The sequence below is a fragment of the Variovorax saccharolyticus genome (genome assembly GCF_030316765.1).
In the GTDB taxonomy this organism is placed as follows: domain Bacteria; phylum Pseudomonadota; class Gammaproteobacteria; order Burkholderiales; family Burkholderiaceae_C; genus Variovorax; species Variovorax saccharolyticus.
In genome coordinates this window covers 282,204-337,952 of record NZ_JASZYT010000009.1, presented here as the reverse complement: position 1 = coordinate 337,952, position 55,749 = coordinate 282,204, and the positions used below count along the sequence as shown (strand labels likewise).

General features: G+C 69.2%; 52 protein-coding genes (2 of these 52 running past the window's edge). 25 read left to right on the top strand and 27 right to left on the bottom strand.

Annotation, left to right across the window (positions count from 1 at the left end; genetic code table 11):
• From QTI45_RS26310 to QTI45_RS26300, 3 genes are all read right to left on the bottom strand, one after another.
• Positions 1-367: the start of a DUF1214 domain-containing protein gene (locus QTI45_RS26310; RefSeq protein ID WP_286656407.1), read on the bottom strand. The gene continues 887 nt to the left of window position 1, outside the view; 367 of the gene's 1,254 nt are visible here — the first part of the coding sequence; it begins with the start codon at positions 365-367; its stop codon lies off the left edge, out of view.
• Between the two features lie 85 nt (positions 368-452).
• Complete coding sequence (locus tag QTI45_RS26305; RefSeq protein ID WP_286656406.1) at positions 453-935, bottom strand: SRPBCC family protein; 483 nt, start codon at positions 933-935, stop codon at positions 453-455.
• Positions 936-1,040: 105 nt separating this feature from the next.
• On the bottom strand, positions 1,041-2,015 hold the full coding sequence (locus tag QTI45_RS26300; protein ID WP_286656405.1) for a tripartite tricarboxylate transporter substrate-binding protein: 975 nt from the start codon (positions 2,013-2,015) through the stop codon (positions 1,041-1,043).
• 36 nt (positions 2,016-2,051) lie between these two features.
• Between QTI45_RS26300 and QTI45_RS26295 the strand changes: the two genes are divergently transcribed.
• Positions 2,052-3,902 carry an ATP-binding protein gene (locus QTI45_RS26295; RefSeq protein ID WP_286656404.1) on the top strand — a complete coding sequence of 617 codons (1,851 nt, stop codon included), beginning with the start codon at positions 2,052-2,054 and terminating at the stop codon, positions 3,900-3,902.
• Between the two features lie 45 nt (positions 3,903-3,947).
• Here the strand turns inward: QTI45_RS26295 and QTI45_RS26290 are convergent, their stop codons facing one another.
• From QTI45_RS26290 to QTI45_RS26280, 3 genes are read right to left on the bottom strand one after another with little or no spacing between them, the layout of a single operon-like run.
• A complete protein-coding gene (locus QTI45_RS26290) occupies positions 3,948-4,862 on the bottom strand; it encodes a Fe-Mn family superoxide dismutase (RefSeq protein WP_286656403.1) in 915 nt (304 codons plus the stop codon).
• 9 nt (positions 4,863-4,871) lie between these two features.
• Entirely contained in the window at positions 4,872-6,227 is a 1,356-nt protein-coding gene (chrA, locus tag QTI45_RS26285) for a chromate efflux transporter (RefSeq protein ID WP_286656402.1), read from the bottom strand.
• Positions 6,224-7,168: a chromate resistance protein ChrB domain-containing protein gene (locus QTI45_RS26280; protein WP_353621333.1), complete on the bottom strand. Its 945-nt coding sequence runs from the start codon at positions 7,166-7,168 to the stop codon at positions 6,224-6,226. Before QTI45_RS26280 ends, chrA begins: the two co-directional genes overlap by 4 nt.
• A 180-nt stretch (positions 7,169-7,348) precedes the next feature.
• Between QTI45_RS26280 and QTI45_RS26275 the strand changes: the two genes are divergently transcribed.
• Positions 7,349-7,681 carry a hypothetical protein gene (locus QTI45_RS26275; RefSeq protein WP_286656400.1) on the top strand — a complete coding sequence of 111 codons (333 nt, stop codon included), beginning with the start codon at positions 7,349-7,351 and terminating at the stop codon, positions 7,679-7,681.
• Between the two features lie 41 nt (positions 7,682-7,722).
• On the opposite strand, the gene QTI45_RS26270 is transcribed toward QTI45_RS26275, so the two are convergent.
• From QTI45_RS26270 to QTI45_RS26260, 3 genes are all read right to left on the bottom strand, one after another.
• Positions 7,723-8,742, bottom strand: a complete 1,020-nt coding sequence (locus tag QTI45_RS26270; protein ID WP_286656399.1) for a Bug family tripartite tricarboxylate transporter substrate binding protein — start codon at positions 8,740-8,742, stop codon at positions 7,723-7,725.
• A gap of 62 nt (positions 8,743-8,804) precedes the next feature.
• The gene (locus QTI45_RS26265; protein ID WP_286656398.1) at positions 8,805-9,764 is read right to left on the bottom strand and encodes a 2-hydroxyacid dehydrogenase; all 960 of its coding nucleotides are present in this window, start codon (positions 9,762-9,764) and stop codon (positions 8,805-8,807) included.
• Positions 9,765-9,810: 46 nt separating this feature from the next.
• A complete protein-coding gene (locus QTI45_RS26260) occupies positions 9,811-11,007 on the bottom strand; it encodes a mandelate racemase/muconate lactonizing enzyme family protein (protein ID WP_286656397.1) in 1,197 nt (398 codons plus the stop codon).
• Between the two features lie 160 nt (positions 11,008-11,167).
• Between QTI45_RS26260 and QTI45_RS26255 the strand changes: the two genes are divergently transcribed.
• Positions 11,168-11,863 (top strand): FadR/GntR family transcriptional regulator, encoded by a 696-nt coding sequence (locus tag QTI45_RS26255; RefSeq protein ID WP_286656396.1) that lies wholly within the window; start codon positions 11,168-11,170, stop codon positions 11,861-11,863.
• Positions 11,864-11,916: 53 nt separating this feature from the next.
• Here QTI45_RS26255 and QTI45_RS26250 read toward each other — a convergent pair whose 3' ends face one another.
• From QTI45_RS26250 to QTI45_RS26225, 6 genes are read right to left on the bottom strand one after another with little or no spacing between them, the layout of a single operon-like run.
• On the bottom strand, positions 11,917-12,558 hold the full coding sequence (locus QTI45_RS26250) for a 2'-5' RNA ligase family protein (RefSeq protein ID WP_286656395.1): 642 nt from the start codon (positions 12,556-12,558) through the stop codon (positions 11,917-11,919).
• Positions 12,555-13,562, bottom strand: coding sequence for a cytochrome d ubiquinol oxidase subunit II (gene cydB / locus QTI45_RS26245; RefSeq protein ID WP_286656394.1), 1,008 nt, complete (start codon positions 13,560-13,562; stop codon positions 12,555-12,557). The genes QTI45_RS26250 and cydB overlap by 4 nt, the downstream gene beginning before the upstream one ends.
• Positions 13,559-14,968: a cytochrome ubiquinol oxidase subunit I gene (locus QTI45_RS26240; RefSeq protein WP_286656393.1), complete on the bottom strand. Its 1,410-nt coding sequence runs from the start codon at positions 14,966-14,968 to the stop codon at positions 13,559-13,561. The genes cydB and QTI45_RS26240 overlap by 4 nt, the downstream gene beginning before the upstream one ends.
• Before the next feature lie 13 nt (positions 14,969-14,981).
• Positions 14,982-16,367, bottom strand: a complete 1,386-nt coding sequence (locus QTI45_RS26235; protein ID WP_286656392.1) for an aldehyde dehydrogenase family protein — start codon at positions 16,365-16,367, stop codon at positions 14,982-14,984.
• 18 nt (positions 16,368-16,385) lie between these two features.
• Positions 16,386-16,712: a Rieske (2Fe-2S) protein gene (locus QTI45_RS26230; RefSeq protein WP_286656391.1), complete on the bottom strand. Its 327-nt coding sequence runs from the start codon at positions 16,710-16,712 to the stop codon at positions 16,386-16,388.
• A gap of 28 nt (positions 16,713-16,740) precedes the next feature.
• On the bottom strand, positions 16,741-18,477 hold the full coding sequence (locus tag QTI45_RS26225) for a GMC oxidoreductase (RefSeq protein ID WP_286656390.1): 1,737 nt from the start codon (positions 18,475-18,477) through the stop codon (positions 16,741-16,743).
• 189 nt (positions 18,478-18,666) lie between these two features.
• Between QTI45_RS26225 and QTI45_RS26220 the strand changes: the two genes are divergently transcribed.
• Positions 18,667-19,347, top strand: coding sequence for an endonuclease NucS domain-containing protein (locus QTI45_RS26220; RefSeq protein WP_286656389.1), 681 nt, complete (start codon positions 18,667-18,669; stop codon positions 19,345-19,347).
• Between the two features lie 20 nt (positions 19,348-19,367).
• Here QTI45_RS26220 and QTI45_RS26215 read toward each other — a convergent pair whose 3' ends face one another.
• Entirely contained in the window at positions 19,368-20,282 is a 915-nt protein-coding gene (locus QTI45_RS26215) for a LysR family transcriptional regulator (protein ID WP_286369619.1), read from the bottom strand.
• Between the two features lie 104 nt (positions 20,283-20,386).
• Here QTI45_RS26215 and QTI45_RS26210 point away from each other — a divergent pair, with 104 nt between their 5' ends.
• Genes QTI45_RS26210 through add form a run of 3 tightly spaced genes read left to right on the top strand, consistent with a single transcriptional unit; the run spans position 20,387 to position 22,925 of the window.
• Positions 20,387-20,902 (top strand): nucleoside deaminase, encoded by a 516-nt coding sequence (locus QTI45_RS26210; protein WP_286656388.1) that lies wholly within the window; start codon positions 20,387-20,389, stop codon positions 20,900-20,902.
• Positions 20,902-21,876, top strand: a complete 975-nt coding sequence (locus QTI45_RS26205; protein WP_286656387.1) for an RCC1 domain-containing protein — start codon at positions 20,902-20,904, stop codon at positions 21,874-21,876. The genes QTI45_RS26210 and QTI45_RS26205 overlap by 1 nt, the downstream gene beginning before the upstream one ends.
• The gene (gene add, locus QTI45_RS26200) at positions 21,873-22,925 is read left to right on the top strand and encodes an adenosine deaminase (RefSeq protein WP_286656386.1); all 1,053 of its coding nucleotides are present in this window, start codon (positions 21,873-21,875) and stop codon (positions 22,923-22,925) included. The genes QTI45_RS26205 and add overlap by 4 nt, the downstream gene beginning before the upstream one ends.
• A gap of 14 nt (positions 22,926-22,939) precedes the next feature.
• Here add and QTI45_RS26195 read toward each other — a convergent pair whose 3' ends face one another.
• The 8 genes from QTI45_RS26195 to QTI45_RS26160 form a co-directional block, all read right to left on the bottom strand.
• Positions 22,940-23,911: a Bug family tripartite tricarboxylate transporter substrate binding protein gene (locus QTI45_RS26195; protein ID WP_286656385.1), complete on the bottom strand. Its 972-nt coding sequence runs from the start codon at positions 23,909-23,911 to the stop codon at positions 22,940-22,942.
• 25 nt (positions 23,912-23,936) lie between these two features.
• Complete coding sequence (locus QTI45_RS26190; RefSeq protein WP_286656384.1) at positions 23,937-25,841, bottom strand: feruloyl-CoA synthase; 1,905 nt, start codon at positions 25,839-25,841, stop codon at positions 23,937-23,939.
• 41 nt (positions 25,842-25,882) lie between these two features.
• Positions 25,883-26,707, bottom strand: a complete 825-nt coding sequence (locus QTI45_RS26185; RefSeq protein WP_286656383.1) for an SDR family NAD(P)-dependent oxidoreductase — start codon at positions 26,705-26,707, stop codon at positions 25,883-25,885.
• 26 nt (positions 26,708-26,733) lie between these two features.
• A complete protein-coding gene (locus QTI45_RS26180; RefSeq protein ID WP_286656382.1) occupies positions 26,734-27,156 on the bottom strand; it encodes a MaoC family dehydratase in 423 nt (140 codons plus the stop codon).
• 14 nt (positions 27,157-27,170) lie between these two features.
• On the bottom strand, positions 27,171-27,611 hold the full coding sequence (locus QTI45_RS26175) for a MaoC family dehydratase N-terminal domain-containing protein (RefSeq protein WP_286369611.1): 441 nt from the start codon (positions 27,609-27,611) through the stop codon (positions 27,171-27,173).
• The gene (locus tag QTI45_RS26170; protein ID WP_286656381.1) at positions 27,608-28,798 is read right to left on the bottom strand and encodes a lipid-transfer protein; all 1,191 of its coding nucleotides are present in this window, start codon (positions 28,796-28,798) and stop codon (positions 27,608-27,610) included. The genes QTI45_RS26175 and QTI45_RS26170 overlap by 4 nt, the downstream gene beginning before the upstream one ends.
• 22 nt (positions 28,799-28,820) lie before the next feature.
• Positions 28,821-29,960, bottom strand: coding sequence for an acyl-CoA dehydrogenase family protein (locus tag QTI45_RS26165; RefSeq protein ID WP_286656380.1), 1,140 nt, complete (start codon positions 29,958-29,960; stop codon positions 28,821-28,823).
• Between the two features lie 90 nt (positions 29,961-30,050).
• Positions 30,051-32,843 (bottom strand): LuxR C-terminal-related transcriptional regulator, encoded by a 2,793-nt coding sequence (locus tag QTI45_RS26160; RefSeq protein WP_286656379.1) that lies wholly within the window; start codon positions 32,841-32,843, stop codon positions 30,051-30,053.
• Positions 32,844-33,010: 167 nt separating this feature from the next.
• Between QTI45_RS26160 and QTI45_RS26155 the strand changes: the two genes are divergently transcribed.
• The 18 genes from QTI45_RS26155 (at position 33,011) to QTI45_RS26070 (ending at position 52,846) form a co-directional block, all read left to right on the top strand.
• Complete coding sequence (locus QTI45_RS26155) at positions 33,011-34,189, top strand: CaiB/BaiF CoA transferase family protein (RefSeq protein ID WP_286656378.1); 1,179 nt, start codon at positions 33,011-33,013, stop codon at positions 34,187-34,189.
• On the top strand, positions 34,186-34,935 hold the full coding sequence (locus QTI45_RS26150; protein WP_286656377.1) for an electron transfer flavoprotein subunit beta/FixA family protein: 750 nt from the start codon (positions 34,186-34,188) through the stop codon (positions 34,933-34,935). Before QTI45_RS26155 ends, QTI45_RS26150 begins: the two co-directional genes overlap by 4 nt.
• A 2-nt stretch (positions 34,936-34,937) precedes the next feature.
• Positions 34,938-35,873 (top strand): electron transfer flavoprotein subunit alpha/FixB family protein, encoded by a 936-nt coding sequence (locus QTI45_RS26145; protein ID WP_286656376.1) that lies wholly within the window; start codon positions 34,938-34,940, stop codon positions 35,871-35,873.
• Between the two features lie 44 nt (positions 35,874-35,917).
• Entirely contained in the window at positions 35,918-37,786 is a 1,869-nt protein-coding gene (locus tag QTI45_RS26140) for an alkyl/aryl-sulfatase (protein WP_286656375.1), read from the top strand.
• Positions 37,787-37,836: 50 nt separating this feature from the next.
• Positions 37,837-39,240, top strand: coding sequence for an aldehyde dehydrogenase family protein (locus QTI45_RS26135; RefSeq protein ID WP_286656374.1), 1,404 nt, complete (start codon positions 37,837-37,839; stop codon positions 39,238-39,240).
• Positions 39,241-39,272: 32 nt separating this feature from the next.
• Entirely contained in the window at positions 39,273-40,382 is a 1,110-nt protein-coding gene (locus QTI45_RS26130; RefSeq protein ID WP_286369602.1) for a Zn-dependent alcohol dehydrogenase, read from the top strand.
• Between the two features lie 74 nt (positions 40,383-40,456).
• Positions 40,457-42,970, top strand: coding sequence for a CHAT domain-containing tetratricopeptide repeat protein (locus QTI45_RS26125; protein ID WP_286656373.1), 2,514 nt, complete (start codon positions 40,457-40,459; stop codon positions 42,968-42,970).
• A gap of 16 nt (positions 42,971-42,986) precedes the next feature.
• Positions 42,987-43,472 carry a hypothetical protein gene (locus QTI45_RS26120; protein ID WP_286369600.1) on the top strand — a complete coding sequence of 162 codons (486 nt, stop codon included), beginning with the start codon at positions 42,987-42,989 and terminating at the stop codon, positions 43,470-43,472.
• Between the two features lie 58 nt (positions 43,473-43,530).
• Positions 43,531-43,782 (top strand): hypothetical protein, encoded by a 252-nt coding sequence (locus QTI45_RS26115; RefSeq protein ID WP_286656372.1) that lies wholly within the window; start codon positions 43,531-43,533, stop codon positions 43,780-43,782.
• Positions 43,779-44,690: a hypothetical protein gene (locus QTI45_RS26110; protein ID WP_286369598.1), complete on the top strand. Its 912-nt coding sequence runs from the start codon at positions 43,779-43,781 to the stop codon at positions 44,688-44,690. Before QTI45_RS26115 ends, QTI45_RS26110 begins: the two co-directional genes overlap by 4 nt.
• Positions 44,691-44,776: 86 nt before the next feature.
• Positions 44,777-46,021, top strand: coding sequence for a glycerophosphodiester phosphodiesterase (locus QTI45_RS26105; protein ID WP_286656371.1), 1,245 nt, complete (start codon positions 44,777-44,779; stop codon positions 46,019-46,021).
• The gene (locus QTI45_RS26100; RefSeq protein WP_286656370.1) at positions 46,000-46,365 is read left to right on the top strand and encodes a hypothetical protein; all 366 of its coding nucleotides are present in this window, start codon (positions 46,000-46,002) and stop codon (positions 46,363-46,365) included. The genes QTI45_RS26105 and QTI45_RS26100 overlap by 22 nt, the downstream gene beginning before the upstream one ends.
• Before the next feature lie 129 nt (positions 46,366-46,494).
• Positions 46,495-47,577 carry a lactonase family protein gene (locus QTI45_RS26095; protein WP_444813312.1) on the top strand — a complete coding sequence of 361 codons (1,083 nt, stop codon included), beginning with the start codon at positions 46,495-46,497 and terminating at the stop codon, positions 47,575-47,577.
• A 154-nt stretch (positions 47,578-47,731) separates the two neighbouring features.
• Entirely contained in the window at positions 47,732-48,286 is a 555-nt protein-coding gene (locus QTI45_RS26090) for a DUF3302 domain-containing protein (protein WP_286656368.1), read from the top strand.
• Positions 48,286-49,506 carry an HlyD family secretion protein gene (locus QTI45_RS26085; RefSeq protein WP_286369593.1) on the top strand — a complete coding sequence of 407 codons (1,221 nt, stop codon included), beginning with the start codon at positions 48,286-48,288 and terminating at the stop codon, positions 49,504-49,506. The genes QTI45_RS26090 and QTI45_RS26085 overlap by 1 nt, the downstream gene beginning before the upstream one ends.
• Positions 49,506-50,945, top strand: coding sequence for a TolC family protein (locus QTI45_RS26080; RefSeq protein ID WP_286656367.1), 1,440 nt, complete (start codon positions 49,506-49,508; stop codon positions 50,943-50,945). The genes QTI45_RS26085 and QTI45_RS26080 overlap by 1 nt, the downstream gene beginning before the upstream one ends.
• Positions 50,946-51,094: 149 nt before the next feature.
• Complete coding sequence (locus tag QTI45_RS26075; protein ID WP_286369591.1) at positions 51,095-51,784, top strand: lipid-binding SYLF domain-containing protein; 690 nt, start codon at positions 51,095-51,097, stop codon at positions 51,782-51,784.
• Between the two features lie 45 nt (positions 51,785-51,829).
• On the top strand, positions 51,830-52,846 hold the full coding sequence (locus tag QTI45_RS26070) for a hypothetical protein (protein WP_286656366.1): 1,017 nt from the start codon (positions 51,830-51,832) through the stop codon (positions 52,844-52,846).
• Between the two features lie 4 nt (positions 52,847-52,850).
• On the opposite strand, the gene QTI45_RS26065 is transcribed toward QTI45_RS26070, so the two are convergent.
• The 3 genes in view from QTI45_RS26065 to QTI45_RS26055 are tightly spaced (at most 13 nt apart) and all read right to left on the bottom strand, a layout consistent with a single transcriptional unit that may run on beyond the window.
• A complete protein-coding gene (locus QTI45_RS26065; protein ID WP_286656365.1) occupies positions 52,851-54,587 on the bottom strand; it encodes a SulP family inorganic anion transporter in 1,737 nt (578 codons plus the stop codon).
• Between the two features lie 13 nt (positions 54,588-54,600).
• On the bottom strand, positions 54,601-55,545 hold the full coding sequence (locus QTI45_RS26060; RefSeq protein ID WP_286369588.1) for a DUF2950 domain-containing protein: 945 nt from the start codon (positions 55,543-55,545) through the stop codon (positions 54,601-54,603).
• A 12-nt stretch (positions 55,546-55,557) separates the two neighbouring features.
• Positions 55,558-55,749 carry the final stretch of a DUF3300 domain-containing protein gene (locus tag QTI45_RS26055; RefSeq protein WP_286656364.1) on the bottom strand. The gene runs 1,356 nt beyond the window's last position, so only the last 192 of its 1,548 coding nucleotides appear in the window; its start codon lies beyond the right edge, outside the window — the gene reads right to left on this strand; the stop codon is at positions 55,558-55,560.

Below are 55,749 nucleotides of genomic sequence, written 5' to 3'. Positions count from 1 at the left end.
CCTGGCTTCCCTTCAGGCACACCGCGAACAATCCGTGCGGGTGTCGCGGGAACACGCGCTCGTTGAGGTTGGCGACCGTCTCGCCCCAGCCGTTGAGGAACTGGACCGTGTAGTAGCGGCCGCTGATCTCCGGCACCGACACCAACGCGCAACTGGTCTCGTCCACGGCGATCCAGGCTTCCGAATAGGCCACATCGAGATTCGGATTGGGCCAGGCCACCTCGCCCGGCTTGCGGTGGACAAGCCGATTCCACTGGAAGCCCTCATTGAAGTCCAGCTGCTGCTGTCGCAGCACGAGCAGGCGGCTCAGGAGGTAGATGTAGGCGTCGCTGATCTGCTGATCCGTGAGGGCCGGGGTGGTTGCCATCGCATTCTCCGGTTGCAGCGCTACCTGCCGGGAGCGCTGCACGTCTTGTAGCTGTTCGCGTCGCAGCAGTCCACCGAGAGTCCCCTCATTGCGTCACGTAGCTCTTCAGGTTCTTGCAGGCGCTTTCGAACATCGACTCGAAATACATCCTCGACAAGGGCCCGCCCAGACTGACCGGGAGGTGCGGCTCCATCGCCACGCGGTAGGTGAAACGGGTCTTGCCCGGCTCGATCTCTTCGAGCTGGTAGTCCTCCGCCAGCGCGTGGGCGAGCGGCATCGACGTGCCGGTCGCGTAGAACGCCATCCGGCGGTCGGGCTCCCAGATGAAGAAGTGTTCGTCGATGTTGGCGGCGGCCAGCGACGCCGTGCGTGTGCTTCCGACACCATGGGGTTTCTCGCTGGTCCAGACCACCTTGTGGATGGCATGGAACCAGTGTGGCCAGGACTCGCCATCCTCGAAGATGGCGAAGACCCTGGACGGCGCTGCGTCCAGGTCGACGACGTTCCTGAACTGCATGGGCGCCGTGTCGAAGAACGACGCGTCGACGGGGCGACATTCGAAGTGCATGAGAACCTCCGGCGAGACATCCGGCCGCGTGTGCGCCTTGCATTCTGGAGCCGGCGCTCCGGACCTCCTATCCCGGCGGCCACCTAGTCCACGTACGTGAACAAGCTAGTCGGCGTGAAAGCCCGAGGCCTTGACGATCGGCGCCCAGCGGGCGATGTCGTCGGCCATGATCGCGGAGAGTTCCTCCGGCGTGGTGCCGGTCGTGTCGAGCCCGAGGTCGATGAGTTTCTGCCGCGTATCGGGTGCACGAATGGCCGCCAGGAGGGCAGCCGACCACTCGTTGATGACCGCCCTGGGCGTCTTGGCGGGGGCGAAGAAGCCGACCCACCCGCTGGCCTGCACCGTCGGATAGCCTTGTTCGACGAAGGTGGGAACCTCCGGCAACTGGGATTCGCGCCGGGTGCCCGATGTCGCCAGGATCCGGACCCGGCCCGCCCGGTGCAGCTCGATCAGGTCCGCAACCGAGGAGATGCCGGCCGGCACCGTGCCGCCCATCAGGTCGACCGACATGGGGCCGAATCCCTTGTAGGCCACCTGGGTCAGGTCGATGTCGATGGCCTTGGCGACGAGCACACCGAGGAAGTGGGGAAGGCTTCCCGCCGCGGGCGATCCATAGAATGCTTGCGTCGGATGGGTTTTCAGCCAGGCGACAAATTCGGGAAACGACCGCGCAGGGTGGTTCGAGGAAACCGCGAATGCGAAACGGTAGCTGCCGATTTGCGAGATGGGAGCAAAGTCATGCATCGGGTCGTACTGCACGTCCTTGAAGGTCATCGGCGACAGCACCGGCACCGCGATCGGAAGCATCGCCACCGTTGTTCCGTCCGGCGTGGCGTTCTTCAGCGCCAGCGCGCCGACGCGGCCGCCAGCGCCCGGCTTTTCTTCGACGATCACCGGTCGCTTGAGCGGCTCGCGCATGCGTTCGGCGAGGTGCATCGCCACGCCCCTCGCCGAGCCTCCCTCGAAGGCCAGCAGGATCCGCGCGGGGCTGCCTTCGGCCACCTGCGCCGACGCGCCCGGTGCCACTCCAGCCGAAAGGACCGCCGCTAGCAGCCAAGGCAAAGTCTGCATCAGACGCATCACCCACTCTCCGAAGTCGAGAAGTCCGAGGTCAGCTTGAATTATCCATTCCGAAGGGCCCGGTCGGCACGAGTCGACTCCGTCGCGGTCGAGGCATCGCTGCGGGAGACCTTGAATTTCGAGCGCCTGGTCTCGGACCTGTCGGCCACCTTCGTCGCCGTGCCGGTGCATCAGATCGACCATGCCATCGAGCAGGGCCTCGCACGGATCGTGTCGGCGCTGGACATCGATCGTTCGACCCTGAGCCGCGTCTTCCCTTTGACGGGCCGCGCCGAGGTCACGCACTCCTTCGCCGTGGAAGGCGTGGAGCCGGTGCCCAGGCGCTTGTTGCCGGCGCGCGATTCGAATCCATGGGCCCTCGCCAAGGCCACCGCCAACGAGCCGATCGTCTTCGCCAGCCTGGACGATCTGCCGCCCGAGGCAAGCGTCGACAAGGAGAGCTGGCGCAAGATCGGACTCCGGTCCCACGTCATGATGCCGATCGTCGTGGCGGGGCAGCTGCAGGGGAGCCTGAACTTCGGCTGCGTACGCCGGGAGCGCAGCTGGTCAGACGATCTGCTGGCGCGCCTGCGGCTGCTCGCGGAGGTCTTCGGCGGCGCCCTGGCGCGCAAGCGAGCGCAGGAAGAGCTCGACCTCGCGCTCGGCTTCGAGCGGCTGGCGAGCGGCATCCTCGCCTCCCTGGCCCTGTCCACACCCGGCCACGGGAATCGGGCGATCGCGGCCGGACTCCGGCAGATGGGAGAGTTCGTGGGCGCCGAGCGGGTGGCGCTGTGGCATCGCGGCACGGACCTGCCTTTCGTCGTCTCCCGGCAATGGCTCGCGAACGGCTTCGCCGCGCAGGCTGCGCAAGGCGAGGCGGCGGCATTGCCGTGGATCCACGGCTTGATCGGTGACGGCAGCGTCGTGCGGATCGCTCACCTCGAGGACATTCCGCCGGCCGGCCAGGCCGATGCCGAGACCTTGCGGCAGCTCGGGGTGCGCTCCCTGCTCGCGCTGCCGATCGCGGTCGATGGCAGCATGGTCGGGGCACTCACGCTGGAGAGCATCGAGCGGGAACACGAATGGCCCGACGTGCTCACGCCGGGCCTGACCCTGCTTGCCGAGGTGTTCGCCAACCTGCACGCGCGCGAGGCGGCCGAGCATCGCAAGCAGGCGGCCGAGGTCGAAGCCGCGCATTGGCGCGAGCGGCTGGTGCACCTGGTTCGCGTCCACACGGCCGGAGAGATGTCCGTGGCGCTGGCGCACGAGATCACGCAGCCGCTCGGCGCGATCGAGAACTACGCGCTGGCAGCACGCCGGCGCGTTGCCGAAGCCGTACCCGACATCGGCCGGCTGGTCGAGCTGATCGACAAGGTCATCGGACAGACGACGCGGGCGGGCGACGTGGTGGCACGCATGCGCGCCATGGCTCAGCGGCATGAACTGGAGCCCAAGCTGATCGACATGGAACGTGCCCTGGTCGAGTGCGTCGGCATGGTGAAGATGGATTGCGAACTGCGCGATATTCGCATCGAACTGGCGACCCAGAAGCCGCTGCCGGCGGTGCTGGTCGACGAGATCCATCTGCAGCAGGTCGTCCTGAACCTGCTGAGGAATGCGATGCAGGCGATGGAGGGAGCGCCGCGAGGCGGCCGCGAGATCACGGTCTCGCTGCGAGCCCGTCACGATGAAATCCTGGTCGAAGTCGCGGATCGCGGACCGGGAATCGCGGCAGGCGATCTGGAGCGGATCTTCGAGTCTTTCTACTCGACCAAGTCCGAGGGCCTCGGCATCGGGCTGGCCATCTGTCGCAAGCTGATCGAGGCGCACGGCGGCAGGCTCTGGGCGGCGCACCGTGGTGCGGGCGGCGCGGTTTTCAGCTTCACGCTCCCACTCGCTGCTGCGTGAGCCGGGCGATGCGGCCCATCTTCGGACGCGCACGGCCGAGCCGCTTCAAGATGCTGCTTCTCTGGGCTCCAGAGCCCTTCCGGCGGCCTGCCAGCTGTCGATGCCGCCGCGCAGGAAGCGTGCGCGCAGACCCGCGGCACGCAGCCGCAGGGCGGTCGCGCGCCCGACCTCGTGGCCGTAGACGCAATAGACAACCACGTCCCGGTCGGCCGGCAGGTCGCCGGCCCAACTGTCCACGGTGGCCGGATCGCGCCAGGCCGCGCCGCGCAACCGGGTCGGCGCGTCCTTGACGACACCGGCGCGACGCACGTCGACCACCAGGGCACCGGCAACCTCGTCCTGCGTCGCCCCGAATGCTTCGCTCGCGCCGTGGACGGCGAGCCGATAGCGCGCGTACAGCTTCGCCCAGTCGATGTTCTCCATGAAGGCATCGACGTAGTTGCCGGCAGCGGCACCAAAGTCCATGTGGTACGCATGCTCGAACATGTCCAGTGCCAGGATGGGCACGCCGCCGGCGAGCGCATGCGCATGGTCTGGAGCCCATTGGTTCACGAGTGTGCCGTCTCGCGGCTGGAAGACGAGCAGAACCCAGCCGGAGCCGCCGCCCAGCGCCTTGCCCATGGCGACGAACTCCTCGCGCCAACGGGCGAGGCTGCCGAAGTTCGCCTGGAACGCCAGTTCCATGGCCGGAGCCACCGCCTCTGCGCCGTCGCCGAGACTGCCGAAGTACAGCTCGTGCAGGAGCATGGAATTGGCCGCAACGAGTTCTTCGCGCTTCAGGCCATTGAGTTCGAAACCCGGCAGGCTCCCGGGCGACAACGCAGCCAGCCTGGAACGGATGGCGTTCAGTCGCTTGACCGCGCCGCCGTAGTTGTTCCGATGATGGCTGCGAAGCAGCTTCTCGGACAGGCCGTGCAGGGCCGCGGGCTCGAAGGGCAAATCCTGGATTCGACTTTCCATGGGAACCTCTCACGTCAGCAGGGGCCGCAGAAACGTCAATGCCAACCCGGCCAGGCCCGATGCCAGGATCACGGGAATGACGCCGATCTTGAAGCGGAAGAGGGCCGCCGCCGCCGCGAGGCCGATGAGCGCGGAGGCCCACTCGAAGCGGCCGGAGAGTCCCAGTGGCCAGAGCACGTGGTACGCGAAGAAGACGGCAAGATTCACGATGACGCCCACCACCGCGGCCGTGATGCCAGTCAGCGGTGCGGTGAACCCGAGCTTGCCGTGGGTCGATTCGATGAACGGCGCGCCCAGCAGGATGAAGAAGAACGAAGGCAGGAAGGTGAAGAAGGTCACGACCGTGGCGGCGACCGCGCCCGACAGGAACAGCGCGTCGGGGCCGAAGATGGCCTTGGTCCAGCCGCCCACATAGCCGACGAAGGACACCACCATGATGAGAGGGCCCGGCGTGGTTTCGCCGAGCGCCAGTCCGTCGATCATCTGCGCGGCGGTCAGCCACTGGTGGTGTTCGACCGCGCCCTGGAACACATAGGGCAGCACCGCATAGGCGCCGCCGAAGGTCATCAGCGCCGCCTTCGTGAAGAACCAGGCCATCTGCGTCAGGACCGCGTCCCATCCGTAGAGCGCCGTCAATGACCCGATGCCCGCGGCCCAGAGCGACAGGCACGCCGCCAGCACGCGGCTGAAGCGCCGCCAGCTGAACAAGGCATGCTCGGGCGTCGGCGTGTGGTCGTCGATGAGCGCGGGGCCGAGGGTGTGGACCGGCTTGCCGTGGCCGCCGCCCGCGCTGAACCTGGCCGGCGCGACGCGGCCACCGACGTAGCCGATGACGCCCGCGGCCAGCACGATCAGCGGAAACGGAAGTTGCAGCGCGAAGATGGCGACGAAGGCGGCCACCGCGATGCCCCACAGCCAGGCGTTCTTCAAGGTGCGCGAGCCCACGCGCCAGGCCGCATGCACCACCAGCGCGGTCACCGCGGGTTTGATGCCGTAGAACAGGCCCGCAATGGCCGGGACATCGCCGTGCGCCATGTAGACCCACGAGAGACCGATCAGGATGAACAGCGACGGAAGCACGAAGAGGACGCCGGCGACGATGCCGCCCCAGGTGCGGTGCATCAGCCACCCGATGTACGTCGCCAGCTGCTGCGCTTCGGGGCCCGGCAACAGCATGCAGTAGTTCAGGGCATGGAGAAAGCGGCTCTCGGAAATCCAGCGGCGGCGCTCGACCAGGTCCTCGTGCATGAGGGCGATCTGCCCGGCCGGCCCGCCGAAGCTGATGAAGCCCAGCCTGAGCCAGTAGAGCAGCGCTTCGCCGAAGCTCAGGCGCTCGGGCGCCGTCGTGATTGCGGTCGTGGTCACGGACGTACCTTCATGGCGGTGTAGAGGGTGTCGAACAAGGGAAAAGAGGCCGCGAGCAGCGCGTCGTCCTTGTCGTGCTGCGCCTGAAGTCCGCGCACCATGGTTTCGACGCCGGCCGCTTCGTCGACGGGGATGCCGCCGACATCGATGTAGTGCACGAGTTGGCCGAGTCGCCGGATGCCCGGCTCTTGCTCCAGGCCGAAGGCCTGGGCGACGACCTCGAAGCTGACCTTGCCGCCCACATGAGTGAACCTGGCGCCATCGAAATCGAAACCCAGGGCACCCTTCGGGCACTTGCCCGGGTCCGCCAGCCAGACGAAGCGCGCTGACGAATCGACGAAGCGACGAATCAGCCAAGCCGTTGCAAGCCGGTCTACCCAAGGGCGCTTGCGCGTGGCCCAGGCCCGCCCCTGGAAAGCCGCGCGCTCGAGCCGCTCGATCGAACCCGATGCTGCCATGGGCTCGCCGGGGGAAAGCCTCTGCTCGATTTCAGCCCGCAAGGTTTCCAGGCCCGCCTCCGCTGCCGATGCCGCCCGGCCCGGAAAGAAGTCGGTCGCTCGGATGGCCTGGAGCTGCTGGTCGAGACCGCGAAGCGACTTTCGCAACTCCGGCTCTGCGGCGGACTTCAGCGTCTTGCGGGTCTGCTTGAGCGCTTGCGCAAAGTCGGCGTAGGGCCCGGAACGGTCGAACAGCGCGAGAAAGGTCTGCTCTTGTGCCTCGTCTCGCGCCTTGAGCACCAGCATGTGCGCATCGGCGCCGCCGTCGTGGATGGCCTTCTCGATGGCCCACAGATCGGAGGCCGATGCGGCGGTCGAGGGGAGGATGTAGACACCGTCCCGCAGGGTGCCGCACCCGGTCGACTTGAGCGACCGCCAGATGCGCACGCGCAGGCCGCTCGGCGAGGCGGGAAGCGATGCGGCCAGGACCAGCCAGTCATTCATGTAGCAAGTATCTCACTCAGTGATACTTGCTACAAGAGCATGGCCTTGTCGGGGGCTGCAACGAACACGGCGGTGACGAATGCAATGAACCTTTGACGCCCACGCGCATCGAAAAGCGATCGACGGCCGCCTTAGAGGCGATCGAAGCCTGCGTGCCGGCGTTTGAGAGGGACATCAGAAATGAATCGACCACTCGTCTTCCTGGCCATGGCGCTGGCCCTCGCCGGCGCCGCGGCCCAGGCTCCGATCGCAGTCCAGCCGGTCCAGATCGGTCGGCCGTCCGACGGCGGCAGCGGCAGTGGGGCCGTCGACCGCCAACGCCCGCGCGAGCAAGACCCGGCGTGGCAGCCCACGGCGCCGGGAGCGGCCCCGGCGCCGCTCGGCAGCTGCAATGCCGGGGGCTGCTGGGACAGCCAGGGCAACCGGTACAACAGCACTGGCGATGGGTCCCGGTTCATCAGTCCGCAAGGAAGGCCGTGCCAGGTCAACGGACAGTTCATCCAATGCAACTGACCTGCCCACCGGATCCCCTCGTCGATCCCGTTTCCCGCAGCCTATTCCGCCTTGATGTTGTTGTCCTTGACCACCTTGCCCCAGCGCTGGGTCTCGGTGCGCATCCATTCCGCGATCTGCTGGCGGTTCATCGCCGAGGGCTCGGAGCCGAGCTCCTGCAGATGCTTGGCGAACTCGGGGCGCGTCACGATGCGCTGCACCGCGTCCTGCAGCTTGTCGAGTACCGCAGGCGGCGTGTTGGCGGGTGCCAGCAGTCCCTGCCAGGAACCCGTGACGAAGTTGGGGATCTGCGAGGCGACGGTCGGCACGCCCGGAGTCGCCGCGAACGGCTTGGCGCTGGTGACTGCAATGGCCTTGACCTTGCCGCCCTGCACCAGCTGGTTGGTGGCGACCACGCTGGCCATCGCGCTGTCGATCTGGCCGCCCGCGAGGTCCGCCAGGGCCTGGGCGCCGCCCTTGTAGCCGATGACGTTGAATTCGAAGCCGCGGTCCTGCGCGATGAGGATGCCCGCAAGCTGGCTGATGGAGGCCAGCGGCGTGCCGAAGCTCGGGGGCTTGCCGCTCTTCTTGGCGTAGGCGGCGAGTTCGTCGATGTTCTTCACCGGAAGATCGTTCCGGACCACCAGCAGGTGCGGCGAATACGCCGGGATCGTGATGGGTGCGAGGTCCTTCTGCGGGTTGTAGGGAAGTTGCGCGACCACGCTGGGACCGATGGTCAGCACGCTCATGTCCAGCAGCAGCAGGTTGTAGCCGTCCGGTGCGGACTTGGCCACGAACGCCGCGCCGATCTGGCCGTTGCCGCCGGCCTTGTTCTCCACGATGACCGGCTGCTTGAACATCTCGCCCAGCTCCTTGGCCAGCAGGCGCCCCAGCACGTCGGAGGTGCCGCCTGCCGGGTTGGGCACCGTGATGCGGATCATCCTGCTCGGGTAGCTCGCCGCGTCCTGGGCGCGGACCGGCAGCGACGCGCCGCCTGCCAGCATGGCGGCTGCGGCCATGCCGAGCAGGGCGCGCCGGGCCTTGGCGGGGGCGGATTGGGTGATGGAAGTCTGGGCTTTCATGGGGCATCTCCGTTGATGTGTGGCGAGGTGTTCGCGTGGCTGCGAGCGGGCGGGGGAAGCGCTCAGGGCGCCTGGTAGATCACGTTCAGGAGCGGCTGCCCCTGCTGCAGGCGCAGGATGTTCTCTGCCATGAAGCGATAGCGGCGGTCGAGCAGGGCCGGCGTCATGGCCGAGATGTGGGGCGTGGCGCGCACGTTGGGGAGTTCATGAAGCGGCCAGCGCGAGGGGCTCACCGGCGGCTGCCCCTTCTTCGGGTACTGGTACCAGACGTCGAGCACGGCCCGCCCCAGTTGCCCGCTGCGCAGGGCTTCGTACAGCGACTGCTCGTCCACCACCTCCGCCCGCGCCACATTGACCAGCAGCGACTGCGCGGGCAGCAGCCCGAGCTGGCGCGCGCCGATGAGGCCGCGGGTCGTGTCGTCCAGCGGGCAGCAGATCACCAGGCATCGGACTCGCGCAAGCACGTCGTCCAGCGTCGACACGGGAACGAACTCGTCGGCCAGTTCCGCCGCCCCCTGCCTGCCGCTGCGCGTCACGGCGATCACGTGCATGCCGAAGGCGCGCGCGCGCCGCGCGATCTCCTGGCCGATGTGGCCGAAGCCCACGATGGCGAGGCTCTTGCCATGGGCCTCCTCGTGCTGCTGGCGGCTGGCGTAGGCCTGCGCCCAGGCGGGCGCGTCCAGGCGTGCCGGGTACTGCCAGAGTTGCAGGCAGTGCTCCAGAATGGCGTGCAGGGTGAACTCGGCGATGGGGACCTCGTGGCCGTGCACGTTGCACACCGTGGTTCCCGCGGGCAGCGATGGGCAGGCGATCTGCTCCGATCCCGCGCCGGGAACATGCACCAGCCGGCAGTGCAGGCGCGCCGCCTCGTCGGCGCCGATGCTGTTGCTGATCACGACGTCCGACCGGATGGCGCCCGACCCGGCGAATGCCTGGAGGGCTTCCACCTCGAAGCCGGGACCGAGCAGGGCCCGCAGGCGCGGCGCGTTGGGCGCATGAAGCCCGACGATCTGGATATGCATGTCGAAATCCCTGGAAGAGTGGGGCGCAATGGCGCGGCTGCGCGGGCTAGCGGCTTTCGCGGACGATCAGGTCCGGGCGCTGCTTGAAGCCGTCCTTGAGGCGTGTGCCCAGCCCCGCCGCCACGGGCGGCTGGGCCATGCCTTCGAGGATCACCGGCAGGTCGGTGACGATGTCGCGGTACCAGGTGGCCAGCGTGGCCCGCACCACCTCCTGGTAGATCGCGGTCGGCGCATGCAGGGCCATGTGCAGGCCCGCCATCAGGGTGATGGGGCCGGTGCAGTCGTGCGGCGCCAGCGGCCGGTTGTAGGCCTGGGCCAGCCCTGCGATCTTGCGTCCTTCGGTGAAGCCGCCGCACCAGGCCAGGTCCAGCATCACGACGTCGAGCGCGTCGTTGGCGAGCAGGTCGCGAAAGGGGCGCAGCCCGCCCAGCGTCTCGCTGCCGCACACCGGCACGCGGGTGCGGCGCCGCAGGTCGGCGAGGCCGGCGGCGTCGTCCATCTTGCACAGCGGGTCTTCGACCCAGAAGACGTCGTAGTCCTCCAGCGCCTGGCAGATGCGCAAGGCCGAGTGGCCGCCGAACAGGCTGTGCAGTTCGCACATCACTTCGATGCGGTTGCCGACCGCCTCGCGAATCTTGCGGAACGGCTCCAGGCCTTTTTCGAGCTCGGGCAGGCTGATCAGGTGGCCGCCGCTGGCAGGCGCATAGATGTCGAAGGGCCAGATCTTCATCGCCTTGTAGCCTTCGTCCAGCAGGCTGCGGGCCAAGGCGCCGGCGTCGCGCATGAAGGCGACCTGGTCGTCGTAGGGCCCTTGCGACTGGTCGTCGGTGCCGATGTCGCGACGCTTCCCGGTGGTGTTGAAGGCGTAGCCCGCACAGGTGTTGTAGACCGGCACGCTCAGGCGCGCGGCGCCGCCCAGCGCCTCGTGGACCGGCACTCCCTGGCGCTGGCCCGCGAGGTCCCACAAGGCGATGTCGACGGCGCTGGCCGAGCGCACTTCCACGCCCGAGCCGTTGTAGCCGACGTAGGGCGTGAGCAGATGGCGCGAGATGCCTTCGATGTGCCGCGCGTCGCGGCCGAGCAGCCAGGGTGCGAGTTCGTCATGCAGACAGGTCTCTACCGACGCCGCCCCGCGGAAGGTCTCCCCCAGGCCGATCAGGCCATCGCTGGTTTCCAGTTCGAGCCAGATCAGGCTGGGCCGGTCCGGCAGGCGGTAGGTGCGTAGACAACGGATGGTTGACATGATTTACAGCTTTTTATATCTTTGCGGGGGAATCGCTATTTATTGATCGATTCTTGGCCTGAACTGAATTGTCCGTAGCGGAGCGTTCGGCCTTCTCGCTGATTTCCCTGTAAAGAGCTGTCATATGCAAGCACCCGTTTCAGATGCCGCAGGCCCGTCCATGCAGCCCCAAGGGGCGGACCGGTTGCTGGGAGACAAGGTCTACGAAGACCTGATGCAACTGCTGGGAACGCCGGGCTTCGAGCCCCGGGCGCGCCTGCCCGGTGAAACCGCGTTGGCGCAGCGCCTCGGCGTGTCGCGTCCGGTGCTGCGCCAGGCGCTGGCGCGCCTGCGCGAAGAGGGGCGCATCTACGCGCGCAAGGGCTCGGGCACTTTCGTCACGGAGGCGCTGCCGCAGGCCAAGCCCCTCTCGCTCAGCACGCTGGAGAACATCGCCGACATCCGCGCTTTTCTGGAGTTCCGCTGCTTCATGGAAGGCGAAGCCGCCGCCCGCGCGGCGCTGGCGCGCAGCACCGATCAGATGCATCACATCCGCCTGTGCCGCGAGCGCTTCGAACAGGCCCTTGCAGACGGAAGCGATGCCGTGGCGGAAGACATCGCCTTCCACGACGCGGTGGCCCAGGCCTGCGGCAACCGCTTCTTCGGCATGACGATGAACGCCCTGGCACCGCAGACCCGCTTCAGCATCGGACTCTCGCGCAACCTTGCGGGGCGGCCGCAAGGGGAGCGACGGACCGGCGTGTGCCAGGAGCACGCGGCCGTGGAGCAGGCCATCGAGCAGCAGGACAGCGCCGCCGCGCGGCAGGCCATGGAGGCGCATCTGCGCGGGGGCATCGCGCGACTGTTCGGCAACTGACCCGCCCGCGGGCACTTTCCGGGGTCGCGGACCTGATCCTCAACGGCGGGGCTTCAATCCCAGCCCTTGAGTTTCCTGGCCGCAGTGCCGAACTGGCCCAGCTGATAGACGGCAGCCCCGCTGAACGCAAAGTCGAAAGACTCGAAGGGTTCGGCGAGCATCTGGTCGAGGTCCTTGCGCGTCGCAACGCCGGTGGAGACATGCGGATTGAAATGTTCGCCGGAAGCCTTCGGCACGAACGCCGAAACGTACTGGATCAGCAACGGGTCGATGACCGGGTCGTCGGGCGTCGTGACGAAGGCGCTCGAGTCGCCGGTCTCGGTCGTGAACGGCGCCACGGCCTCGATCAGCGCGGCCTGCAGTTCGAGCAGTCCAGGCGTGGGCTTGACGACGATGCCAGCCAGTCCGATCTCCTGGCTCGGGATGTAGTAGTACCGGATGGCTTCCAGTTCCATGTCGTCCAGCCGGACTCCGGCGAGGACCTTCTCGACGGCAGCGAACACCTGGTCCAGCTCCGCGGTGCGGACGAAGCGCTGCACCAGCGTGACGTGCGGTCGATGCGCCGCATCCAGGGCGAATCCCTTGGGGAAGACCTGGAGCAGGCGGGCGTTGTTGGCTTCGGCGCGCTCGAGCATCCTGGCGTCCGGTTCGAGCAGGATGTCGATCGCCATCGTCGGATCGTTCGGGAGAGTCATCGGTAGCCGCTCCGCACCTTGCCGCGAAACACCCAGTAGACGCCGACGGTGTAGATCGCGATCACCGGCAGCACGACCACGCCGCCGTAGAACAGGAACCGGAGCGATTCCTCCGGCGCCGCCGCGCTGGCGACCGTGACCGCATACGGGACCATGTAGGGCCAGAACATCGTGCCGAGCGTCAGGTACGCCGCCGCGATGAACAGCACGGTCAGTGCGTACGCCACACCATCCCGGCGCGCGCGAGCGCCCGTCACGACGCCGATGAGGGAGGCGACAGCAACCGCGACGAAGGCCCAGCCCCATGGCCGATCCTTCAGATGGCTTTGCGCGATCGCGCCCGCGTCCACGCTCAGGGACACGGCGAACGCCAGGCCGAGCACCACGAAGACGGCCGCGGCCAGCCACGGGATCCGGCGATAGGCCCAGCCGCGCAGCTCGCCTTCGCTCTTGAGCACGATCCAGCCCGCGCCGAGCAGCGCATAGCCGAAGACGAGGCCGATGCCGGTCAGGACGGAGAACGGATGCAGCCAGTCGAAGGACGTGCCGGCGAACTGGCCTTGCGCCACCGGAAGGCCGCGCATCAATGCGCCCACCGCGGCGCCCTGCACGAAGGCGACCACCGTCGACCCGAGAAAGAAACCCATGTCCCACAACCAGCGTGTCTTCACGCTGCGGTAGCGGAACTCGAAGGCGATGCCGCGGAAGATGAGGCCGACGAGCAGCAGCAGAACCGGCAGGTAGAAGGCACCCAGGAAGACGGCATACACCACCGGAAAGGTCGCGAACAGGCCGGCGCCGATGACCACCAGCCAGGTCTCGTTGCCGTCCCAGAACGGCGCGATGGTGTCCATCATGTGCAGGCGGTGGCCCTCTTCGCGGGTGGTGCCGAAGAGGATCCCGACGCCGAGGTCGAAGCCGTCCAGGATCACGTAGACCAGGATCGAGACGGCAATGACCGCCGCCCAGAAGAGCGCCAGGTCGCTGGGTGCCGCCGCGTTCACGGCCGGCCTCCGGATCTGCCTTCGGATGCGGCGTCGGTGCGCGCGGCGACCGCCAGGGGCCGGCTGCCGGTGACGTTCTCCGTGGCCTGGGTCCTGGCGCGCGGCCCCTCGCGCAGGAGCTTGTAGATGTAGTAGATGCCGAAGGACACGAAGATCCAGTACACCAGCACGTAGACGATCAGCGAAGTCAGGACATCGCTGGTCGTCAGGGAGGGCGTGACGGCGTCCTTGGTTCGCAGCAGGCCGTAGACCACCCAGGGCTGGCGCCCGATCTCGGCGGTGTACCAGCCGGTCAGGATGGCGATGAAGCCGGTCGGGAACGACATGAAGGTGGCCCACAGGAACCAGCGCGAGGACTCCAGCTTGCCGCGCCAGCGCAGCAGGTTGCCGAGCCAAGAGACGGCCAGCATGACCAGACCCATGCCGACCATCAGCCGGAAGGCGAAGAAGGGGATCAGCACTGGCGGCCGGTCTTCGCGCGGGAAGGATTCGAGCCCTCGCTCGGCCGACGTGAAATTGCCCGAGGCGATGAAGCTGCCCAGCTTCGGTACCGAGATGGCGTAGAGGTTGCGCTCGTTGGCCTCGTCGGGAATGGCGATCAGCACCTCGCTGGCGGGCTGCTCGTTCTTCCAGCGCGCCTCGATCGCGGCGAACTTGGCGGGCTGGTGCTTGAGCACGTATTCGCCGGTCAGGTGACCGAAGAAGAGCTGGACCGGGATCAGCACCGCGGCCAGCCCCAGGCCCCAGTGCAGCATCATCCGGCCTTCGTCGAAGTGCACCCGGCGCAGCAGATACCAGGCACCGGTCGCCGACACGCACATCGAGGTCGTCAGCAAGGCGGCCAGCAGCATGTGCGGCCAGCGCACCATCTGCACCGGGCCCAGCACGATCTGCATCCAGTCGGTCGGGATGATCTTGCCGTCCACCACGGTGTGGCCCAGCGGCACCTGCATCCAGCTGTTGTTGGCGAGGATCCAGAAGGAAGAGAACATCGTGCCCAGCGACACCATGCAGCACGAGAAGAAGTAGAAGCGCGGCGACACCCGGTCGCGCCCGAGCAGCATCACGCCGAAGAAGGTCGCCTCGAGCATGAAGGCCGTGAAGCCCTCGTAGCCGAGCAGCGGGCCCTGGATCGAGCCGGTCTTCACCGAGAGCACGCCCCAGTTGGTGCCGAACTGGAAGGCCATGACGATGCCCGTGACCACGCCCATGCCGAAGGAGACGGCGAAGATCGGCAGCCAGAAGTCGAACACCCGGCGATAGAGCGCGTTGCCGGTCGCCAGCCGCGCCCCCTCGATCGTTGCCAGCCAGGCCGCCAGCCCGATGGTGAAGGCGGGGAAGATGATGTGGAAGCTGATCAGGAACCCGAACTGGATCCGCGACAGGAGGACTGGATCGAGATCCACGGCGATGCGGCCTCTACGGCATCAGCTTGTTGACGACGACGCGTTCGAGGCCGTGCTTCGCGTAGGGCGGATAACGCACGCCAGGGTCGACGGTGCTGCTGTGGTGGAGCACGCCGCGCGCGTTGGTGAAGGCTTCGAAGCCCCAGCGCCCGTGGTACTTGCCCATGCCGGAGTTGCCCACGCCGCCGAACGGAAGCTCGGGAAAGAGCGGGTGGATGGCGCAGTCGTTGACCTCCGCATCGCCCGAGCGCGTGGCCGACAGGATCCTGTCGATCACCTCCTTGTCCTCGGCGAAGATGTAGAGGCCGAGCGGGCTCGGCCGGCTGTTGACCCACTGGACGACGGACTCGACCGAGTCGATCTCGAGCACCGGCAGGATCGGCCCGAAGATCTCTTCCTTCATGATCGGCGAGTCGACCGCGACGTCCACCAGCACCGTCGGCGCGATGTAGAGCTCGTCGGCATCGGTCTGGCCGCCGGCAATGGCCTTGCCGCTGCCGAGCAGCCCGGCCAGGCGATCGAAGTTGCGGCGGTTGATCACGCGCCCGTAGTCGGGGCTCAGCTTCGGGTCGTCGCCGTAGAACTCGCGAATCGTGTCCTTCATGTGCTGCAGGAATTCGTCTTTCACTTCCGGCCATGCCAGCACGTGGTCGGGCGCGGTGCAGATGTGGCCGGAGTTCAGGTAGCGCCCGTAGGCGATGCGCCGCGCCGCCGCCTTGAGGTTGGCCGACGAATGCACGATGGTCGGGTTCTTGCCGCCGAGTTCGAGCACGCAGGGCGTCAGGTTCTTGGCGGCGGCCTGGTGCACGATCTTGCCGACGGGCGGACTGCCGGTGAAGAAGATCATGTCCCACTCCTGCGCCAGCAGCGCGGTGGTCTCGGGGACGGCGCCTTCGACGACCGCGACCGCCCGCGGATCGAAGTAGCGGGGCACGAGGCGCGCCGCGGCGGCGGCGCAGTGGGCGGCGATCTCCGAGGGCTTCAGCACCGCCGTGTTGCCCGCGGCCAGCGCCGCCACCAGCGGGCCGAAGACCAGCATGAAGGGTTCGTTCCAGGCGCCGATGATCAGCGACACGCCGAGCGGATCGCGGTTCACCCGGATGTAGCCGGGCTCGAACACCAGCGGCATCGGCTCGTGCAGCGGCTTCATCCAGCTGTCGATGTGCTTGAGCGCGTAGGCGGCCTCCTTGGCGCAGTAGTCCACGTCCATCAGGTCGGCATCGTTCACGTTGCGGCGCAGGTCTTTCCAGAGTGCGTCGCACAGTTCGTCGTGGTGGTCGGTGAACAGGGCCTTGACGGCTTCGAGCTGGGTCTTGCGCCACGCCACCGGGCGCGTGTGGCCTTCGAGGAAGAAGGCGCGCTGGCTGGCGACGAGCGAGGCGTAGTCGGGGACGGACATGGCGATGAGCTCCTGGTGTCAGACGCGAACCCAGATTTCTCCGTTCTGCTCGCGCACCTCGTAGATGGGGAGTGGCTGCTTCGCCGGGCCGCCCTGCACGGCGCCGGTCGAGACGTCGAAGCGGGAGCCGTCGCACGGGCACATCAGCGTCGTGCCGGTCAGGAGGCCCGCTGAGAGCTGGCAGCCGTCGTGCGGGCACAGGTCGTCGAAGGCGAACAGGCTCTTGCCGACGCGAGCGACGGACACACGCAGCTTGCGATCGGCCAGGTAATAGGGATTGACGGACTGGTCCGGCAATCGGGCCGATGGGCCCAGGTCTCGGTACTCGACCGTCGGGTTCGCCATGCTTGTCTCCTGTGCGTCGGCTTTCGACTCAGTACGGATATTCGGGAATCACTTCGCGCTGCGGCTTGTCGAAGCGCAAGGCGCCGGGCGCCTGCGCCGGCACCGCGGGAGCGCGCGGCATGATGGGCGTCAGGCGCTGGTAGCCGGCACCCAGCGAAGGCCGCGGATCGGCGTCGCCCTTGTTCGGCCAGAACGACATGGCACGCTCGGCCAGCGCCAGGATCGTGAGCGAGGGATTCACCCCCGGGTTGGCGGGCATCACGCTGCCATCCATGACATGCAGGCCCGCATGGCCGAAAACGCGCTGGTAGGGATCGACCACGCCCTTTTCGCGCGAGTCGCCGATCGGAATGCCGCCGATGAAGTGCGCCGACGCCGTGCGGTTGACGACTTCGAAATCCAGGGCCGATTCGAGTCCGCCCATCCTGGCAGCAAGCCGCTTCGCGAACTCGTCGGCGGCCGGGATGTGCGTGGGCGGCGGATCGCCCGAGCCGTGCCGGCTGCGCAGGATGCCGTCCTTGAAGTAGAGGTCGATCGAGGTGTCGGTGGTCTGCATGCACAGCAAGGTGATCGCGCGTTCCGACCAGTGCCGCGCATCGAAGGTCTGGCCGAGGGTCTGGACCGGATGCTCCATCAGGTGCTTGAGCCAGGTCTCGGTGGGGTGCTTCTGCGGGCCGGAGGCGTAGTAGGTCGTGGCCAGCGCGAAGAAGTCGCTGCCCACGCCATAGGACACCGGCTCGATGCTGGTGTCCGGGTCCGGCCAGACGCCGGAGGTGATGGCGACGCTGCCGGGCGTGATCACGAATCGGTCCGGGTCCTTCTTCCAGGCTACATAGGGCCGCGTGACCAGGATCAGCGCCTCGGAATTGGTGCGGGCCAGCTTGCCCAGCTGATCCGACAGGCTGGTGAGCTTGTCGACATGGCGCATGTGGTGCAGCAGGCGCGCCGAGCCATAGGCGTGCGCGGAGACCACCACCTGCCTGGCCGTGTAGCGATGGCGATCGACGTGTGCCGCGCGCTGCACCCAGCCGGGATGGGTCGCGATCAGCTCGTAGCCGCCGCCGTCGAGCGGCGCGAGCTCGATCACCTCGTGCAGGTCGTGGATGACGCAGCCGTTCTTTTCCGCGAGATAGAGATAGTTCTCCGTCAGCTTGTTCTTGGCCCCGCGGCCGCAGCCGATCATGCAGTTGCCGCAGTTCACGCAGCCGGTGCGGCGCGGGCCTGCGCCGCCGAAGAAGGGGTCGTCGACCTCGACGCCCGGGGCGCCGAAGAAGGTGGCGACGGGTGCCTTGTTGTAGGTGTCGCCGTGCCCCATCTCGACGGCGATCTCGCGCATCAGCCGATCCTTGTCGCTGTCCATGTAGGGCACGCGGTTGACGCCCATCATGCGCTGGGCCTGGTCGAAGTACGCGGGCATTTCGTCGTACCAGTCGGTGATGTAGGACCACTCGGGTGCGGCGAAGAACTTCTTCGGCGGAACATAGAGCGTGCTGCCGTAGACGTGCGAGCCACCGCCCACGCCGGCGCCGTGCAGCACCAGCACGTCGTCGAGGAAGCTCAGGCGCTGCAGGCCGTACATCTCGGCCTCGGGCTGCCAAAGGTACTTCCGGATGTCCCAGTTGGTCTTGGGGATCGCGCTGTCGGGCCAGCGCCGTCCGGCTTCCATGACGCCCACCCGGTAGCCCTTCTCGGTCGCGCGCAGTGCCGCGACGCTGCCGCCGAATCCGGAGCCGACCACGATCACGTCATAGTCAAAATCGGCCATCTTGAACTCTCGTGGGTCGAAAAAGGGGAGCTTGCACGAGGCGACCGGCGTTGAACATCCCGGCGAGCACGTAGCCTACGTACGTGGCAAGCCATGAGGGGGTCGGGATTGTCGGTGTTGACGTTCGCGAACTGCGATTGCAGAGTGGCCCGGGTCAAATCATGATCTTCAACAGACTGCGAGGACCCCATGTCCCGGTACGCTCGCTTGACACCCCGGCTGCTTTCCAGTCAAGAGCCCCAGGTCACCCTGTCTTTCGATGAACTGGATTCGATCGTCGCCGGCGGCCTTCCCGACTCCGCAAAGAAGTATGGCGCCTGGTGGGCGAACAACGCCTCAAGCCAGCCTCACGCCAAGTTCTGGCTTGACGCCGGCCGACGGGCATCGCCTGACTTCAAGGGGAAACGAACGGTCTTCACACTTGATGCGTCGGTCGATACCAGCGATCTGGCCGCGGCTGTGGTCGACGAATCGACGCCGCAGGACCTGACCGAATACGTCGAGAGCAGTCTGAGCCTCGAGCGTGATCTGGAAGACCAGATCGTGAGTCACCTGGACCTGCTGGAGCCGGGACTGACGCTCGTGTCGCGGCAGGAATCCAGTGAGGTGGGCCGGCTTGACCTGCTCGCGCGAGACACCGAGGGCCGCACGGTCATCATTGAATTGAAAGCTGGTGAGGCCAAGGATTCTTCAATCGGGCAGATTGCTCGGTACGTTGGGTGGTACGCCCAAAAGGAAGGCAAGGCACCCCGAGCAGTCCTGGTCGCAAGCGGATTCTCGGAACCCCTGCGCTACGCCGCCAAGGCGATTCCCGGGCTGCGGCTTGTCACCTACAGAGTGCAGTTCACATTCGAAGATGCAAACGTGTAGCCACACGAGCGCGCCGAAACTCAAAACGTCGTCGGATGCCCCGCGCTGTCGGCCTCGCTGACCTTGAAGCGCTCCAGCTCGCGCCGCAGCCAGCTCGCGGCCTTGCCGAGCGGCTGGGCCTTGTTCCAGAGCAGGTCCACGCCGACCAGCCAGTCGGTGTGCGGGTAGGCCTCCAGCCGCAGCTCGACCAGTTCGCCGCTGGCCAGCTCGCGCAGCACGAGCTGCCGGGGCAGCGTGGCCCAGCCCAGGCCGGCGCGCGTGAGTTCCAGCAGCGCCAGGTAGCTCTCGGCGCGCCAGCTGCGGGTGCCGACCAGGTATTCGGTGCTCGGGAGCCGCTCGCCGTGGGCGCCGAAGCTCAGGCGCCGGTGCCGGTGCAGTTCGGCGAAACCCACCGTGGCGGCCCCGGCCAGCGGATGCGCGCGCGCGACCACGTGCGACATCACCAGCTTGCCCATCTGGACGAAGCCGAGTTCGGGCGGGTACGCCGGCTGCGAGAAGGCAATGCCGAGCTGCGCCGTGCCGCTCCTGACCAGCGCGCTCACGTCGCCTTCCAGCGGACTGCGCACATCCAGGTCGACGAAGGGAAAGGCCGCAGCGAATGCCGTGATCGGCGGGACGATCGCGCCATGGGGCACCTCGATCGCCACGGTGAGGGCCGGCTCCACCGACTCGCCAAGGCTGCGCGCATGGCGTTCGAGCTCGCGGCAGCGGTCCAGCACTTCGGCAGTTTCGCGCAGCAGGTGGCGGCCCGCCTCGGTCAGGGTCGGCACCTTGGTGGCCCGGTCGAACAGGGCCACTCCGAGGTCGACCTCGAGGTTGGCGATGGCGGCGCTGACCGAGCTTTGCGTGCGCGCCAGGCGGCGCGCCGCGGCAGAGAAGGACCCGGCGTCGGCGATGGCAGCGAAGATTTCCAACTGGTCCAGCGAATAGCGCATGCCGCATTTTCCATCGATTCTTGCGATGGATATCAGCTTGTCGCGGCGCATTCGGCGATGGAAGATCGCAGCGCCCAACAGAAAACCCATCGAGGCCCGCGCCCATGAAAGCCGACCCTGCTCCCGAAACCCAGCTCTGCGCAGAAGAGCTCGCCCTGCTTCGCATGACCATCGCCATGTCGGAAGAATCGAAGGCGCGCGGCCGCCATCCCTTCGCGGCGCTGGTCGCCGACGAGCACGGCCAGATCGTGGCGCGCGCGGGCAACAACTCGATGCCGCCCGAAGGCGATCCCACGCAGCATGCCGAACTGGTCGCGGCGGCCGCTGCGGCGCGCAAGCTCACGCCCGAGCAACTGCAGCGCTGCACGCTCTACACCAGCGCCGAACCCTGCTGCATGTGCGCGGGCGCGGTCTACTGGACCGGCATCGGCCGCGTCGTCTACGCGCTGTCGGAGCACGCCTTGCTCGGCCTCACCGGCGATCACGAAGAGAACCCGACCTTCTCGCTGCCCTGCCGCGAAGTGTTCGCGCGTGGACAGCGGCAGGTGAAAGTGCTGGGTCCGATGCTGGAAGACGAGGCCGCCGTGCCGCATCTGGGCTTCTGGAAGACGCAGCCGTGATGACGCCGGCCCAGCGTCTCGCACTGTGGCTCGGCGCCAGCTGCGTCGTCGGCGCAGCCTCGGCCGGTGCGGCCGCCGCGCCGCCGGATGGCTGCTTGCAGCCCGCGCCCACCGCCGTGGCCGCGATGCAGCGGCAGGCCAGGCTGGCTGCCTACTACGACCACAAGCTGGCGCTGGTCGGCGATCGCGTCTACGAATGGCAGGGCAGCGGCGCGCCGCGTCTCGTGCTGCAGGGCGCGAGGCACGTCAGCGTAGGCAAGGCCTTCGGCTACGCCATCGACCGCGGGAACCGCGCACTGCAGTGGCCGTTGGACGGCGGGGCCGTGACGCCGCTGCTCGAGCAGGTGGCCTTGATCTCGGCCGGCGAGAGCGGATTGCTCGCCATCCGCTGCGACGGCAGCCTGTGGGAGCGCGGCGTGTCCGCCGGCCCTTGGCGCCAGAGCGCGGACTCGGCGGTGCATGCCTGGGTCGGCGACAGCGCGGACTACTACATCGATGCGAAGGGCGGGCTCCATGTGCGTGGCCTTGCCCATCGGGGACAGTATGGCGATGGCAGGCTCGCGGCCGCCCCGGGCTGGACGCGGGTGTCCGACGAAGCGCTGCAGGTCGTCGCGCACACGGGCCATGCGCTGTACCTGCGGCGCGACGGCGCCGTGCTCGGAACAGGCGGCAACCGATTCGGACCGCTGGGAAGCCACGGCCATGGGGACAAGGCCAGCAGCTGGGGCGTCGTGTTCGATGGGGCGACTGCGGTCGCCACCGGCAGCCGCCACACGGCTGCGCTGACTGCGGACGGCCGCGTCTGGCTCTGGGGCGCGGCAGAGGGTTTGCGGCCGCTGCCGACCCAGCTGCTGGCCGTGGAGATCGCCGCCGGCCTCGACAGCACGCTGGCCATCGACGCGCTGGGTGCCGTGTGGGAGTGGCGCGTCGGCGAGCGGCCTTCCGCACCGGTGCCGGTTCCGGCGAAACCATGACCAGTGACTGCGTCCCGCATCCCTACAAGGCGATTCCGATGTCCGATCCGCAAAGTGCCCGTCTCGACCGGCTGCGTGCCCTGCCCAAGGCCGAAGTCCACGCCCATCTCGAAGGCTGTTTCGAACCTCTTGTGCTGGCGCAATGGGCCGCCAGCGCGGGCGTGCCCATGCCCAGGCCGCGCGAGCGCCTGTTCCAGTTCGAAGGCCTGGCCGACTTCCTGCATTTCCTCGACTGGGCCTGCGGCCTGGCGTCGACCCGCGAACGCCTGGCCGAACTGAGCTACGGCTTCAGCAAGCGGCTGGCCGCCAGCGGCGCGGGCTATGCCGACGTGATCGTCAATCCCACCCACTGGAAGGCCTGGCATGGCCGACTGCCCCAGATGCTCGATGCGATCGATGCCGGCTTCAGCGCCGCGGAGCAGGACGGATTCGCGCCGGTGGGCCTGTGCGTCAGCCTGCTGCGCACGCAATCTGCGGACGCCGCGGCCGAACTGGTCGACACGCTGATCGCGCTGCGGCATCCGCGCGTGGTGGCCCTGTCCATCGATGGCAACGAGGCTGCCGCCGGACGCACCGGCCCGCGCTTTGCGCAGGCCTTTCGCCGCGCCGGCGAAGCGGGCTTGCGCCGCACCGTGCATGCGGGCGAGTCCAGCGGTCCGGAGGGCGTGCGGGACGCCATCGAGTTGCTGGGTGCCGATCGCATCGACCACGGCGTGCGAGCGATCGAAGATCCGGCGCTGGTCGACCTGCTGGTCGACAGACAGATCCCGCTGGGCATCTGCCCGACTTCCAACCTCAGATTGGGGGTCTATGGCTCGATCGAGGAACACCCGATCGACCGCCTGCGCCGGGCCGGCGTCGTGGTCTCCATCAACACCGACGATCCGGTCTTGCTGGGTGCCAGCCTGGAGGGAGAGTACGCGCTGTGCAGCCAGGCTTTTTCCTGGTCGGATGACGAGGTGCGGGCCTTGGCGCGCCATTCGATCGAGGCCAGCTTCGCGAACGCGGACCTCAAGGCCGGGCTTCATCGGGCGCTGTCCGCCTGGTGAAGCGCGCGGGCAGCTCAATCCACCTTCGCGCCCGACACCTGCACCAGCTTCTGGATCACCGGTCCGCTGGCCTCGAAGTTGCGGCGGAACTCGGCCGAGCTGTTGCCCATGCCGACCAGCCCGAAGGCCTGGAAGCGGGCTTTCATCGCGGCGGTCTGCACCGCCGCCCGGGCTTCCTTCTCGATGCGCGCCAGGATCGCCGGCGGGGTCCTGGCGGGCGCGGTCAGCAGCACGCCGCCGACCGGCTTGAACTCGGCATCGGGGAAGCCGGCCTCGGCCATCGTCGGCACGTTGGGCAGCTCGGGCAGGCGCTCCTCGCCGATGATGGCCAGCGGCCGCAGGCTGCCGCTCGCGATGTGCGGCGCCATCGTGCCGAGCGTCCCGATGCCCATCGGGATCTGGCCGCCGATCATGTCCTGGATCATCGGCGCCTCGCCCTTGTAGGCGATGTGGCTCATGTCGAGGTGGCGCGATTCGCTCAGGTGGGCGTTGAGCAGGTGGCTCGACGAGCCGACGCCGAACGAGCCGTAGTTGACCTTGCCCTTGTTCACCTGGGCCCAGGCGACGAACTCCTTCATGGTGCGCACCGGCACGTCCTTGCTGACCGCGAGCACGAGGCTGGCCGAGCAGATCTCGGTGATGAAGGCGAAGTCGCGCCGCACGTCGTAGGGCACCTTCGAGAACATGTAGGGCGCGTAGTAGATCGGCGCCGCATGCGACAGGAACAGCGTGTAGCCGTCGGGCGCCGCGCGGGCCACGGCCGAGGCGCCGAGCATGCCCGAGGCGCCCGGCTTGTTGTCCACGATGACCGTCTGCTTCATGGTCTTGCCCAACTCCTCGGCCAGCACGCGCGCCAGCACGTCGGTGGCGCCTGCCGGCGGCGCCGGCACGACGATGGTGATGGGCCGGCTCGGGTAGTCCTGGGCGAAGGCGAGGGCGCCGCAGGCAAGTGCGGCGAGGGCGATGAGGGCTTTGGCGAAGCGCATGGGTGTCTCCGGATCTTTGGTTGCTCTATGGGTGCGCGCAGGCGACGTGCGCGGCGGGTCGGTCCTGGAACAGTTCTTCGACCAGGTGGGCACGCCGGTTCCGCGTGGCCGACTGGTTGACGTAGCCCTTGTCGGCGATCTCGTTTGCATCCATCGAAGGCGGCTCGGCCATCAGCATCAGGCGCTCGATGCGCAGGCTGGCGCTGCCGCCGTGCTTGTGCAGCCGCTCGGCGAGCGCCGCGACCAGCACCGGGTGGGTGACGAGCTCGGCGGCGCCCAGCCCGGCCAGCTCGGGTGCGAGCTGCTGGCAGGCCGCGACGTTGGGCCAGGCCAGCGCCGCGACGAAGTGCCGGTCGTGGCCGCAGATCACGGCGTCCGAGATCAATGGCGCGCACTGCTCCACCAGGCCCAGGCGGACCGCGCCGGTGCGCACCCAGGTGCCGCTGACCAGCTTGAAGTCCTCGGCGACGCGGCCGTCGAAGTGCATGCCCTTGGACGGATCGGCGGCGTCGAGCAGCCGCACCGCATCGCCGAGCTTGAAGAAGCCTTCCTCGTCGAAGGCGGCCTGCGTCAGGTCGGGGCGGCCGATGTAGCCGCTGAAGTTGTGCGCCCCGCGCACGCGGATCTCGTGCCGGCCGCCTTCCAGCGGCACCAGCTTGACCTCCGTGCCCGGCGGCGGTGCGCCGATGTTGCCGAGCTCGTCGCAGGCCCAGGTGCGGTAGGTGCCGACGCCGGTGGTCTCGGTCGAGGCCAGGCCGGTGGCGAACATGATGCGTTCGCCCACGGTGCGCACCGCCACGCGCTGGATGCGCGCTTCCACGTCCTTCGGCAGGCTGGCGCCGCCATAGCCGAAATTGAAGACGCGCGCGAAGACGCTGCGCGCCAGCACCGGGTCGCGTTCCAGCTCGGCCGCGAGCAGGGTCCAGGCCGATGGCACCGAGGTCAGCACCGTCGGCGACACTTCGCGCAGGTTGCGCACCGTGCGTTCGAACAGGCCCGGCAGCGGCTTGCCGTCGTCGATGTAGTGGGTGGCGCCGAGCAGCACCGAGCGGCCGAGGTTCAGCACGCCGCCGAGCGCGTGATGCCAGGGCAGCCAGTCGAGGAAGACCGGCGGCTCCTCGCCCTCGCCGAGCAGCGCGAACATGTCGAGCAGGTTGGTCGCGCAGGCCTGCAGGTTGCGATAGCTGATCGGCACGCCCTTGGGAACACCGGTGGAACCCGAGGTGAACAGGATGCGTGCCACGTCGTCGAGCCGGATGGCCGCGTGCGCGGCCGCCACGCGGGCGCGGCGCTCGGGCGTCAGCTCGGTGGCCGAGATCGATTCCCAGGGCAGCATGCCGGCCGCGCCGCCGTGCACCGCGATCACCGGCGCCCGCGTGCCGGCAAGCGATGCGATCGGGCGCTCGAAGGCCTTGGCATCCTGGACGAACAGCGCCGCCGGCGGCACCAGCGCGCAGATGTCCGCGAGCCGCGCGAAATCGCGGCTCAGCGTGGAGTAGGCCGGCGACACCGGCGCCACCGGAATGCCCACGTATTCGGCCGCGAGCAGCAGCACCAGCTGCTCCAGCGAGTTGCCCGACAGCGCGACGACCGGGCGGCCCTGCCCGAGCCCCATCTCGAGCAATGCGGCGCCGACCGCCTGCACCTGCTGCCAGAGCCGGGTCCAGCCGATGCGGCGCCAGGCGCCCGATGCGTCGCGCTCGCAGAAGGCGGGCAGCTCGCCGCGGCGCCCGGCCCAGTGCGGGATGTAGCCCGCGAAGCTCAGGTGCCCGGCCGGCGGCGGCGCCTCGGGCGAACGCAGGATCAGCGTGCCGTCCTCGCGCCGCTCGCAGAGGATGCGGCGCGGCGTGTACGGGGTCGGCCGGTAGCGCGGCGGCGCAGCCGTCGCGGCTTCTTCGGTTGCAGTCTGGCCCATTGTGCTTGTCTCCATCGTTTGTTTTCCATGGGCGCGCGGCGCTCGCCGCGGCGCCCCTACTGCGGCGAGCCTGCCACTGCGATCGTCTGGCCGGTGATGTAGTTCGACTCGGGCAGGCAGAACAGGTACACCGCGCCGGCCGCCTCTTCGGGCGTGCCGCCGCGGCCCAGCGGATTGCGCTGCGCGTGCGACTTGAGAAGCTCGGGGTTGAGGCCGACGCGGATGTCCTTGCCCTCGATGTTGATGGTCGCGCCGGCCTTGGCGTCGGCGCTCGTCATGCGGGTGTGGATCAGGCCGAAGGCCACCGCGTTGACGTTGACCCGGAAGCGGCCCCACTCGCGGCTGAGCGCGCGTGTCATGCCGATGACGCCGGCCTTGGCCGAGGAATAGTTCATCTGCCCGGCGTTGCCGTTGAGGGCCGAGGTCGACGAGATGTTGACCACCTTGCGGAACACCTCCACGCCGCGCTCGGTGTCGGCCTGGGCCTGCACCTTGATCACCGGATAGGCGGCGCGCAGGATGCGGAACGGCGCCGTCATGTGGCAGTCGATGATCGCGTACCACTGCTCGTCGCTCATGCGCTGGATCACGTCGTCCCAGGTGAAGCCGGCGTTGTTGACGATGATGTCGATGCCCTTGAAGCTGTCGACCGCGGTCTTGATGTAGCGCTCGGCGAAATCGGGCGCGGCGACGCTGCCGACGCAGGCCACCGCCTCGGCGCCGCTCTTCTTCAGCAGCTCGACCGTCTCGTGCGCCGGCTCGGCGTCGAGGTCATTGATGACCAGGCGCGCGCCCTCGCTGGCGAGCTTCATCGCGATGGCCTGGCCGATGCCGCGGCCCGAACCGGTGACCAGTGCCACCTTGCCGTCGAGTTTTCCCATGTGTGTATCTCCGGAATGAAAAGAGGTCAGGATTGAAAGGCGATCACTGCATCGCCGAGGATCTTGGTTTCGCCGTACTGGTTGGCGGTCTGGATCTCGAGCCTGGCGCGCTGCTCGCCGCCGGCCTCGAACTTCTCGACCACGCGGCCGGTGCAGGCGATGCGGTGGCCCAGGTGCGTGATGCCCGTGAAGCGCACGCCGAACTGGCGCAGCTGGCGCTGGTCGACCCACTGCGTCAGCAGCCGGCCCAGGTAGGCCATCGACAGCATCCCGTGGGCGAAGACGTCGGTCATGCCGGCCTGGCGCGCGTAGTCGATGTCGATGTGGATCTGGTTGTGGTCGCCCGAGGCGCCGGCGAACAGGGCCAGCGTGGTGCGCGTGATGGCCGGCAGTTCCAGCGGTGGCAGGGCGTCGCCGACATGGACGGCTTCGAACTTGAGTCGGGTCATGGGGCGGGTCTCCTTCAGGCGTTCTTGTGGACCAGCACGCTGCGCAGGTCCGCCACGTGCTCGCCGCGCTGGTTGGTCACGCGCGACTCGCGCACCACGAAGCTCAGCGCGCCGTTCTTCTTGTCGTAGATGTCGGCGATGCGGGTCTCGAACTGCAGCGTGTCGCCGGCGTAGGCCATGCGGTGGTAGTCGAACGATTCCTCGCCGTGCAGGATGCGCGAGGTCACGATGCCGAGTTCGTCGCGCCAGGCGTTCGACGGGGTCTGGAATTCCAGCGAGAACAGGAAGGTAGGCGGCAGCGGCAGGCCCGGATGGCCGGCGTCGCGCGCCGCCGATTCGTCGAGGTAGATCGGTTGGGTCTCGCCGATGGACTTGGCGAAGAAGCGCAGCTGCCCGGCCTCGGCCGTGGCCTTGTAGACCGGCAGCTTCATGCCGATGTGTTTCTTGTCGATCATGCGGACACCTTCTGGTAGATCGTGACCACGCCGGCACCGCCGAGGCCGAGGTTGTGCTGCAGGGCGACCCGGGCGCCCGCGACCTGGCGGTCCTTCGCCGTGCCGCGCATCTGGTGCGTGAGTTCGTAGCACTGGGCCAGCCCGGTGGCGCCCAGCGGATGGCCCTTGGACAGCAGGCCGCCCGAGGGGTTCGTGACCCAGCGGCCGCCGTAGGTGTTGTCGCCGTCGTCGACCAGCTTCGCGCCTTCGCCTTCGGCGCACAGGCCCAGGCCTTCGTAGGTCAGCAGCTCGTTCTGCGCGAAGCAGTCGTGCAGTTCGATGACGTCGACGTCCTTGGGGCCGACGCCGGCTTCCTCGTAGGCGCGCTGCGCGGCCAGCCGCGTCATGTCGAAGCCGACCACGCGGATCATGTCGCGCGAGGCGTAGGTGCTCGGCAGGTCGGTGGCCATCGCCTGGCCGGTGATCTGCACGTCCATGCGCAGGCCGTGCCGGCGTGCATAGTCTTCCGACACCACGATTGCGGCGGCGCCGCCGCAGGTCGGCGGGCAGGCCATCAGGCGCGTGATGACGCCTTCCCACAGCATCGGCGCCGCCATCACCTCCTCGGTCGTGACCTCGTTGCGAAACACGGCCAGGGGATTGCGCGCGGCGTGGCGGCTGGCCTTGGCGCGGATCTTCGCGAAGGTCTCGAGCCGGGTGCCGTACTTCTGCATGTGGGCCAGGCCGGCGCCGGCGAACTGCCGGATCGCCTTCGGCATGTCGGGGTTGCCGACCAGCTCGTCGACGATCTGGTTGGCGCGTTCGAGCGCCGGGGCGCGGTCGGTCCAGGCCGACTTCAGCGCCCCGGGGTTCATCTGCTCGAAGCCGACCGCCAGCGCGACGTCGACCGCGCCGCTCTGCACCGCCTGGCGCGCCAGGAACAGCGCCGACGACCCGGTGGCGCAGTTGTTGTTGACGTTGAGCACCGGGATGCCGCTCATGCCGACCCGGTAGAGCGCCTTCTGGCCGCAGGTGGAGTCGCCGTAGACGTAGCCCGCATAGGCCTGCTGCACGGCCTCGTAACCGATGCCGGCGTCGGCCAGCGCCTGCTGCACGGCCTGGGCGCCCATCTCGTCGTAGCTGCCGCTGCTGCCCGGTTTCCTGAACGGGATCATGCCGACACCGGCGACGAATACCTTGCTTGTCATGTTGTTTCCTTCGGGGTTTGAATCAGAGCTTGCGAGAGATCAGCTCGCGCATTACCTCGCTGGTGCCGCCGTAGATGCGGGTCACGCGCGAGTCGACGAAGTCCCGTGCGATCGGGTACTCCAGCATGGAGCCGTAGCCGCCGTGCAGCTGCACCATGTCATCGAGCGCCTTGCCCAGCGTCTCGGTCGCGTAGAGCTTGGCGATGGCCGCCTCCTCGAGCGTGAGGCGGCGGCGCATGTGTTCGGCCAGGTAGTGGTCGATCATCGTGCGCACCGCCACCGCCTGGGCCTTGATGTCGGCCAGCTTGAACTTGGTGTTCTGGAAGTCCCACACGGTCTGGTCGAAGGCGCGGCGATCCTTGACGTAGTCGATGGTGGTCTGCAGCGCGCGCTCCAGCTTCGCCGCGGCCCCCACCGCGATCGAGAAGCGCTCCTGCGGCAGTTCCTGCATCAGGTAGGCGAAGCCGCGGCCCTCCTCGCCCAGGCGGTTGGCGACCGGCACGCGCAGGTTGTCGAAGAACAGCTCGGCCGTGTCCTGCGCGTACTGGCCGACCTTCTCGAGCTTGCGTCCGCGCCGGAAGCCCGCACGCGTGGCCTCGACCGCGATCAGGCTGATGCCCTTGGCGCCGGCGGCCGGATCGGTCTTGCAGACCACGATCACGAGGTCGGAGGTCAGTCCGTTGCTGATGAAGGTCTTGCTGCCGTTGATGACGTAGTCGTCGCCGTCGCGCACCGCGGTGGTCCGGATCGCCTTCAGATCGCTGCCGGTGCCGGGCTCGGTCATCGCGATCGCCAGGATGATCTCGCCGGAGGCTGCGCCCGGCAGCCAGCGGCGCTTCTGCTCGTCGTTGCCGACGCGGGCGATGTAGGGCGCGATGATGTCCGAGTGCATGCCGAAGGACAGGCCGCTGACGCCCGAGCGCGCCAGCTCCTCGCTGAAGACCGCGGCGTGGCCGAAGTCACCGCCGCCGCCGCCGTATTCCTCCGGCAGCGAGGCGCACAAGAGGCCCTCGCGGCCGGCCTTGAGCCAGGTCTCGCGGTCGACCTGCCCGGCCTGGTCCCAGTCGCGCTGGCGCGGCTGGCATTCGCGCTCGAGGAAGCGGCGCACCGTCGTGCGGTACATCTCGTGGTCGTCCCTGAAGACGGTGCGTGTCACGTTCACTTGAATGTCTCCTGCTGTTGTGTCGCCTGGACCCGATGATCGGGCGCAGGGCGCAGAGGAGGCCCACCCGCAGTGGGGGGCGCCGAGGGGTCAGCGGGTGGGTGGCGGGCCGCCGGCGGGCCGTTCGGCGTCCCAGCCGAGGTCGCGCACGCGGGCCACGGCCTCGTCGCGGCCGGCCACGCGCAGCTTGGCGTAGATGCGGCTCAGATACCACTTCACGGTCTCGGGCGAGAGGCCGAGCGCACGCGCGATCTTCTTGTTCGGCATGGCCTGGGCCAGCAGGCGCAGCACCTCGACCTCGCGCTCGCTGAAGGCTTCGAACCCGGCCGGCGCGGCGCCATCGCCGGCGCTGTCGGCTTCGGCGGCGCGGGCCTGGGTCCGGGCGGCCTGGAGCCGCTCGACATAGAAGGCCAGGACCGGGTCGAGCGCCTGGGTCTGCGCCAGTTCGCGGATCAGCTTGCGGGCCGCCGGATCGGCATCCAGCAGGCTGCGCATCAGTCCGAGCCGGTGGCCGCGGCGCAGTGCGCCCAGCAGCTTCTGCCGGGCCGAGTCCTGCCGCCCGAGCCCTGAGTCGACCACGGCCGCCTTGACCAGCAACTGCGCCACGGCCCGCTGGCGGCCGCGTGCTTCGCATTGCGCGATCAGGCGCTCGAGCCGGGAGGCCGCGCCATCGAGGTCGCCCAGCGTTTGCGCGAGGCGGATGCGCGAGCGCTGCGCCAGATCGCTGATCTCGCCCAGCGCGTTCGAGGCGGCGTCGGGATGGCGCGCATCGATGGCGTCGAGCCGCGCCAGCAGCGCCTCGGCCGCGGTCAGTTCGCCGAGCAGCAGGCGGTAGTGCAGCTGGTCGGCCAGGCTGTGGGCCAGCAGGCGGTCGAGCCCCTGCGCGGCGGCGTGCTTCTCGAGCCGATCGAGGTAGCCGAAGGCGGCATGCGGATCGCCCGCTTGCCAGTGCGCAGAGCCCAGCAGCCGCAGCACGCGCAGCAGCGCATCGGGAATCGAGATCCGTTCCAGCAGCTCGACCTTGTCTTCCAGCAGCGCGCGGGCCTGCGGCGCGTCGTTGAGCTCGTAGAGCACGTCGCCCAGCAGCGCGATCGCGAGATGGTAGGTGTCGGAGGCGGCCTGGCCGATCTGCTCGGCCTCTGCCGCCACGGCGCGGTAGATGCGCTCGGCCTGGGTCATCTGGCCTTCGAGCGCGTGGCTCAGTCCGACCAGGCAACGCCCGTGCAGGCTGCCCGACGCGGTGGCGACCAGCGGCGCGCCGTCGATCATCAGGGGCGGCGCCTCTTCCTGCACGCGGCGCGCCCTGTCGTAGGCGCCCTGGTGCATGTAGAGCCACGAGAGGATGTTGTTGCGGCCGCCGACCGACAGCGCATCGGCGTCGGCCGGGGGCTGCAGCAACCGGGGCAGCAGCGCCAGCGCGGCGTCGGTGTCGTCGCGCTGCACCGCCAGCGCGGCGCGCAGCGTCGCCACCTCGAAGCGCCCGGCGCTGTCCTTGGCCGGCAGGTCGCGGTCCAGCGCGTCGAGGCTGCCCGCGCAGGCCTCGAGCTCGCGCAGGTAGAGCTGCGTGCGCGCCAGCCACAGGCGCATCCGCGGGCTGGCTCGGACCTGCTCGGGCGGCAGGCGCTGCAGCAGCGCGATCAGCTCGCGCCGCTCGCCGCGGACGATCAAGGAGGGCGCGCACTGCGCGATCAGTTCGGCGGCCAGCCCGGGTTCACCTGCGAGCACGGCATGGCGTACCGCGTCGGCATGCCGGCCGCGGTCGCGGAACCAGCCGAAGGCGCGCGCGTGCAGCGCCTGGCGCGTGGCGGCAGGCAGAGCCTCGAAGCGCAGCTGCAGCGTGTCGCGCAGCAGCGGATGCATCCGATGCCGGAGTTCGGGTTCGCGGCCCTCCTGTGGCCAGACGAAAAGATCCTCGGCGCCGAGCCGGCCCAGCAGCGCGGCGGCCGACGCCAGTGCGCCGGGGCTGTCGAGCAGGGCGGCGCACAGCGAGGCGCTCAGTTGGGTGCAGGGCGAGGCGCGCACCAGCAGGTCGATCTCCCCGGGCGAGAGGCGGGCCAGCACCTCGGCCTCGAAGAAATGCGTCAAGGCCAGGACATCGCGTGGCGCAACGCCGGCGAAGGCTTCGCCCCCGGCCCTGGTGCCGGCCTCCGCCTGCTTCTTCTTCCAGTCTGTTGCGAGCTGCCTGAGCCCGGTGACCCAGCCGTCGCTGAGCGCATACAGCCGCTTGAGCGCGCGGGCATCGAGTTCGACCGCCTGCGCTGCCACCAGCCGCGCGGCTTCCTCCGGCGTGAAGCGCAGGTCGTCGCGGTCGAGTTCGAGGATCTGCGAATCGCTGCGCAGCCGGTCGAGCGACAGCCAAGGCGCGCCCCGCGTCGCGAGCGCAAGATGCAGGCGCGCCGGCGCATGGTCGAGCAGCCATTGCAGCGTGTCGCGGATCGTGGCGTCGTGCAGGTGGTGCAGGTCGTCGAGTACCAGCACCAGTTCGCGCGGGTGCGCGGCGATCGCGCGCACCAGCATGACGGCGACGCGCTCCACCGCATCGGCGTCGTCGCGCGCCAGGTCTTCGGGCGGCGCCGCGACCTCGCGCACCAGCGCCGGATCGACCGCTGCGATGGCAGCCAGGAGCCCGGCGAGGAAGCGTCCGGGATGGTCGTCGCCGGTTGCAGCTGTAAGCCAGGCGACATCGAAACCCAGCGGCACGATCGCCTGCCGCCAGGCAGCGAGCAGGGTCGACTTGCCCGCGCCCGCCGGGCCGCGGACGACGATGCAGCGCAGCCGCCGCGCCTCGACCAGCCGGGCCAGCAACGGCTCGCGCGCCACGATGCCGACGCCCGAACGCGGGGCTGGCGGCGGCGTGGCGGGAGGGCTTGGGCGGGCTGGCATGTGTCTCGGAATTTCGCCGTCCTGAGCGGGGAGGTCCGGCACGAGCGGGCATTGTGCAGCAGTCGTCGACGGCCACGGCGCCGTGCGGCGCTACCCGTTGCGGGTGGGGCGCGGAGGCCGCCGCCGCTGGCCTACTCCTCCCATTCAAACTGCAATCGGGGCTTTCGATGGGTATTCTGTCAGGCATTCGCGTACTCGAGTTCGAGGCCATCGGCCCCGGGCCGTTCGGCACCATGCTGCTGGCCGACATGGGGGCCGACGTGATCCGCGTCGACCGCCCGCTGCCGCCGTCGGACCTCGGTCCGAAGACCAGCGGCCCGCGCATCGACGTCACCGGCCGCGGCCGGCGCTCGGTCACGCTCGACCTCAAGCAGCCGCAGGCCCGCGCCGCCGCGCTGGCGCTGATCGAGCGTGCCGACGTGCTGATCGAGGGCTTCCGGCCCGGCACCATGGAGCGCCTCGGGCTGGGCCCCGAGGCCGCCCTGGCGCGCAACCCGAAACTGGTTTACGCACGCATGACCGGCTGGGGCCAGACCGGCCCGCTGGCCGAACGTGCGGGGCACGACCTCAACTACATCGCGCTCTCGGGCGTGCTCTCGGGCATCGGTCCGGCGGGCGGCAAGCCGGTGCCGCCGCTGAACCTCGTCGGCGACTACGGGGGCGGCGGCATGCTGCTGGCGCTTGGCGTGCTGGCGGCGCTGCTCAACGTGCAGCGTGGCGGCAGCGGCCAGGTGGTCGACGCCGCGATGATCGAAGGCGCGGCCCAGCTCGGCGCGGTGATCTGGGGCCTGATCGCCTCGGGCAACTGGAAGGAAGAGCGGGCCACCAACCTGCTCGACGGCGGCACGCCCTGGTACGACAGCTACCGGACCAGCGATGGCCACTGGATGGCGGTCGGCGCGGTCGAGTCGCGCTTCTATGGCGAACTGATCGACAAGCTGGGCCTGGCCGCCGCGGGCCTGCCGGCGCAGCACGACCGCGGCGGCTGGCCACGCCTGCGGGACGCCTTCGAGGCCGCGTTTGCCAGTCGCACGCGGGCCGAATGGTGCGCGGTCTTCGAGGGCAGCGATGCCTGCGTGGCGCCGGTGCTGGGCTTCTCGGAAGCACCCAGCCATCCGCAGCACCTCGCGCGCGGCAGCTTCGTCGAGGTCGGCGGCGTGATCCAGCCCGGGCCGGCACCGCGCTTCTCGGCCACGCCGTCCGGGCTGCCGGCGCGCGCGCCGGGGCGGGGCGAGCACGGTGCCGCGGCCCTGCACGACTGGGGCTTCGACGCCGCTGCGATCGATGGCCTCGTCCAGCAGGGACTCGGAGTTTCGAACAGCAATCCAACGGAGAAGAAGCAGTGAAGGTACTGGTGGCAGTGAAGCGCGTGATCGACGCGAACGTGAAGGCGCAGGTGAAGTCCGATGGCTCCGGCATCGACCTGGCGAGCGTGAAGATGAGCATGAACCCCTTCGACGAGATCGCGGTCGAAGAGGCGGTGCGCCTGAAGGAGAAGGGCGCGGCCACCGAGATCATCGCGGTCTCGTGCGGCGATGCAAAGTGCCAGGAGACGCTGCGCACCGCCATGGCCATCGGTGCCGACCGCGGCATCCTGGTGGAGACCACCGAAGAGCTGCAGCCGCTGGCCGTGGCCAAGCTGCTCAAGGCGCTGGTCGACAAGGAGCAGCCGGCGCTGGTCATCCTGGGCAAGCAGGCGATCGACGACGACGCCAACCAGACCGGCCAGATGCTGGCGGCGCTGGCGGACCTGCCGCAGGCGACCTTCGCCTCGAAGGTGGAGGTGGCGGGCGACAAGGTCAACGTCACCCGTGAAGTCGATGGCGGGCTGGAGACCATTTCTCTTTCGCTGCCCGCGGTCATCACCACCGACCTGCGCCTGAACGAGCCGCGCTATGTGACCTTGCCGAACATCATGAAGGCCAAGAAGAAGCAGCTCGACACGTTCAAGCCTGAAGACCTGGGTGTGGATGTCAAGCCACGCCTGAAGACCCTGAAGGTCAGCGAGCCGCCGAAGCGTGGCGCGGGCATCAAGGTGCCTGACGTTGCCACCCTGGTGGACAAGCTGAAGAACGAAGCGAAGGTGATCTGACCATGACCGTACTTGTTATTGCCGAACACGACCACGCCACCCTGAAGCCGGCGACCCTCAACACCGTGACTGCAGGCATCGCCTGCGCCAGCGGCGACGTCCACGTGCTGGTGGCCGGTGCCAATGCCGCCGAAGCCGGCAAGGCCGCCTCCCAGGTCGCAGGCGTGGCCAAGGTGATCGTCGCAGACAGCCCGTCCCTGGCCGAGAACCTCGCCGAGAACGTCGCCGCCCAGGTGCTCGCGATTGCGAAGAACTACAGCCACATCCTGTTCCCCTCGACCGCCAACGGAAAGAACGTGGCGCCGCGCGTGGCGGCCTTGCTCGATGTCGCCCAGATCAGCGACATCACCAAGGTCGACAGCCCCGACACCTTCGAGCGTCCGATCTACGCGGGCAATGCGATTGCGATCGTGCAGAGCAGCGATGCGATCAAGGTCGTCACGGTGCGCACCACCGGCTTCGATGCCGCAGCCGCCACCGGTGGCAGCGCCGCAGTGGAAACCGTGGACGGCGTGGCCGACTCGGGCAAGTCCAGCTTTGTCGGCCGCGAGGTCACCAAGAGCGAACGCCCCGAACTGACCGCCGCCAAGATCATCGTCTCGGGCGGCCGGGCGCTGGGCAGCGCCGAGAAGTTCCAGGAAGTGATGGCGCCCCTGGCCGACAAGCTCAACGCCGGCCTGGGCGCCAGCCGCGCGGCGGTGGACGCGGGCTACGCCCCGAACGACTGGCAGGTCGGCCAGACCGGCAAGATCGTCGCCCCGCAGCTGTACATCGCCGCCGGCATCTCGGGCGCGATCCAGCATCTGGCGGGCATGAAGGACTCCAAGGTGATCGTGGCGATCAACAAGGACCCCGAGGCGCCGATCTTCAGCGTCGCCGACTACGGCCTCGAAGCCGACCTGTTCACGGCCGTGCCCGAGCTGGCCGGCGCGATCTGACGCCGCGCCACGCGCGCAAAGAACCCGAACGAAGGAGACAACGCATGAACATCACCGACCCCCCGACCGCGCTCGCCGACGCCGACCAGAACTTCCAGAACGCCCACCGGGGCTTCATCGCCACGATCCCCGACGCGCACATCGTCGACGGCCGGGGCCGGGTCGTGTGGAGCATGCGCGACTACCAGTTCCTCGAGCAGGACGAGCCGGCGGCGACGGTGCATCCCCATCTGTGGAAGCACGCCCGGCTCAACAACGTGCATGGCCTGTTCGAAGTGACCGAGCGGGTCTACCAGGTGCGCGGCTTCGATGTCTCGAACATCAGCTTCATCGAGGGCGACACCGGCGTCATCGTCATCGACCCGCTGACCGTGGCCGAAACCGCCGAGGCGGCGCTCGCGCTCTACCGCGCGCACCGCGGCGACCGGCCCGTGACCGGCGTGATCTATACCCACAGCCACGCCGACCATTTCGGCGGCGCCCGTGGCGTGATCGACGAAGAAGACGCGATCCGCCGGCGCGTGCCGATCGTGGCACCGCAGGGCTTCATGTGGCACACGGTGTCGGAGAACATCCTGGCCGGCAACGCGATCGGCCGGCGAGCCATGTTCCAGTTCGGCGGCTCGCTGCCGCGCAACGCCTGCGGCCAGGTCGACTGCGGCATGGGCAAGGCGATCCCGAGCGGGACCATGACCCTGATCCCGCCGACCCGCAGCATCGAGCAGGAGACCGAGACCCACGTCATCGACGGCGTCGAGATCATCTTCCACCTGGCGCTGGAGAGCGAGGCGCCGTCCGAGATGTTCATGCACTTCCCCGGCCTGCGCGCGCTCAACACGGCCGAGATCGGCACCCAGTCGATGCACAATCTGTGTCCGCTGCGCGGCGCCCAGGTGCGCGATGCGCGGCTCTGGTCGCGCTACCTCGACGAGGCGCTCGACCGCTACGCGCCGACCGCCGACGTGGTGTTCGCGCAGCACAACTGGCCGACCTGGGGCAACGAGAAGATCCGCGGCTACCTGCGCCAGCAGCGCGACCTCTACAAGCACCTGCACGACCAGACCGTGCGCCTGATGAACCGCGGCCTGACCGGCATCGAGGTGGCCGAGTCCCTGAGGCTGCCCGCGTCGCTCGCGACGCCGTGGGCCAACCACGGCTTCTACGGAACGATCTCGCACAACGTGAAGTCGATCGTGCAGCACTACCTGGGCTGGTACGACGGCAACCCGGCGCACCTGCACACGCTGCCGCCCGAGCAGTCGGCTCCGCTCTATGTCGAGTACATGGGTGGCGCCAAGGCCATGCTGGAGCGCGCCCGCAAGGATTTCGAGCGCGGCGAGCACCGCTGGGTGGCCGAGGTCACGAATCACCTGGTGTTCGCGCAGCCCGACAACGCCGAGGCGCGCACCCTATGCGCCGACGCGCTCGAACAGCTGGGCTATGCCGCCGAGTCGGCGACCTGGCGCAACGCCTTCCTGCTCGGCGCGCAGGAGCTGCGCCACGGCGTGCCGAAGATCCGCCGCCGCAACGTCAGCCGGGACCTGGTCTCGGTGCTGCCGCTCGAACTGCTGCTGGACTATTTCGCGGTGCGCCTTCAGGCCGAGAAGGCCGAGGGTGTCGAGATGCAGGTCGAATGGGCCAACCCCGACAACGGCGAGCGCTGGGCGATGCGGCTCGAGAACGCCACCATGACCTACCTGCCGGGTACGGTGCGCGGCACGCCGACCGCCCGTGTCAGCCTGAACCGCGCCGCGCTCGCGGCCTTGCAGATGGACCCTGCGGGCCTGCCGGCGGCCTTCGAGCGTCTGGTGGCCGAGGGCGGGATCGAGGTCGATGGCGATGCTCGGAGCGTCGTCCGGCTGCTCGCGATGCTGGAGGATTTCGAAGGCATGTTCAACGTCGTCGAGCCCTGAAACCCCTCACCTGATCCGACACGATCCGACACGACACGACACGACAACCCATGAGCGAAAAATTCAAGCTTCTATCGAACGGCCGCCTGCTCGCGCTGCCGGCCACGCTGGCGGTTCTCGATCCCGCCACCGAGCAGGTCATCGCCGAGGTGCCCGACTGCACCGCGGAATTGCTGGACGCCACCGTGCGGGCGGCGCAGGCCGCGTTCGCCGGCTGGAGCACCACGCCCCTGCCGGATCGCGCCGCGCGGCTCCAGGCCCTGGCGCATCGCATCGGGGACCACGCCGACGAACTCGCGGCGCTGCTGACCCGCGAGCAGGGCAAGCCCCTGGCCATGGCCAGGGCCGAGGTGCTCGGCTGCGTTCACTGGTGCCGCAGCTTCGCCGCCATGGCGCTGCCCGTGGCCGAGCGCACCGACGCCGCCGGCATCCGCTGGGTGACGCAGCGCGTGCCTCTGGGCGTGGTCGCGGCCATCGCGCCCTGGAACTTCCCGTTGTCGCTCGCGGTGTGGAAGCTGGCGCCGGCGCTGCTGGCCGGCAACACCGTGATCGTCAAGCCCTCGCCCTTCACGCCGCTGGCCACGCTGCGGCTCGGCGAGCTGGCGGCGGACCTGTTTCCGCCCGGCGTGCTCAACGTGCTGAGCGGCGGCGATGACCTCGGGCCGATGCTGACCGCGCACCCCGGCATCGCCAAGGTCGCGTTCACCGGATCGACCGCGACCGGACGTCGCGTGATGGCGTCCGCCGCACCGACGCTCAAGCACCTGACGCTCGAACTCGGCGGCAACGACGCCGCCATCGTGATGCCCGACGTCGACGTCGCGAAGGTGGCGCGCCGGCTGTTCATGGGCGCCTTCCTGAACTCGGGCCAGGTCTGCATCGCGGCCAAGCGCATCTTCGTGCACGACAGCATCTACGCTGCCTTCGCCGCTGCCTTCGTCGCCGCGGCGAAGGCGGCGCCGATGGGCCCGGGCCACCAGGAGGGCGTGCTGCTCGGCCCGGTGCAGAACCGCCCGCAGTACGAGCGCGTCAAGGACCTGATCGCCGCCACGCGCGACGCCGGCCACCGTTTCCTGACCGGCGGCGAAGTGCCCGAAGGGCCCGGCTACTTCATCCCGCCGACGGTGGTCGACAACCCGCCCGACGATGCGCGCGTGGTGGTCGAGGAACCCTTCGGCCCGATCGTGCCTCTGCTGCGCTTCAGCGACGTGGACGAGGTGGTGCGCCGCGCCAACGACTCCGAGTTCGGCCTCGGCGGGTCGGTCTGGTCGGCCGACGTCGGGCAGGCGAGGGCGATCGCGGTGCGATTGCAGGCCGGCACCGTGTGGATCAACAATGTGCACCTGCTCGATCCGCAGTCGCCCTTTGCGGGGCGCAAGCAGTCGGGCATCGGCGCCGAGAACGGCATCGAGGGCCTGCTCGAATTCACCGCGATCCAGACCCTGGTCGGCTGACCGACCCAGGACGACTCACAAGAAAGACTCCCATGCAAATGCGTTCCAAGGCCGTGCTGTTCCGCGCCGATGGCGTGACCGTCCACGTCGAGGACATCCTGGTCGATCCGCCCGGACCCCATGAAGTGATGATCAAGGTCGGCGCCTGCGGCGTCTGCCACAGCGACCTGTCGGTCACCAACGGCACGCTGCCGCTGCCGGCGCCCGTGATCCTCGGCCACGAGGGCGCCGGGGTGGTGTGCCAGGTCGGCGCGAGCGTGACCGACCTCAAGGTGGGCGACCATGTCATCAGCAGCTTCGTCAACACCTGCGGGCGCTGCCGCTACTGCACCAGCGGCCGGCCCAACCTGTGCGACCTCGGCAACACCACGCCGTACACGCTGCCCGGCGCCCAGCCGCGCACCTGGGACCTGAACGGCCAGCCGCTCAACGTGATGGGCGGCTGCGGCGTGATGGCCGAGTACGCGACGCTGCACGAGAACAACGTGGTCAAGATCAGGCCCGGCGTGCCGCTCGACCGCTGTGCGCTGATCGGCTGCGGCGTCATGACCGGCTGGGGCGCAGCCTGCAACACGGCCCGGGTCGAGCCGGGCTCGGTCTGCGTCGTGTTCGGCGCCGGCGGCGTCGGGCTCAGCGCGCTGCAGGGCTGCCAGATCGCCGGCGCGACGATGATCGTCGCGGTCGACATGCTGGCGAGCAAGCTCGAACTGGCCAAGGTCTTCGGTGCCACCCATGTGATCGACGCCTCGAAGTCCGAGAACATCGTGAAGGAGCTGCGCAAGCTGACCGGCGGCGGCGCCGACTACGCCTTCGAATGTGTGGGACATGGCGAGATCGTCGCCCAGGCCTACGGCTGCCTGCGCAAGGGCGGCACGGCGATCGTCGTCGGCCTGGCGGCGCCGACCGACATGACCTCGCTGAAGACCGCGACCTTCGCGCTCGAAGAGAAGGGCATCAAGGGCAGCTACTACGGCTCGACCCGCCCGCGCATCGATTTCCCTCGGCTGCTGGGCCTGTACGAGGCCGGCAAGCTCAAGCTCGACGAGCTGATCACGCAGCGCTATCGCATCGAGGACGCGCCGAAGGCCTTCGAAGATCTGGCGCAAGGGCGCAATGCGCGTGGGGTGATCGTGTTCGACTGAGCGACTTGCACGGGCGACCTCGTCGCTCGCGCGATCGGTTGGACAGCCGCAGCCACGCTGTCTACCATCTCCCGATGCAGATCGAGTCGCCCCAGCCCGGGCTGCGCTTTGCGCGGTCATGGCGCTCGCCGGTTGCGCAGATGGCCCTCGTGCTGAGCCTTGCCACAGCTTCCGGGGTCGTGGGCGCCCAGGGTCCGCAGGAGGTGCAGGCGGTCTACGCGATCAATCGCCAGGCTATCGAACTGCTGAACCAGGGCCGCTACGACGAAGCCATCGCGACCGCGAAGCGCGCGGTCGATCAGGCCGAGACGCGCCTTGGCAAGGACCACCCCGGGCTGGCCGCCAGCCTCTCGAACCTGGGCTACGCCTATGTCGAAGGCGGCCGGTACGCCGAGGCGGAGGCGCCCTTGCGGCGCGCCGTCGACATCGGCCGCAACAGCTGGGGAATCGGGCCGGCCGACATGGGCGCGCTGCTCAACAACCTGGGCTTGTTCTACAGCAAGGTGAACCGCCTCGACGACGCCGAGCGCATGTACCGGCAGGCCCTCGGGCTCGGGGACGGCATCGGCACGCCGCATCTGTTCGTCGCGAGCTGGCTCAACAACCTGGCCAATCTGTACATCCGCGAAGGGCGCTACCAGGATGCCTGGCAGCTGGCCGAGAAGAGCATGGTGCTGCTGCCGGAGCGATCGAATCGCGATCCCGCGATCGCCGAGACCTTCAGCCTGATGGGATCGCTGAAGGCGCGCGATCGCCAGTACGACGACGCTCGCAAGTTCTCCGAATGGGCGCTCGACATCCGCGAGCGGAGCTTCGGCGACAGCCATCCGGTCACGGCGAGTTCGCTGCACAGCCTCGGCATGGTGCTGGACCAGCAAGGCGAGAGCAGGAAGGCCGAAGAGCTGATGCTGCGCGCGCTGGCGGTCCGCGAGAAGCTGCCCGCCGACCACCCCGATCTCGGACGCAGCCTGATCGACCTCGGCGCCCACTTTCACGCCAACGGCAAGCCGGCCGTCGCACAGGCGTACTTCGATCGCGCCTTCGTCAACCTGCGGGCGCGGCTTCAGCAGTACGACGGCTTCATGAGCGAGGACGACCGGCTCGGGCTGCTCGACGACACCGGCCGCTTCTTCTCGGCCTACTTCGATTTCGTGCTGGCTCAGGCGAAGCAGCAACCCGAGCTCGCCGGCGGGATGTACGACGCCGTGCTGGCGCGCAAGGGCATGGTCGCGGTCAGCATGCGCGCCCTGCTCGCGCGGATCGACCGCGAAGGCGATCCGCAGGCGCTCGCCCTGGTGGCGCAGCTGCGGGAGAGCCGCACGCTGCTGTCGAACCTGCGCCGGCGCGGCGTGACGGGTGAGGCGGTCGATCGCCTGGCGCGCGAGGGCGCCGAACTCGAGCGGCAGCTGGCAAGGCGTTCGACAGTGTTCGCGTCGCAGGAGCGGCAAGGCGCCAAGCCGTTTCGATGGCAGGAGGTTCGCGGCAGCCTGAAGCCGGATGAAGCCGCGGTCGAATACCTCGCTTTCGAATCGCAGCGCGGAACGGGCGCCACGGCGGTGCGCCGGTTCGCGGCGCTGGTGCTGGCGCCCGGCGGCCGGCCCCAGCTGATCTCGCTCGGCGACGACACCAGCCTCGCCGCGCCGATGAAGGACTACCGGCGGCGCGCGGGACTGGACCGCGATCCGCCGCGGCCCGGCGAGCGCAGCTTCTACCAGGCCTTCTGGCAACCGCTGGAAGCGGCGCTGGGCCAGGCGAAGCGGGTCCACCTGGCGCCCGACGACGTGCTGAACCAGGTCGCCTGGGCCACGGTGGCGGACGCTGGCGGCCTCTTGGGCGAAAGACTCGACCTGCGGCTGCTGTCGAGCACGCGCGATCTGGTCGCGGGCGCCGCGGCACCGGCGGCAGCGGCGGGGACAGGCGCCGTGCTGGTCGGCGACGTGGACTTCGGCAGCAGCGCGGGTGCGCCGGCCTTCGGCGCGCTGCCCGGCACACGCGAGGAGCTGGCCGCGCTGGCGCGGCTGTTCGGCGATGCCGGCTGGCAGGTGAAGACGGTGCAGGGAAAGAGCGCGACCGAAGCGTATCTCAAGGGCCTGCGGCATCCGCGCGTGCTGCATCTCGCCAGCCATGGATTCTTCGAGCGCCAGGGTGCGCAGCCCGGGTCCGCCGACGACCCCATGCTGCGCTCCGGCCTGGCGCTGGCCGGCGCCAACGGCGGCGCATCGGGGGACAGGGAGGACGGCGTGCTGACCGCGCTCGAAGCATCCATGCTCGACTTGCGTGGTACCGAACTGGTGGTGCTGAGCGCCTGCGAGACCGGACTCGGGCGCATCGTGCAGAGCGAAGGCGTGTTCGGCCTGCGGCGCGCCTTCGAACTGGGGGGCGCGCAGAGCGTGGTCATGAGCCTGTGGAAGGTGCCCGACGAGGAGACCCGGGTGCTGATGACCCTCTTCTACGGCAAGTGGCTCGCCGGTATGGACAAGCACCTCGCGCTGCGGGATGCTCAGCTGGAGCTTCGGCAACGGATCATCAGGGACTGGGGCCGCGATCGCCCCCAGCTATGGGGTGCCTTCGTGATCGTGGGCCACTGACACGAGGAGGCGAGAGATGAAGCATTCGTTCCTGGCGACGCTGCTGCTGGCCGTCGTGCCGCTGGCGCATGCGCAATCCACCTACACCGATCCCGACGGCCGCTACAGCCTGCAGGTCCCCCCCGGATGGCGGGTCGAGCCGCAGGGCGGAGGCGTGTCGCTCCTGAAAGGGCCGGCGTATGCGAGCCTGATGAAGGTCGGCGGCCGCGGCGCGCCCAAGGGGCTGGTCGAGGCGCTCGGTCAGAAGTTCCCGTCGCAGTGGCAGCGCTTCACCGGCACCAGCGCCGGCGAAGTCCAGTTCGGCGGCCGGCCCGGCGCCTATGCATGGTTCACCGGCGTCGATCCGCGCGGCACCGAGGCCGTTCTCAAGATCGTCGCCACGGTCGAGGGCGAGACCGGCTACGCGATGATGAGCGCGGCGCCGCGCAGCGACTTCCCGGCCTACAAGGCCGACCTTGAAAAGATCGAGGCCGGCTTTCGGCTGACCGGGGCGCGCCGATGAGCGCCGCCCGGCCGCCCGAAGGCGCTCGCACCGCAGTGCGCAGCACGGAGGTGCTCCGATGACCTGGTCGCCTTTTCTTGCGGCCATCGTCGCGTTGGCGCTCGCGATCTGGGCTGCCTGCTACCTGCTCGGCTCGCCGCTCGATGGCGCCGAGACGGTCGTCGTGGTGGGCCTCAGTGCGGTGCTCGTCTTCGGGGTCCGTGCCCTGCTGCGGCGCCTGCGCAAGGCGCCCGCGCCGGCCGTGCCCGAGGCCCGGTCGCAAGCCCCGTCCAAGGGCAGGCCGAAGAGCCGCAAGCAACCCCCGAGATGACCGCCATGCCGCGCATCCTCGCCCTCGCCCTGGCGGTGGTCCTCGCCTGCGCTGCCGCGCACGCGCAGGGCCAGCCCCTGGTCTGCAGTGCCGACCCGCCGGTCGCGGGCGTCGGCGAGGCCGTCACCTTGCAGGCCTGGACGGACGCCGGCGATGTTGCCTGGCAGGTGTCCGAAGGCCGGCTCGAAGGCTCCGGCAGCCGTCGGCTCTGGCGGCTGCCCGGCCGCACCGGCCGGGTCACGGCGGGCGCCACCAGCGCGGGCCTGGCGCCCTGCGCGCTGACGGTGTTCGTCGTCAGCGATTCGCGCGCCGTCGGCGGGCGCGAATCCGGCACGATGTTCCTTGTCCGCGGCCAGGCCGAACCCGCGGGCTATGGCCTCTACAGCTATTTCCTGCTCGGCGCGCCACCGGACGAGCAGGCGCGTGAAAGGGTGCTGAAGTCGATCGACGCCTTCCTGAAGACGACCCCCTCGCTGGCGGCGCTGGAGGCCGTGTTCGAGCGCGGCGAGCTCAACGCCAACCAGATGCCGGTGGACGCGCCGGCCCCGGACCGGCCCAGTGCGCAGTGGATCCTCGAGCACTACGACTATGTGCGCGCCCGCGCGATCCTCGCCCGCATCGACGGCAGCTTGCGCAAGGGCCCCTACCTGGTCTCGGTGCTCGAGACGGCCGGCACGCGCGGCCCGATGCCCGCGCCGCTGCTGTTGCAGGACCTGTCCACGGTCCCGGCGCACCTGGTGGGCGACTGGTATCGCCTGTTCCTCGACCAGGCGGCGCAGGAGCAATTCTGGGAAAGCCGCAGGCTCGAGGCCGTCGGCGTGCGGATGCGGACCATCGTCGGCGTGCTGGCCGAGGGCCTGCCGGAGGTGCAGGGCGCCGTGAAGCAGTGGGTCAAGTGGTCGAAGTAGCAGGCGCTTGCCTTTGCTGACACCTCGTTCACTGGTTTGTCATGCGTGGCGGCTACCGTGCGGAGCCACCAAAGAGGAGAAATCGCATGACCATCCTGAAGAAGTTCGCATCCACCCTGCTCGCCGTCGGCCTGCTGTCCGCGGCGGCGGCGCCGGCCGCGGCGCATGAGGAGCAGGCACGTCGCCGGGCGGACAACGCACCGCTGGTGATCGGCCATCGCGGCGGCGCCAACGGCTACCTGCCCGAACACACGCTGGAAGCCTATGCGCTCGGCATCGCGCTGGGCGCGGACTACATCGAGCCCGACCTGGTCGCCACCAAGGACGGCGCCCTCATCGCGCGCCACGAGCCCAACCTGATCGACACCACCAACGTCAAGAGCCTGCCGCAGTTCGCTGATCGGCGCCGCACCGTGATGCTGGACGGCGTGCCGACCGAGGGCTTCTTCGCCAGCGACTTCACGCTGGCCGAGATCAAGCAGCTGCGCGCGGTGCAGTCCTTTCCCGAGCGCGACCAGGCTTTCAACGGCAAGTTCCAGATTCCCACGCTGGTCGAGGTGATCGAACTCGCGAAGCGCAAATCGCGCGAGGAAGGCCGCCGCATCGGCATCTATCCCGAAACCAAGCATCCGACCTACCACCAGGGCATCGGCCTGGCGCTGGAGGACCGGCTGCTGGCCGTGCTCGGCGCCGCCGGCTGGAACCATCGCAATGCGCCGGTCTTCATCCAGTCCTTCGAGACCGCCAACCTGCGCTATCTGCGCAGCCGGACCAGCGTGCGGCTGATCCAGTTGATCGACGCCAACGACGTCAAGCCGGACGGCTCGCTCGATCTCACCAAGCCCTACGACAAGCCCTATGACTGGGTGGTCTCGAACCGCGACGGCCTGTTCAGCGATCTCGTGACGCCGCGCGGGCTGCGGGAAGTGAAGGGCTATGCGGACGGCATCGGACCCTGGAAGCCGTACCTGATCTCGAGCGCCTGCAAGACCGTGCAGGGCGGGACATGCGCCGACGTCACCGGCGGCGGCGTGGTCGACGAGCGCGACCGCGTCCTGCTGCCCCCCACCGATGTGATCGCCAATGCCCACCGGCTCGGCCTGCTGGTGCATCCGTACACCTTCCGCAGCGAGCAGAAGCGGCTGACGGGCAGCTTCGCAGGCAACGCGGTCAACGAGTACCTCGCTTTCTACGAAGCCGGCGTCGATGGCCTGTTCAGCGATTTCGCCGACACGGCGGTCGCGGCGCGCGCGATGTTCCTGCTCAAGCACGACCCCGACTACGCCCGATGCCTGGTCAACGCGCGCCAGTGCGAAAAGAGCAACGACTGAGCCTGGCGGCCGGCATCCGGCGGCTGCTCGCCGCCGGCGTGCTGGCCGCGAGCGTCTGCACGCCGGCCGCCTTCGCCGAAGGCGGGCTGCCGGGATCGCCGGTCGCGGCCGGACCCGGGACCGCCCCTGCGGCATCGGGCGGGGCGTCGGCCCGGCCCGATGCCGGCGTCGAGCCTGGCAGCGCGGTGTTCAGCCCCTTCGTCGAATCAGCGGCGGCGCCGCCGCGGGCCCAGTCGCCGGCGGGAAGAGGGTCCGAGGCTCCCGCGCCGGACGTCACTCTGACGATCGCCGTGGCGCTGGCTGGCGCCCTTGTTCTGGCTTGGTTTCTCCGTCGGAATGGCTGAAACTTGTACGTCGTCTGATGACATATCGCCCTGATCGCCAATGAATCCAGTTGATAAGTTATACGACAACGTATAACCTGAGCGACCTTGGCAGCTTCAAAGAAGAAAGAGAAGGAGATATTCATGCAGATGTGCACGAGGTGGCCTGCCGCCGCCTGGTTCCCGGGCGTGGCCCTGCTGCTGGCGAGCGCCGGCGCCCCGGCCGCGACCTTCGTCTATGTGGCGAACGCCGACAGCCAGGAGATTTCGGTCCTCGAACTCGACCGCAGCCAGGGACAGCTGAAGCCGGTCGAGACGGTCGCGGTCGCCGGCACCGTGATGCCCCTGGCGGTAAGCCCCGACAAGCGTTTCCTGTACGCGGCCCTGCGCTCCCAGCCCTACCGGGTCGCCAGCTTCGCGATCGATGGTGTCAGCGGCCGTCTGCGCAAGCTGGGCGAGGCGCCCCTGGCCGACAGCATGGCCAACCTCGACGTCGACCTCAGCGGCCGCTGGCTTTTCGCCGCCTCTTACCCGGGCCACAAGATCACGGTCAATTCGATCGGCAAGGACGGCGCGGCCGGTGCGGTCCAGCAGCTGATTCCCACGGCGCCCAACGCCCACGCGATCCATGCCGACGCATCGAATCGCTTCGTGCTGGCCAGCAGTCTGGGCGGCGACAACCTGTCGATCTGGCGCTTCGATCCGGAGAAGGGCCAGTTGACGCCCGGCGAACCGCCGCTGGTTGCCGCCGCGCCGAAGTCGGGCCCGCGCCACTTCGTGTGGGACAAGCCGCAGCGCTTCCTCTACCTCGTGAACGAGGTCGATGCCTCGCTCTACGTCTATGGCTGGGATGGCGCGCGCGGGACCTTGCGCGAGCTGCAGCGCACCACCACCCTTCCGGCCGGCTTCAGCGGCAAGCCCTGGGCGGCGGACCTGCACCTGACCCCCGACGGCAAGTACCTCTATGCGTCGGAACGCACCAGCAGCACGATCTCCGGCTTCCGGGTCGATCCGGCCAGCGGCCTGCTGCAGCCGCTCGGACAGACACCGACGGAGAAGACGCCGCGTGGCTTCGCGATCGACTCGACCGGCCGGCACCTGGTGGTCGCCGGCCAGGACTCGCACAGCGTCTCGGTGCATGCCATCGACGGCGGGAGCGGCGCGCTCGGTGCGCCGAAGAGCCTGGCCGTCGGCAAGAACCCGAACTGGGTCGAGATCGTCGATCTGCCCTGAAGCCGCCGCGGCGGGTCCCGGCCGAGTTGATTTTTCTCAATCAAGCGGCTTGTTACTTCTCTAGCATCTGACGTATCGTCTGGGCGCCGGCCGGCCTTGGCCCGAACAGGAGATTGGTCACATGCATCGTGCGTCAGCAGATCGCCAGGGGGCAATGCCCCGCCCAGGTCCATGGCTCCTGGGCGCCTTGCTCGGAGGGGGCGGGCTGGCTGCTCCTTTCGAAGCCCGCGCCTCGTTCCTTCCGCACGAGATGATGGGCAGCGTGGCGACCGGGCTCGCCTGGTTCATCATCTTCGCGGTCCCGATCGCCGGGATCGTGCTGTTCTGGCTGGTGCACGTGATGCCCGAGAAGATCGCCCACAAGCGGCACCATCCGCAGCGCGACGCCATCAAGACGCTGTGCCTGCTGTCGCTGGTGTTCGGCGGCATGCTGTGGCCGATCGCCTGGCTCTGGGCCTTCGTCAAGCCGGTCGGCTACCAGGCGGCCTACGGCACCGAGCGGCACTCCGACTATTTCCATGAGCAGGGCGGCAGGGCTCTGCAGGGCGAGCTGCTGGCGCACGAGATCGCGCACCTGCGCGACGAGCTCGACGCCATGGACGCCAAGGGCGCACTGACGGTCGACCTCAAGCTGCTTCGCAGCAACCTGGCCGCGGCGGTGCCGCGCGTCGAGGCCGACGCGGCCGCCGCAAGAAGTGCGAGTGCCTGATGGAAGCCCTGCTGCTCGGCATCTATTCCTTCTTCGTCTGGCTGTTCTTCATCAAGCTGAAGTGGCTGCCGTGGAACACGGCGACCCAGGTCACGGTCGTCATCATCCCGATCGTCGCACTGACGGCGATGGTCCTGACGCTCAACGTCGTGGCGCCGTCCTCGGCCGATGTCCGGGTCATCAAGTACGTGGTGCAGGTGGTGCCGCAGGTGAGGGGCCGGGTGCTGGAGGTGCCGGTGGAGCCCAATCGGCTGGTCAAGAAGGGCGAGCTGCTGTTCCGGATCGACCCCACCCAGTACCAGAACGAGCTCGCCGCGGCCAAGGGCAAGCTGGCCGCCGACGAGGCCAAGTTCGCGCAGGCCGCCGCCGTCCTGGTCGACGCCTCGGCAGGTGCCCGGCAACTGCAGGAGCAGTTGAAGGGCGCGACGGGTCAGGTCAGGTCGCTGCAGCCGAAGCTGGAGCTGGCCCGCATGCGGGTGCGCCAGAACCGGGAGCTGGTGGCCACCGGCGCCGGTGACCGCTTCGCGCTCGAGCAGGCGGAATCCAACCTGGCCGACCTGCAGGGACAGGTCGTGACGGCCGCGGCCAACGAGGCGCAGGTCACGCAGAAGCTCTCCGGGCAGGTCAATGGCGAGCAGGCCTCGGTGGCCTCGGCGCGGGCGCAGCTCGCGACCGCCAAGGCGCAGGTCGATATCAGCCGCGCCGACCTGGGCAACGCGCAATGGAACCTCGACCAGACCGCGGTCTTCGCGCCGGCCGACGGCTATGCGATCAACGTCCAGCTCCGGCCGGGCTCCTTCGTGGTGGCGGTGCCGCTGGCGCCCGCGATGACCTTCGTCGAGGAGACCTACCAGGTCGTCGCCCTCTATGCCCAGAACGAGCTGCGGCTGGTCGAGCCCGGCAACCTGGCGGAGTTCACCCTGTCGACGCATCCGGGCCGGATCATCGCGGCCAAGGTCGATTCGATCGTCTGGGCCCAGGGCCAGGGGCAGGTGGCCCAGTCGGGCAACCTGCCGCAGACCGGCGCCTTTCCCCAGGTTCCGGGGCGCTTCCCGGTCAAGCTCATCGTCGACGAGAAGGACGCCGGGCTGTTCCTGGCCGCCGGCGCCGATGGCCAGGGCGCGATCTACACCGAGCACGGGGCGGCGATCCACATCGTGCGCATGGTGATGCTTCGTGTCGGCGCGATCGCCAACTACCTCGTCCTGAAGCTGCACTGATGCGCACGCCGTCGCTTCATCGCGGGATGCTCGTCGCGGCGCTGGCGGCCGCAGTCGCAGGCTGCGCGCTCAAGTCGCCGCCGACGCCCGCCGAGCTGCAGAAGGAGGTGCTGCCGCAGGCACCGCCGCCCGAGGCCTACCGAGCGGGCGGAGGCGTCGCGGCGCCGGTGGCCGACGGCTGGCTCGCGGCCTTCGAGGACCCCGCGCTGACGGCGCTGGTCAACGAGGCCCTGGCCTACAACGCCGACCTGAGGGTGGCGGCGGCACGGGTCGAGCAGGCCGCCGGCTACGTGAAGGTGGCCTCGGGTGCCTTGCTGCCCTCGGTGGGCGTGGTCGGCCTGGGCGGCGGGAAGTCCGGCGGCGGCGGGGGCCTGGAGGGCGTGTTCCTGAATGCATCGCTGGAGCTCGATGTCTGGGGCCGCCTGCGCTATGGGCGGGAAGCGAGCCGCGAGCAGTCCGCGGCCGTGGAAGCCGACTACGCCTACGCGCGCCAGTCGCTGGCGGCGATGGTGGTCAAGGCATGGTTCCTGGCGGTCCAGGCCGGGATGCAGCGCGTGATCGCCCAGGATGCGCTCGGGTCGTCGGAGACCCTGCTGCGGATGGCCGACGACCGCTTCCGCGTCGGCAACGGCAGCGCGCAGGCCGTGGCGCAGGCGCGCGCCAGCGTCGGCCCTTACCGCGACACGCTGAAGCAGATCGATTTCGCGCGCGAGCAGGCGCGGCGTTCGCTCGAGCTGCTGCTCGGGCGCTATCCGGCGGCCGAGATCGCGGTTGCCGACCGGTTGCCGCCGATGCCGCCGCCGCTGCCCGTGGGCATGCCGTCGGAGCTGCTGGAGCGGCGGCCCGACGTGGTGGCGGCCGAGCGTCGCGTCGCCGCCGCCTTCGCCCGCGTGGGCGAGGCCAAGGCGGCGCAGCTCCCCAGGATCAGCCTGACAGCAGGCGGCAGCAATGTGTCCAGCGACCTGATCGAGCTGAAGGACGTCAGCAGCCCGGTCTGGAGCCTCGGCGTCAACCTGATCGCGCCGATCTACCAGGGCGGCGCGCTGCGCGCGCAGGTCGAGATCCGGTCGGCGGAACAGAAGCAGGCGGTCGCCGAGTACGCGCGCGTCGGCCAGAAGGCGTTCGGCGAAGTGGAGAACGCGCTGGGCGCGGAGTCGATCTTGCGCGAGCGCGATGCGATTCTCGTGGCGGCCGTGCGCGACAACGCCGAGGCGCTCGACCTGGCGCGGGTCCAGTACCGGGTCGGCAACGTCGACCTGCGCACGGTCGAGCAGAGCCAGCTCTCGCTCTATGCGGTGCGCACCTCGCGCCTGCAGGTGCAGGCCGAACAGCTGGCCCAGCGGACCAACCTCTTCCTGGCCCTGGGCGGCGGATTCGACCAGCCGGCCATGGCCGCGGTCGCCGGCAACGCCAGCGAGCCGCTGCAGCCGAAGCAGTGAGATCGGCGAGCGACGCTCGCCCGCGTTGAGCAATGTCAACCCGGTCGCGGTTGCCTCTTCCCACAATGGCATGACGGGACACGAGCAGCAGGCTCTGCGTTTCGCCCGCTTCAACGTCGTTGCTGACGGTACTCAACCAGGAGATCACGATGAACAGGATTCGCAGAGAGTTCTCGATCGCTGCCGGTGCGTTGGCGCTGGCCGCCGCGGTCGTCGGCCTGCCGGCGCAGGCAGCCGACGACGCCGCCGACGCCAAGGCCCTGGTCCAGAAGGCGCAGGCCACGGTCGCGGCCTTTTCGAAGCACAAGGACTTCCCCGACTTCGGAGCCGCCCTCGGCCAGGCCAAGGGCGTCCTGATCTTCCCGCAGATCCTCAAGGCCGGCTTCGTGCTCGGCGGCTCCGGCGGCACCGGCGTGCTGATGGTGCGCGACGAGAAGACCGGCGCCTGGAGCGGCCCGGCCTTCTACACCATGGGCTCGGCCAGCTTCGGCTTCCAGGCCGGCGCCTCGTCGGCCGAGATGGTGATGATGGTGCATACGCAGAAGGCCCTGGACTCGCTGTTCTCGAGCAAGGTGAAGCTGGGCGGCGATGCGTCGGTCGCGGTCTGGAAGAAGGGCATGGGCGCCGGTTCCGGGCTCACCGACTTCCTCGCCTTCTCGATGGTCAAGGGCGCCTTCGCCGGCATGGCCGTGGACGGATCGGTGATCGACGTGCGCGAGTCGCTCAACGCCGCCTATTTCGGCAAGCCGGTCACGCCGGTCGACATCCTGGCGAAGAAGGAGGTCAGCAGCCCGGGAGCGGCGGGCCTGCAGGCGGCGCTCAAGAAGGCCGCGAAGTAGTTCGAACCTTGATCCGTGGCTGTCCTTGGGCTGGAGCAACGCGCCGTGGGATTCTTCGGTCGCCTGTTCGGCAACAGGGAAATGCAGGCGCCGAGGGACGAGGAAGTCGAGCGCATGATGGCGCGCGTGCTCGACCTGAGCCCGCGCCTGCAAATGGCGCAGGGCCACGAAGCGCGGCTCCGGGGCGCGATCGCGCAGGCAGCGACCCACCTGCGCGAGCTGGTGGCGGGCTTTGCCCCGGCACGCGACCTGAGTCCGGCGGGCTGGGCCTCCGACTCCCATGTCCGGGCCTTCTTCGGCGCTGCGGACGACGTGTCGCCCGCACTCGGTCGCTCGACCGAGCTGTTCGGCCTGTTCGATCGGCAGCCGGGTCTGTCCGAGGCCTATGCCGTGCTCGGGATGGCCATGAACGAACGCCGCACGCTGGGCGTCGCCCAGGAGGGCGGTGTTCTTCGCTCGGATGTGGCGCAGACCACGCTGAGCTTCAGCGATCACCAGATCAGGATCTGCGGCGCCACCGAGGCCGAGCTGCGGCAGGAGATCCAGCGCCGCATGGTCGACCAGCTGGCGATCGAGGCCCTCGCCGGCATCGCTGACGAGACGGCCCGCCGCGACGACCTCGAACAGGAGCGCGCCCTGGTCGCCGCCCGGCTGCGGCTGCTGGGGCGGCAGGGCATCGGCATGCAGTCGGTCCTGGGCGGCGAGCTCGAGGTCGATGCCGGCGAGCTGGCGCGGCTGCGCGCGCAGCGCGAGGAGAACGACGTGGCTCTCAGGAGCCTGGGCTCGCGCAGCGAGGCGCTGGATCGCCAGCTCGAACGCATGTGCCAGGTGTTGGCGGACGCCGGGAACCTGATTCGCGTCGCCCGCAGAAGCCTGCGCCTGAGCCGCATGAACGTCGTGCTCGAGGGGCAGGGCGCGGAGGACGGCCACACGCTCGACCTGGAGGTCGCCCGGGTTCCGGGCGATCCGCCGAGCGAGCGCGCGTTCGCGCTCGTGAAGGTGGCCAGGGTCGCGGTGCCCAAGCCTCGCAACCTGCTGGACGAAGCCGCGCGGCTGCTGTGAGCCCTCACCGGGCGTCGTTGTCCCAGTCCTCCCACTCGACGGGATGGCTTCGAAGGTAGGCCTTCACGGCCTCGCCGAGCGTCGGATAGAAGGTCTCGGCGCCCAGGCGCGCGAACAGCCCGAAGCGCTTGAGCTTGTCCTTCACCGGGTCCTTCATTTCCGCGAAGCAGAGTTCGATGTCTTGGGCCAGCAGGCTGTCGTCGAGTTCCGCCACGATGTCGGCGGCGGTCACGTCCACGCTGGTCACGGGCTCGGCAGCCACCACGACCCAGCGCACCGGGGTCGGCGAAGCCGCCACCGCTGCCAGCACGCGGTCGCGAAAGAGCTCCGCGTTGGCGAAGAACAGCGGCGCATCCCAGCGGAACAGCACCAGCCCCGGGATCCGGCTGGCCTGCGGATAGCGCGTGATGTCGTGATAGCCCTTGATGCGCTCGACCCGGCCGAGCACGGCCGAGTGGGGACGCCAGCCGTCCCAGAGAAATTCGATCACCGCGATGACGACCGCGATGCCGATGCCGGGAATGGCGCCGAACAAGGCGACGCCGGCGAAGCAGACCATCGACAGCCAGAACTCCCATTGCTGGATGCGGTAGATGCGGCGCAGGTCGGCGATCTCGATCAGGCCGATGGCCGCCGCGATCACCACGGCCGCGAGCGCCGCGCTGGGCAGGTTGCGCAGCAGGTTCGGCGCCACCAGCAGCAAGGCCGTGATGGCGAGGGCGCCGACCACGCCGGTGAGCTGCGTGCGGGCACCGGCGGATTCGGCCACCGGGGTGCGCGATGCGCTGCTGCTGATCGGCATGCCCTGGAAGAAGCCGGTCGCGAGGTTGGCGACGCCGAGGCCGATCATTTCCTGGTTCGGGGCCGGTGGCGTGTGCAGCCTTGCGGCGTACACGCGCGAGAGCACGCTGGTGTCGGCGAAGGACACCAGCGCCACGGCCAGGCCGCCGAGCAGCACCGGCGCGATGTCGTCGATGCCGATGATCGGCAGCGCGAGGCCGGGCAGGCCCTGGGGCAGCGGACCCAGCACCGAGATGCCGCTGCGGCCGGCGAGGTCGAAGGCAGCGGCGGCCAGCGTGGCCGCCACCACCGCCAGCAGCACCGCCGGGATGCGCGGCAGCCGCTGCAGGGCGAGGATGGCCGCGAGCGTGCCGGCGCCGATGGCCAGGGCGGTCGGGTTCGGCCTTCCCGCCAGCAGGCCCTGCACGAAGGCCCAGGCCTGCCGGTGCGCGCCTTCGGCCTCGACGGAGAAGCCGAACAGCTTCGGCAGCTGGCTCACGATCACGGTGAGCGCGATGCCGTTCATGTAGCCATAGCGGATCGGCTTCGACAGCAGTTCGGTCACGAAGCCGAGCTTGGCGAGGCCGGCCGTGATGCAGACCAGGCCCGAGACGATCGCCATCGCACTCGCGAGCGCTATGGCGCGCAGGGGATCGCCGCCCGACAAGGGCGCGACCACGGCCAGGATCAGGGCCGCCAGCGCCGAATCAGGTCCGAGCACGAGGATGCGGCTGGGCCCGAACAGCGCGTAGGCGAGCAGCGGAACGATGGTCGCGTAGAGGCCGTAGATGCCGCCGACGCCCGAAGCCTCGGCGTACGCGATGCCCACGGGCACCAGCATCGTGGTCAGCACCAGGCCGGCCGTGATGTCGTGCCGCAGCCAGGCCCACTGGTAGGCGCGCAGGGTGCGCAGCCCCGGCAGCCAGCGCAGGAGCGGCGGTTCGCCATGTCCGCCGCTCATCGAGGGGTCCACCTCAACTCCCGGGCACCACCACCTTGCGCCAGCCCGCGTCCGGATTGAAGCGCGTCAGGGCGCGCGCCGCGGCATCGCTGCCCGGCCCCAGGTCCTTCTCGTAGACCGTGCCGTCGTGGCTGACCATGAAGCTCATCACGCCCGTATCCCCGTAGCGCACCGGCCAGGCGATCAGCGCGAAGCCGCTGCGCATCCGGCCGCCGAGCACGTAGTCGTAGGCTCCGCCGGGCGCGTCCCTGCCCTGGGCCTTGAGAATCCTGAAGTGATAGCCGTGGTAGCCCTCGCCCGGCCTCGCGTCCGCATAGAGCGGCCCGAGCGGGCTCTGGTCCTGTCCGGACGCATCGGGCCAGTACAGGCCGTCGTGCTTGCCGGGCGAACTCACGAACTTCTGGGCGTACTCGAGCACGCCGTTGCCGTCCCGATCCTTCTGCGCGTATTCCTTCTGGGCATCGAAGTACGCCAGCGCCGCCTGCATCGCGGCGAGCTCGTTGCGCCCGATGCGGCGGCTGCGCATGAGCTCGGCGCCGGCGCGGGGATCGAAGCGCCAGCCGGCGGGGGTCTTGACGATCGGCACCGGCAAGGTCCAGTCGCCTTCGCCGGCCGCCAGCACCGCCTTGCCCGGATTCTCGAGGACCACCTGGTGCCGCTTGGCCCATGCGCCCAGGAAGTCGTAGAGGTCTTCGGCATCGATGCCGGCGGGCGGAACGAAGCGCCGCCAGTCGGGGCCGAGCACCGTGCCCAGGGCCGCGGCGTCGAGGCGCGAAACCGCGTCGACGAACGCGTCGGCCGCTGCTTCCGGCGTCGGATAGGCGCGCTGCGCGAACGAGGCGCCGGAGGTGAGCGAGAGCGAGAGCGCGACCGCGACGGCGGCCGCGACACGCTTGAAGAAGGCGCTTTTCAGGAGCGGAACTCCGTTGCGCTGGAGGGGGGTCGATTGCGTCGTCATGTGTGTCTCCTGTCAGCGCCCGCGCCCGCCGCCGCCGCCGCCTCGTCCGCCGCCACCGCCGCCGCCCATGCGGCCACCCCCGCCGCCGCCGCCGCCCATGCGGGCGCCGCCGCCACCCGCGCTCATGTGCGCGCCGCCGCCGCCACCGGCGCTCGGGCGTGCCCCGCCTGCGCCTCCCCCGGCATGGCTGCGGGCCGCGCCGCC

Excerpts from the sequence above, each read along its gene's own strand:
- QTI45_RS26190 (WP_286656384.1), bottom strand. The coding sequence starts at position 25,841 with ATGGAGACAAGCACAATGGGCCAGACTGCAACCGAAGAAGCCGCGACG.
- QTI45_RS26095 (WP_444813312.1), top strand. The coding sequence starts at position 46,495 with ATGTGCACGAGGTGGCCTGCCGCCGCCTGGTTCCCGGGCGTGGCCCTG.
- QTI45_RS26140 (WP_286656375.1), top strand. The coding sequence starts at position 35,918 with ATGAACATCACCGACCCCCCGACCGCGCTCGCCGACGCCGACCAGAAC.
- QTI45_RS26270 (WP_286656399.1), bottom strand. The coding sequence starts at position 8,742 with ATGAAAGCCCAGACTTCCATCACCCAATCCGCCCCCGCCAAGGCCCGG.
- QTI45_RS26115 (WP_286656372.1), top strand. The coding sequence starts at position 43,531 with ATGACCTGGTCGCCTTTTCTTGCGGCCATCGTCGCGTTGGCGCTCGCG.
- QTI45_RS26180 (WP_286656382.1), bottom strand. The coding sequence starts at position 27,156 with ATGACCCGACTCAAGTTCGAAGCCGTCCATGTCGGCGACGCCCTGCCA.
- QTI45_RS26120 (WP_286369600.1), top strand. The coding sequence starts at position 42,987 with ATGAAGCATTCGTTCCTGGCGACGCTGCTGCTGGCCGTCGTGCCGCTG.
- QTI45_RS26110 (WP_286369598.1), top strand. The coding sequence starts at position 43,779 with ATGACCGCCATGCCGCGCATCCTCGCCCTCGCCCTGGCGGTGGTCCTC.
- QTI45_RS26125 (WP_286656373.1), top strand. The coding sequence starts at position 40,457 with ATGCAGATCGAGTCGCCCCAGCCCGGGCTGCGCTTTGCGCGGTCATGG.
- QTI45_RS26225 (WP_286656390.1), bottom strand. The coding sequence starts at position 18,477 with ATGGCCGATTTTGACTATGACGTGATCGTGGTCGGCTCCGGATTCGGC.
- QTI45_RS26305 (WP_286656406.1), bottom strand. The coding sequence starts at position 935 with ATGCACTTCGAATGTCGCCCCGTCGACGCGTCGTTCTTCGACACGGCG.
- QTI45_RS26080 (WP_286656367.1), top strand. The coding sequence starts at position 49,506 with ATGCGCACGCCGTCGCTTCATCGCGGGATGCTCGTCGCGGCGCTGGCG.
- QTI45_RS26155 (WP_286656378.1), top strand. The coding sequence starts at position 33,011 with ATGGGTATTCTGTCAGGCATTCGCGTACTCGAGTTCGAGGCCATCGGC.
- QTI45_RS26250 (WP_286656395.1), bottom strand. The coding sequence starts at position 12,558 with ATGACTCTCCCGAACGATCCGACGATGGCGATCGACATCCTGCTCGAA.
- QTI45_RS26255 (WP_286656396.1), top strand. The coding sequence starts at position 11,168 with ATGCAGCCCCAAGGGGCGGACCGGTTGCTGGGAGACAAGGTCTACGAA.
- QTI45_RS26060 (WP_286369588.1), bottom strand. The coding sequence starts at position 55,545 with ATGACGACGCAATCGACCCCCCTCCAGCGCAACGGAGTTCCGCTCCTG.
- QTI45_RS26275 (WP_286656400.1), top strand. The coding sequence starts at position 7,349 with ATGAATCGACCACTCGTCTTCCTGGCCATGGCGCTGGCCCTCGCCGGC.
- QTI45_RS26090 (WP_286656368.1), top strand. The coding sequence starts at position 47,732 with ATGCCCCGCCCAGGTCCATGGCTCCTGGGCGCCTTGCTCGGAGGGGGC.
- QTI45_RS26210 (WP_286656388.1), top strand. The coding sequence starts at position 20,387 with ATGAAAGCCGACCCTGCTCCCGAAACCCAGCTCTGCGCAGAAGAGCTC.
- QTI45_RS26175 (WP_286369611.1), bottom strand. The coding sequence starts at position 27,611 with ATGATCGACAAGAAACACATCGGCATGAAGCTGCCGGTCTACAAGGCC.
- QTI45_RS26235 (WP_286656392.1), bottom strand. The coding sequence starts at position 16,367 with ATGTCCGTCCCCGACTACGCCTCGCTCGTCGCCAGCCAGCGCGCCTTC.
- QTI45_RS26265 (WP_286656398.1), bottom strand. The coding sequence starts at position 9,764 with ATGCATATCCAGATCGTCGGGCTTCATGCGCCCAACGCGCCGCGCCTG.
- QTI45_RS26230 (WP_286656391.1), bottom strand. The coding sequence starts at position 16,712 with ATGGCGAACCCGACGGTCGAGTACCGAGACCTGGGCCCATCGGCCCGA.
- QTI45_RS26105 (WP_286656371.1), top strand. The coding sequence starts at position 44,777 with ATGACCATCCTGAAGAAGTTCGCATCCACCCTGCTCGCCGTCGGCCTG.
- QTI45_RS26065 (WP_286656365.1), bottom strand. The coding sequence starts at position 54,587 with ATGAGCGGCGGACATGGCGAACCGCCGCTCCTGCGCTGGCTGCCGGGG.
- QTI45_RS26300 (WP_286656405.1), bottom strand. The coding sequence starts at position 2,015 with ATGCGTCTGATGCAGACTTTGCCTTGGCTGCTAGCGGCGGTCCTTTCG.
- QTI45_RS26075 (WP_286369591.1), top strand. The coding sequence starts at position 51,095 with ATGAACAGGATTCGCAGAGAGTTCTCGATCGCTGCCGGTGCGTTGGCG.
- QTI45_RS26135 (WP_286656374.1), top strand. The coding sequence starts at position 37,837 with ATGAGCGAAAAATTCAAGCTTCTATCGAACGGCCGCCTGCTCGCGCTG.
- QTI45_RS26185 (WP_286656383.1), bottom strand. The coding sequence starts at position 26,707 with ATGGGAAAACTCGACGGCAAGGTGGCACTGGTCACCGGTTCGGGCCGC.
- QTI45_RS26160 (WP_286656379.1), bottom strand. The coding sequence starts at position 32,843 with ATGCCAGCCCGCCCAAGCCCTCCCGCCACGCCGCCGCCAGCCCCGCGT.
- QTI45_RS26220 (WP_286656389.1), top strand. The coding sequence starts at position 18,667 with ATGTCCCGGTACGCTCGCTTGACACCCCGGCTGCTTTCCAGTCAAGAG.
- QTI45_RS26085 (WP_286369593.1), top strand. The coding sequence starts at position 48,286 with ATGGAAGCCCTGCTGCTCGGCATCTATTCCTTCTTCGTCTGGCTGTTC.
- QTI45_RS26205 (WP_286656387.1), top strand. The coding sequence starts at position 20,902 with ATGACGCCGGCCCAGCGTCTCGCACTGTGGCTCGGCGCCAGCTGCGTC.
- QTI45_RS26260 (WP_286656397.1), bottom strand. The coding sequence starts at position 11,007 with ATGTCAACCATCCGTTGTCTACGCACCTACCGCCTGCCGGACCGGCCC.
- QTI45_RS26290 (WP_286656403.1), bottom strand. The coding sequence starts at position 4,862 with ATGGAAAGTCGAATCCAGGATTTGCCCTTCGAGCCCGCGGCCCTGCAC.
- add (WP_286656386.1), top strand. The coding sequence starts at position 21,873 with ATGACCAGTGACTGCGTCCCGCATCCCTACAAGGCGATTCCGATGTCC.
- QTI45_RS26215 (WP_286369619.1), bottom strand. The coding sequence starts at position 20,282 with ATGCGCTATTCGCTGGACCAGTTGGAAATCTTCGCTGCCATCGCCGAC.
- QTI45_RS26195 (WP_286656385.1), bottom strand. The coding sequence starts at position 23,911 with ATGCGCTTCGCCAAAGCCCTCATCGCCCTCGCCGCACTTGCCTGCGGC.
- QTI45_RS26280 (WP_353621333.1), bottom strand. The coding sequence starts at position 7,168 with ATGAATGACTGGCTGGTCCTGGCCGCATCGCTTCCCGCCTCGCCGAGC.
- QTI45_RS26145 (WP_286656376.1), top strand. The coding sequence starts at position 34,938 with ATGACCGTACTTGTTATTGCCGAACACGACCACGCCACCCTGAAGCCG.
- QTI45_RS26170 (WP_286656381.1), bottom strand. The coding sequence starts at position 28,798 with ATGACAAGCAAGGTATTCGTCGCCGGTGTCGGCATGATCCCGTTCAGG.
- QTI45_RS26130 (WP_286369602.1), top strand. The coding sequence starts at position 39,273 with ATGCAAATGCGTTCCAAGGCCGTGCTGTTCCGCGCCGATGGCGTGACC.